Annotated in this window: 61 protein-coding genes, 1 tRNA gene and 1 pseudogene; 27 read left to right on the top strand and 36 right to left on the bottom strand. The window is 62.9% G+C overall.

Annotated elements, in window-relative coordinates; translation table 11 throughout:
- On the top strand, positions 1 to 749 hold a 749-nt coding region (locus tag Q2941_RS11425), incomplete at its 5' end, for an alpha/beta fold hydrolase (protein ID WP_458192547.1).
- On the opposite strand, the gene Q2941_RS11430 is transcribed toward Q2941_RS11425, so the two are convergent.
- The gene (locus tag Q2941_RS11430) at positions 743 to 1,657 is read right to left on the bottom strand and encodes a septal ring lytic transglycosylase RlpA family protein (protein WP_035662487.1); all 915 of its coding nucleotides are present in this window, start codon (positions 1,655 to 1,657) and stop codon (positions 743 to 745) included. The two genes, Q2941_RS11425 and Q2941_RS11430, sit on opposite strands and share 7 nt — an antisense overlap.
- 865 nt (positions 1,658 to 2,522) lie before the next feature.
- Between Q2941_RS11430 and Q2941_RS11435 the strand changes: the two genes are divergently transcribed.
- On the top strand, positions 2,523 to 2,654 hold the full coding sequence (locus Q2941_RS11435) for a hypothetical protein (RefSeq protein WP_256375276.1): 132 nt from the start codon (positions 2,523 to 2,525) through the stop codon (positions 2,652 to 2,654).
- Positions 2,655 to 2,681: 27 nt separating this feature from the next.
- On the opposite strand, the gene Q2941_RS11440 is transcribed toward Q2941_RS11435, so the two are convergent.
- Entirely contained in the window at positions 2,682 to 2,948 is a 267-nt protein-coding gene (locus Q2941_RS11440) for a hypothetical protein (protein ID WP_245288023.1), read from the bottom strand.
- 158 nt (positions 2,949 to 3,106) lie between these two features.
- Here Q2941_RS11440 and Q2941_RS11445 point away from each other — a divergent pair, with 158 nt between their 5' ends.
- Together Q2941_RS11445 and Q2941_RS11450 are read left to right on the top strand one after the other, a co-directional pair.
- Entirely contained in the window at positions 3,107 to 3,685 is a 579-nt protein-coding gene (locus Q2941_RS11445; protein ID WP_027523293.1) for a TIGR00645 family protein, read from the top strand.
- Between the two features lie 16 nt (positions 3,686 to 3,701).
- Complete coding sequence (locus tag Q2941_RS11450; RefSeq protein ID WP_458192548.1) at positions 3,702 to 4,172, top strand: GNAT family N-acetyltransferase; 471 nt, start codon at positions 3,702 to 3,704, stop codon at positions 4,170 to 4,172.
- A 34-nt stretch (positions 4,173 to 4,206) separates the two neighbouring features.
- Here the strand turns inward: Q2941_RS11450 and Q2941_RS11455 are convergent, their stop codons facing one another.
- Entirely contained in the window at positions 4,207 to 4,524 is a 318-nt protein-coding gene (locus Q2941_RS11455; protein WP_027523295.1) for a DUF1476 domain-containing protein, read from the bottom strand.
- 235 nt (positions 4,525 to 4,759) lie between these two features.
- Here Q2941_RS11455 and Q2941_RS11460 point away from each other — a divergent pair, with 235 nt between their 5' ends.
- The 5 genes from Q2941_RS11460 to Q2941_RS11480 all read left to right on the top strand — a co-directional run bounded on the left by Q2941_RS11460 (position 4,760) and on the right by Q2941_RS11480 (position 7,828).
- Positions 4,760 to 4,984 (top strand): hypothetical protein, encoded by a 225-nt coding sequence (locus tag Q2941_RS11460; RefSeq protein WP_027523296.1) that lies wholly within the window; start codon positions 4,760 to 4,762, stop codon positions 4,982 to 4,984.
- 286 nt (positions 4,985 to 5,270) lie between these two features.
- On the top strand, positions 5,271 to 5,549 hold the full coding sequence (locus Q2941_RS11465) for a DUF3551 domain-containing protein (RefSeq protein WP_035662539.1): 279 nt from the start codon (positions 5,271 to 5,273) through the stop codon (positions 5,547 to 5,549).
- A gap of 334 nt (positions 5,550 to 5,883) precedes the next feature.
- A complete protein-coding gene (locus Q2941_RS11470) occupies positions 5,884 to 6,051 on the top strand; it encodes a hypothetical protein (RefSeq protein WP_198031764.1) in 168 nt (55 codons plus the stop codon).
- Positions 6,052 to 7,054: 1,003 nt separating this feature from the next.
- Positions 7,055 to 7,291 carry a hypothetical protein gene (locus tag Q2941_RS11475; RefSeq protein WP_254112413.1) on the top strand — a complete coding sequence of 79 codons (237 nt, stop codon included), beginning with the start codon at positions 7,055 to 7,057 and terminating at the stop codon, positions 7,289 to 7,291.
- Positions 7,292 to 7,636: 345 nt separating this feature from the next.
- Complete coding sequence (locus Q2941_RS11480; protein ID WP_027523300.1) at positions 7,637 to 7,828, top strand: hypothetical protein; 192 nt, start codon at positions 7,637 to 7,639, stop codon at positions 7,826 to 7,828.
- Between the two features lie 1,238 nt (positions 7,829 to 9,066).
- On the opposite strand, the gene Q2941_RS11485 is transcribed toward Q2941_RS11480, so the two are convergent.
- Positions 9,067 to 9,360 carry a hypothetical protein gene (locus Q2941_RS11485; protein WP_254112415.1) on the bottom strand — a complete coding sequence of 98 codons (294 nt, stop codon included), beginning with the start codon at positions 9,358 to 9,360 and terminating at the stop codon, positions 9,067 to 9,069.
- A gap of 422 nt (positions 9,361 to 9,782) precedes the next feature.
- Here Q2941_RS11485 and Q2941_RS11490 point away from each other — a divergent pair, with 422 nt between their 5' ends.
- From Q2941_RS11490 to Q2941_RS11510, 5 genes are all read left to right on the top strand, one after another.
- Positions 9,783 to 10,067 carry a DUF6894 family protein gene (locus Q2941_RS11490; RefSeq protein ID WP_051389763.1) on the top strand — a complete coding sequence of 95 codons (285 nt, stop codon included), beginning with the start codon at positions 9,783 to 9,785 and terminating at the stop codon, positions 10,065 to 10,067.
- Between the two features lie 407 nt (positions 10,068 to 10,474).
- Complete coding sequence (locus tag Q2941_RS11495) at positions 10,475 to 10,957, top strand: hypothetical protein (RefSeq protein WP_458192549.1); 483 nt, start codon at positions 10,475 to 10,477, stop codon at positions 10,955 to 10,957.
- 962 nt (positions 10,958 to 11,919) lie between these two features.
- Entirely contained in the window at positions 11,920 to 12,507 is a 588-nt protein-coding gene (locus Q2941_RS11500; protein WP_051389764.1) for a lysozyme family protein, read from the top strand.
- Between the two features lie 676 nt (positions 12,508 to 13,183).
- A complete protein-coding gene (locus tag Q2941_RS11505) occupies positions 13,184 to 13,645 on the top strand; it encodes a hypothetical protein (RefSeq protein WP_458192550.1) in 462 nt (153 codons plus the stop codon).
- Positions 13,646 to 14,188: 543 nt separating this feature from the next.
- The gene (locus Q2941_RS11510; protein WP_256375277.1) at positions 14,189 to 14,311 is read left to right on the top strand and encodes a hypothetical protein; all 123 of its coding nucleotides are present in this window, start codon (positions 14,189 to 14,191) and stop codon (positions 14,309 to 14,311) included.
- A gap of 17 nt (positions 14,312 to 14,328) precedes the next feature.
- Here Q2941_RS11510 and Q2941_RS11515 read toward each other — a convergent pair whose 3' ends face one another.
- From Q2941_RS11515 to Q2941_RS11560, 10 genes are all read right to left on the bottom strand, one after another.
- Positions 14,329 to 15,321: a formate dehydrogenase subunit gamma gene (locus Q2941_RS11515; RefSeq protein ID WP_458192551.1), complete on the bottom strand. Its 993-nt coding sequence runs from the start codon at positions 15,319 to 15,321 to the stop codon at positions 14,329 to 14,331.
- 43 nt (positions 15,322 to 15,364) lie between these two features.
- Positions 15,365 to 15,961, bottom strand: coding sequence for a formate dehydrogenase FDH3 subunit beta (gene fdh3B, locus Q2941_RS11520; protein ID WP_027523307.1), 597 nt, complete (start codon positions 15,959 to 15,961; stop codon positions 15,365 to 15,367).
- A 12-nt stretch (positions 15,962 to 15,973) separates the two neighbouring features.
- Positions 15,974 to 18,916, bottom strand: a complete 2,943-nt coding sequence (locus tag Q2941_RS11525) for a formate dehydrogenase subunit alpha (protein ID WP_458192552.1) — start codon at positions 18,914 to 18,916, stop codon at positions 15,974 to 15,976.
- Between the two features lie 2 nt (positions 18,917 to 18,918).
- Positions 18,919 to 19,137 (bottom strand): twin-arginine translocation signal domain-containing protein, encoded by a 219-nt coding sequence (locus Q2941_RS11530; RefSeq protein WP_027523309.1) that lies wholly within the window; start codon positions 19,135 to 19,137, stop codon positions 18,919 to 18,921.
- Positions 19,138 to 19,166: 29 nt separating this feature from the next.
- Complete coding sequence (locus tag Q2941_RS11535; protein ID WP_458192553.1) at positions 19,167 to 19,946, bottom strand: molecular chaperone TorD family protein; 780 nt, start codon at positions 19,944 to 19,946, stop codon at positions 19,167 to 19,169.
- A 121-nt stretch (positions 19,947 to 20,067) separates the two neighbouring features.
- Positions 20,068 to 20,694, bottom strand: coding sequence for a DUF3306 domain-containing protein (locus Q2941_RS11540; RefSeq protein WP_458192601.1), 627 nt, complete (start codon positions 20,692 to 20,694; stop codon positions 20,068 to 20,070).
- A gap of 29 nt (positions 20,695 to 20,723) precedes the next feature.
- Entirely contained in the window at positions 20,724 to 21,239 is a 516-nt protein-coding gene (locus Q2941_RS11545) for a DUF3305 domain-containing protein (RefSeq protein ID WP_027523312.1), read from the bottom strand.
- Entirely contained in the window at positions 21,236 to 22,243 is a 1,008-nt protein-coding gene (locus Q2941_RS11550; protein WP_458192554.1) for a DUF6352 family protein, read from the bottom strand. The genes Q2941_RS11545 and Q2941_RS11550 overlap by 4 nt, the downstream gene beginning before the upstream one ends.
- A complete protein-coding gene (locus tag Q2941_RS11555) occupies positions 22,240 to 22,779 on the bottom strand; it encodes a DUF6505 family protein (RefSeq protein WP_458192602.1) in 540 nt (179 codons plus the stop codon). Before Q2941_RS11555 ends, Q2941_RS11550 begins: the two co-directional genes overlap by 4 nt.
- Positions 22,780 to 22,787: 8 nt before the next feature.
- Entirely contained in the window at positions 22,788 to 23,543 is a 756-nt protein-coding gene (locus Q2941_RS11560; protein WP_458192555.1) for a biotin/lipoate--protein ligase family protein, read from the bottom strand.
- A 149-nt stretch (positions 23,544 to 23,692) separates the two neighbouring features.
- Here Q2941_RS11560 and Q2941_RS11565 point away from each other — a divergent pair, with 149 nt between their 5' ends.
- Positions 23,693 to 25,663 (top strand): 4Fe-4S binding protein, encoded by a 1,971-nt coding sequence (locus Q2941_RS11565; RefSeq protein ID WP_458192556.1) that lies wholly within the window; start codon positions 23,693 to 23,695, stop codon positions 25,661 to 25,663.
- A gap of 301 nt (positions 25,664 to 25,964) precedes the next feature.
- Here the strand turns inward: Q2941_RS11565 and Q2941_RS11570 are convergent, their stop codons facing one another.
- Together Q2941_RS11570 and Q2941_RS11575 are read right to left on the bottom strand one after the other, a co-directional pair.
- Positions 25,965 to 27,245 (bottom strand): c-type cytochrome, encoded by a 1,281-nt coding sequence (locus Q2941_RS11570; RefSeq protein ID WP_245288025.1) that lies wholly within the window; start codon positions 27,243 to 27,245, stop codon positions 25,965 to 25,967.
- 568 nt (positions 27,246 to 27,813) lie between these two features.
- On the bottom strand, positions 27,814 to 28,008 hold the full coding sequence (locus tag Q2941_RS11575; protein WP_458192557.1) for a hypothetical protein: 195 nt from the start codon (positions 28,006 to 28,008) through the stop codon (positions 27,814 to 27,816).
- A gap of 615 nt (positions 28,009 to 28,623) precedes the next feature.
- On the opposite strand from Q2941_RS11575, the gene Q2941_RS11580 reads away from it, so the two are divergent.
- The 3 genes and pseudogenes from Q2941_RS11580 to Q2941_RS11590 all read left to right on the top strand — a co-directional run.
- Complete coding sequence (locus Q2941_RS11580) at positions 28,624 to 28,941, top strand: hypothetical protein (RefSeq protein WP_254112427.1); 318 nt, start codon at positions 28,624 to 28,626, stop codon at positions 28,939 to 28,941.
- Positions 28,942 to 29,243: 302 nt separating this feature from the next.
- Entirely contained in the window at positions 29,244 to 29,726 is a 483-nt protein-coding gene (locus tag Q2941_RS11585; RefSeq protein WP_458192558.1) for a hypothetical protein, read from the top strand.
- Positions 29,727 to 30,254: 528 nt separating this feature from the next.
- Positions 30,255 to 30,422 (top strand): annotated as a pseudogene (locus Q2941_RS11590) (ATP-dependent DNA ligase); the annotation flags it as partial.
- A gap of 1,006 nt (positions 30,423 to 31,428) precedes the next feature.
- Here the strand turns inward: Q2941_RS11590 and Q2941_RS11595 are convergent.
- Positions 31,429 to 31,572, bottom strand: coding sequence for a hypothetical protein (locus tag Q2941_RS11595; protein ID WP_458192559.1), 144 nt, complete (start codon positions 31,570 to 31,572; stop codon positions 31,429 to 31,431).
- A gap of 272 nt (positions 31,573 to 31,844) precedes the next feature.
- Positions 31,845 to 32,270 carry a hypothetical protein gene (locus tag Q2941_RS11600; protein WP_458192560.1) on the bottom strand — a complete coding sequence of 142 codons (426 nt, stop codon included), beginning with the start codon at positions 32,268 to 32,270 and terminating at the stop codon, positions 31,845 to 31,847.
- A gap of 166 nt (positions 32,271 to 32,436) precedes the next feature.
- Here Q2941_RS11600 and Q2941_RS11605 point away from each other — a divergent pair, with 166 nt between their 5' ends.
- Positions 32,437 to 32,505 carry a hypothetical protein gene (locus tag Q2941_RS11605; protein ID WP_371260490.1) on the top strand — a complete coding sequence of 23 codons (69 nt, stop codon included), beginning with the start codon at positions 32,437 to 32,439 and terminating at the stop codon, positions 32,503 to 32,505.
- Between the two features lie 221 nt (positions 32,506 to 32,726).
- Here the strand turns inward: Q2941_RS11605 and Q2941_RS11610 are convergent, their stop codons facing one another.
- On the bottom strand, positions 32,727 to 32,969 hold the full coding sequence (locus Q2941_RS11610) for a hypothetical protein (RefSeq protein WP_156944328.1): 243 nt from the start codon (positions 32,967 to 32,969) through the stop codon (positions 32,727 to 32,729).
- A gap of 263 nt (positions 32,970 to 33,232) precedes the next feature.
- Here Q2941_RS11610 and Q2941_RS11615 point away from each other — a divergent pair, with 263 nt between their 5' ends.
- From Q2941_RS11615 to Q2941_RS11625, 3 genes are all read left to right on the top strand, one after another.
- Positions 33,233 to 33,442, top strand: coding sequence for a hypothetical protein (locus Q2941_RS11615; protein ID WP_254112429.1), 210 nt, complete (start codon positions 33,233 to 33,235; stop codon positions 33,440 to 33,442).
- Between the two features lie 104 nt (positions 33,443 to 33,546).
- The gene (locus Q2941_RS11620) at positions 33,547 to 33,774 is read left to right on the top strand and encodes a hypothetical protein (RefSeq protein WP_458192561.1); all 228 of its coding nucleotides are present in this window, start codon (positions 33,547 to 33,549) and stop codon (positions 33,772 to 33,774) included.
- 342 nt (positions 33,775 to 34,116) lie between these two features.
- Complete coding sequence (locus tag Q2941_RS11625) at positions 34,117 to 34,302, top strand: hypothetical protein (RefSeq protein ID WP_254112430.1); 186 nt, start codon at positions 34,117 to 34,119, stop codon at positions 34,300 to 34,302.
- A 70-nt stretch (positions 34,303 to 34,372) separates the two neighbouring features.
- Here the strand turns inward: Q2941_RS11625 and Q2941_RS11630 are convergent.
- From Q2941_RS11630 to Q2941_RS11670, 9 genes are all read right to left on the bottom strand, one after another.
- Positions 34,373 to 34,462, bottom strand: a tRNA-Ser gene (locus Q2941_RS11630).
- 316 nt (positions 34,463 to 34,778) lie between these two features.
- Entirely contained in the window at positions 34,779 to 35,105 is a 327-nt protein-coding gene (locus Q2941_RS11635; RefSeq protein WP_035662557.1) for a hypothetical protein, read from the bottom strand.
- Positions 35,106 to 35,347: 242 nt separating this feature from the next.
- Positions 35,348 to 37,198: a dihydroxy-acid dehydratase gene (gene ilvD / locus Q2941_RS11640; RefSeq protein WP_027523356.1), complete on the bottom strand. Its 1,851-nt coding sequence runs from the start codon at positions 37,196 to 37,198 to the stop codon at positions 35,348 to 35,350.
- 161 nt (positions 37,199 to 37,359) lie between these two features.
- On the bottom strand, positions 37,360 to 38,220 hold the full coding sequence (locus Q2941_RS11645; RefSeq protein ID WP_458192562.1) for an ABC transporter permease: 861 nt from the start codon (positions 38,218 to 38,220) through the stop codon (positions 37,360 to 37,362).
- Positions 38,217 to 39,146, bottom strand: coding sequence for an ABC transporter permease (locus Q2941_RS11650; protein WP_458192563.1), 930 nt, complete (start codon positions 39,144 to 39,146; stop codon positions 38,217 to 38,219). The genes Q2941_RS11645 and Q2941_RS11650 overlap by 4 nt, the downstream gene beginning before the upstream one ends.
- On the bottom strand, positions 39,146 to 40,138 hold the full coding sequence (locus Q2941_RS11655) for an ABC transporter ATP-binding protein (RefSeq protein ID WP_458192564.1): 993 nt from the start codon (positions 40,136 to 40,138) through the stop codon (positions 39,146 to 39,148). Before Q2941_RS11655 ends, Q2941_RS11650 begins: the two co-directional genes overlap by 1 nt.
- A complete protein-coding gene (locus Q2941_RS11660) occupies positions 40,135 to 41,118 on the bottom strand; it encodes an ABC transporter ATP-binding protein (RefSeq protein ID WP_027523360.1) in 984 nt (327 codons plus the stop codon). The genes Q2941_RS11655 and Q2941_RS11660 overlap by 4 nt, the downstream gene beginning before the upstream one ends.
- 3 nt (positions 41,119 to 41,121) lie before the next feature.
- Complete coding sequence (locus Q2941_RS11665) at positions 41,122 to 42,759, bottom strand: ABC transporter substrate-binding protein (protein ID WP_027523361.1); 1,638 nt, start codon at positions 42,757 to 42,759, stop codon at positions 41,122 to 41,124.
- A gap of 30 nt (positions 42,760 to 42,789) precedes the next feature.
- The gene (locus Q2941_RS11670; protein WP_458192565.1) at positions 42,790 to 43,611 is read right to left on the bottom strand and encodes a sugar phosphate isomerase/epimerase family protein; all 822 of its coding nucleotides are present in this window, start codon (positions 43,609 to 43,611) and stop codon (positions 42,790 to 42,792) included.
- An 847-nt stretch (positions 43,612 to 44,458) separates the two neighbouring features.
- Here Q2941_RS11670 and Q2941_RS11675 point away from each other — a divergent pair.
- Positions 44,459 to 44,722 (top strand): hypothetical protein, encoded by a 264-nt coding sequence (locus tag Q2941_RS11675; protein ID WP_084801458.1) that lies wholly within the window; start codon positions 44,459 to 44,461, stop codon positions 44,720 to 44,722.
- A 180-nt stretch (positions 44,723 to 44,902) separates the two neighbouring features.
- Here Q2941_RS11675 and Q2941_RS11680 read toward each other — a convergent pair whose 3' ends face one another.
- Together Q2941_RS11680 and Q2941_RS11685 are read right to left on the bottom strand one after the other, a co-directional pair.
- On the bottom strand, positions 44,903 to 45,277 hold the full coding sequence (locus Q2941_RS11680) for a hypothetical protein (RefSeq protein ID WP_458192566.1): 375 nt from the start codon (positions 45,275 to 45,277) through the stop codon (positions 44,903 to 44,905).
- 12 nt (positions 45,278 to 45,289) lie between these two features.
- Positions 45,290 to 45,616 carry a nuclear transport factor 2 family protein gene (locus tag Q2941_RS11685; protein ID WP_458192567.1) on the bottom strand — a complete coding sequence of 109 codons (327 nt, stop codon included), beginning with the start codon at positions 45,614 to 45,616 and terminating at the stop codon, positions 45,290 to 45,292.
- A gap of 799 nt (positions 45,617 to 46,415) precedes the next feature.
- On the opposite strand from Q2941_RS11685, the gene Q2941_RS11690 reads away from it, so the two are divergent.
- Positions 46,416 to 46,799 (top strand): universal stress protein, encoded by a 384-nt coding sequence (locus Q2941_RS11690; protein WP_027523364.1) that lies wholly within the window; start codon positions 46,416 to 46,418, stop codon positions 46,797 to 46,799.
- 707 nt (positions 46,800 to 47,506) lie between these two features.
- Here Q2941_RS11690 and Q2941_RS11695 read toward each other — a convergent pair.
- The 5 genes from Q2941_RS11695 to pncA all read right to left on the bottom strand — a co-directional run bounded on the left by Q2941_RS11695 (position 47,507) and on the right by pncA (position 52,736).
- Positions 47,507 to 47,893 carry a GrlR family regulatory protein gene (locus Q2941_RS11695; RefSeq protein ID WP_254112437.1) on the bottom strand — a complete coding sequence of 129 codons (387 nt, stop codon included), beginning with the start codon at positions 47,891 to 47,893 and terminating at the stop codon, positions 47,507 to 47,509.
- A gap of 30 nt (positions 47,894 to 47,923) precedes the next feature.
- Entirely contained in the window at positions 47,924 to 49,957 is a 2,034-nt protein-coding gene (locus tag Q2941_RS11700) for an NAD(+) synthase (RefSeq protein ID WP_027523366.1), read from the bottom strand.
- 233 nt (positions 49,958 to 50,190) lie between these two features.
- A complete protein-coding gene (locus tag Q2941_RS11705) occupies positions 50,191 to 50,898 on the bottom strand; it encodes a c-type cytochrome (protein ID WP_458192568.1) in 708 nt (235 codons plus the stop codon).
- An 84-nt stretch (positions 50,899 to 50,982) separates the two neighbouring features.
- A complete protein-coding gene (locus Q2941_RS11710; protein WP_458192569.1) occupies positions 50,983 to 52,107 on the bottom strand; it encodes an alpha/beta fold hydrolase in 1,125 nt (374 codons plus the stop codon).
- Between the two features lie 2 nt (positions 52,108 to 52,109).
- Positions 52,110 to 52,736: a bifunctional nicotinamidase/pyrazinamidase gene (gene pncA / locus Q2941_RS11715; RefSeq protein WP_035662510.1), complete on the bottom strand. Its 627-nt coding sequence runs from the start codon at positions 52,734 to 52,736 to the stop codon at positions 52,110 to 52,112.
- 213 nt (positions 52,737 to 52,949) lie between these two features.
- Between pncA and glk the strand changes: the two genes are divergently transcribed.
- On the top strand, positions 52,950 to 53,927 hold the full coding sequence (gene glk, locus Q2941_RS11720) for a glucokinase (protein WP_458192603.1): 978 nt from the start codon (positions 52,950 to 52,952) through the stop codon (positions 53,925 to 53,927).
- Between the two features lie 98 nt (positions 53,928 to 54,025).
- Positions 54,026 to 54,265, top strand: coding sequence for a hypothetical protein (locus tag Q2941_RS11725; RefSeq protein ID WP_254112440.1), 240 nt, complete (start codon positions 54,026 to 54,028; stop codon positions 54,263 to 54,265).
- Positions 54,266 to 54,276: 11 nt separating this feature from the next.
- Here the strand turns inward: Q2941_RS11725 and Q2941_RS11730 are convergent, their stop codons facing one another.
- Complete coding sequence (locus tag Q2941_RS11730) at positions 54,277 to 54,489, bottom strand: hypothetical protein (RefSeq protein ID WP_027523372.1); 213 nt, start codon at positions 54,487 to 54,489, stop codon at positions 54,277 to 54,279.
- A 233-nt stretch (positions 54,490 to 54,722) separates the two neighbouring features.
- On the opposite strand from Q2941_RS11730, the gene Q2941_RS11735 reads away from it, so the two are divergent.
- The gene (locus tag Q2941_RS11735) at positions 54,723 to 54,926 is read left to right on the top strand and encodes a hypothetical protein (protein WP_027523373.1); all 204 of its coding nucleotides are present in this window, start codon (positions 54,723 to 54,725) and stop codon (positions 54,924 to 54,926) included.
- Positions 54,927 to 55,049: the final 123 nt, after the last annotated feature.

Here is a 55,049-nt window from a genome sequence, read left to right on the forward strand (position 1 = left end):
CCGCCTACTCCATCTTCGACACGGTCGGTGACGTCGTTGCCCTGGTGCAGGCGCTTGGCGAGACCAAGGCCATGGTCATCGGCCACGACTGGGGCGCGCCGGTGGCTTGGCACGCGGCGCTGTTCCGGCCGGACATATTCACGGCGGTGGCGGGCTTGAGCGTTCCGCCGCCGTTCCGCGGCCGCGGCAAGCCGCTCGACCTGTTGCGTGAGAACGGCATCACCAATTTCTACTGGCAGTACTTTCAGACGCCCGGCGTCGCGGAGGCGGAGCTCGAGCGCGATGTCGCCCACACCATGCGCATCGTGCTGGGTGGGCGCGGGCTTTCCGATCCGACGGCGGCGATGTTCGTTCAAGACGACAAGGGCTTTCTCGGCCACGCGAGCGGCTCGGAGCCGCTGCCGAGCTGGCTGACCGAGGCAGACCTCGCCTATTTCACCGAGACCTATCGCAAGTCCGGCTTCCGCGGCGGCCTCAACTGGTACCGCAACATCGATCGCAATTGGGAGCTGACGGCGCCCTGGCAGGACGCGCAGATCCATCAGCCTTCGCTGTTCATCGCGGGCTCCAAGGATGCGGTGATCACCGGGCTGATCGGCGCCAAGCGCGTCAATGAGCTCGAGCGCGTGCTGCCTAATCTGAGGCGCAAGCTGATCATCGAGGGCGCCGGCCACTGGGTGCAGCAGGAGCGGCCCGACGAGGTCAATACGGCCCTGGTGACGTTCCTGAAGGAAAGTGCGACTCAGTAGAGCCCGCGGCCGCTCAGGATATTGCGCGCCTCTGACGCGCCGTCGTCGGAGACATAGGCGGCCGATGGCGCCGTGTCCGACGTATCGCGGCCGTCCTGGTCATAGGACACCGCGCGCGCATTCTGGAGCGCCCGGCCGCGATTGCGGCTCGAAGCCGACATTTCCGAGGTCGCGTTGATCGAAGCGACGTCGGCCGAAGTATTGCCGAGGCTGTATGGCCGCCCTTCCGGAAGCGGAACCTCGCCTCGGATCGCGCCATGGCTGGAAGCCGACAGCTCCGGAACGAATGGCCTAGCCGAGGCGACGCGGACCATCGAGGGGGTCGGCGCCGGAATGCCGGTGCGCAAGGTGGCCATCAGCTGGCGGTCGTCGGACCCCTCAAGGGGCGCCCGGCCGACATATTCGACGCGCACCTTGGCGACACCATTGCCTTTGAATTCAAGTAGTTCAGCCGCCTTGTTCGAGACGTCGATGAGGCGGTTGCCGTGATATGGCCCACGGTCGTTGACCCGGACGATAAGCGATTTGCCGTTGGAAAGGTTGGTCACCCGCGCATAGCACGGCATCGGCAAGGTCGGGTGCGCCGCGGTGAGCGAGCCCATGTCGAAGATTTCGCCATTGGCGGTCAGGCGGCCGTGGAAGTCGTCGCCGTACCAGGAAGCCAGGCCCTCGGCGCGGTAGTTGGCGTCCTCCTCCGGCACATACGTCTTGCCGGCCACCACATAGGGCTTGCCGACGCGGTAGGTGCCGCCGCCCTTGGGCACGGGATCGCCCCAGGCCACCACGCGCGGGCTGGAGGACACGCCGTATTTCGGATCGACGTGGCTGGCGAATTTGCCCGATGAGGCACAGTTGGCAAGCGCGAGGCAGGTCGCGGCAGCCGCAACACCACGCGCGGCCCGCACCATCGAATCTGACCGTCGGATCCCCATTCGCCCCAATACCATCTCGCCGGACGCGTGCCCACAAGGAGGCCTTCTGCCGGTCTTTGCCCGAAGCGGCCCACCACCGGTTCGGAAGTGGTGACGATAACGCAACGCGATCACGGCGGAAATGGGGAGCGCGCGACTCTCGCGCCGAGATGGTAAACCAGAGGTTGGCGTTCTCTCCGTTGATCTACGGAGCATCGGCGCGCGAAGCGCCCTATTCCCGTCCCAGTCCTGGACAAACTGTTGCGCCAAATCCTCACTGCTTCCCGATTGCAACTGCGCACATTGGAATCCTTTTGACTGTGCAAGGCGGTACGCGTTTTGTCGCGTGTGCGAGGGGCGCAACGGAAGTTTGCGATGATTGAGACGGTTTCAGCACTGATGGGTCTGGTAAGCGCGGGGATTTTTCTGGCCCATGCGTTCGAAGGATACCGCACGAGGGCATAGTGCCTCGCGCGGAAGCATCACCTCTTTCAATTTGAGCGCGTTCGGAAACTTTTAATCAATCCGGTCGAGCATCGAGCAAGAGAGCGGCAGGTGTCCTATGCGCAATCATGATCTGGTGTCGGACGGCTTTCTGGCGTTGACGGCAGGCGGCTTGGTTCTGCTCTGCTCGAGTCTGATGGCCTTGGCGTTTGCCTGACTGTGCCTGAGGCCTGGCGTTCGCCTGAGGCGCGCCAACCTTTCCCCTTAATCATCTGCCGCGATGTTGCGGCGCAATACGCTGCCAGTCGGCACGTCCAGTATTTCCGGACTGTCTGCTTCCCTTTTAGTTGATTGAATTTCCGTCCCTCGCGCCTCGACTCAACTTTGATGAGGCCATCACCAACGAGGGTGACGAGACATGCTTGCCGAGAAATTCTTCCTGGTTCTGGAAACGCTGATCCGGACGAGCCGCACTTATCCGGACGGAAGTCCGCGTGTCGTCAGCAGTTCCCCGCACGTGCCGGTCAAGCTGCCGAGCGAGAGCAAATAGCCAGCGACCCACCCGGTCTGCGCGCGCTCAGCGCAAGCCCAGCACCGAGCGGCGATAACCGCTGCTCTTGGCTTCGTTGAGGCAGACGAAGCTGCCATCGAACCCCTGCCCGTAGAGCTTCTGGCCCTTGGCGTAGTAGCGCCCCTTCCTGAAATCCAGCCACACCACCTTGTCCGTCGGACAATAGCGCTGCGCCTGGTCCGCGTAGCGAAATGGCGTCAGCGGCAGCGCGGCCGCTTCGGTGATCACGGCTCCGCAGAGCACGATGGTCGCAACAGCCGCAATCGTCCGCACGATGTCTCCAATGATCTCAGCTGAAAATCAGCGCCGCCCGGAGGTCAGGATAGCATCATGCCGCAGGCCGCGCATGATCCCAACGTCGCGTCTTCGGCAGGCCATCATGTCGAGCTACATCTGGCCTCCGTGCAACTGAAGCGGGGAATTGCCTGAAAATGTCGAGCGAGCCTGAAACGACGAGCCAGCCCCGCCTTCCGGCCTCGCCACGCCTGCGCGCGCTGCCGATGGTCATCTTCGGCTCGCGCTGGCTGCAGCTGCCGCTCTATCTCGGGCTGATCGTCGCGCAATGCGTCTACATCGCGCTGTTCGTCAAGGAGCTCTGGCATCTGTCCTGGCACGCGCTCGACCTGACCGAGCAGCAGATCATGATGAGCGTGCTGGCGCTGATCGACGTGGTCATGATCTCGAACCTCCTGGTGATGGTGATCGTCGGCGGCTACGAGACCTTCGTCTCGCGGCTCGACCTCCAGGGCCATCCGGACGAGCCGGAGTGGCTCGGCCACGTCAATGCGAGCGTGCTGAAGATCAAGCTCGCGATGGCCATCATCGGCATCTCCTCGATCGCGCTGCTGCGCACCTTCATCGAGGCCGGCAATCTCGGCTCCGGCCGCGCCAGCTTTACCGAGCAGGGCGTGATGTGGCAGGTCCTGATCCACATCACCTTCGTGGCGTCGGCGATCGGGATTGCCTTCGTCGATCGCCTGAGCGACACGGCCGCGCGCAACCACGAATGACGCCGGATCCACCCGCGTGACGGACACCGATTTCTCATTCAGGGCCGCCCGCCGCGAAGACGCGGAAACTGTTTTCAATCTCACCAAGGCGTCGATCAGCGGCCTTTCCGGAGAATCCTATTCCCGCGACCAGCTCACGAACTGGATGGGCGACCGCACGGTGGCGTTCTACGGAGAGCTCATCGCCAGGGGACGAATGACCGTGGGCCTGCGCGATGGCAAGGTGATCGGCTTTGTCGATGCGGAGCCAGGCGAAGTCACCCGCTTGTTCATTCTGCCCGAAGCGGCGGGCACGGGACTTGGGCGCAGACTGCTGGAGATCGGGATAGCCGAGGCGAAGGTCGGCCACGAGGGGCCGATAAGGCTCGAGGCGACCATCAACGCCGAAGGCTTCTACCGCAAGCGCGGCTTCAGGAGCATCAAGCGGGGCTACTTCTCCCACGGACTCGGCGGCGAGCCGATCGAGATCGTCCACATGGAGCTGTGACCTTCGAAAGACATCTGCACGATCGGGACGCGCCCTATTCGGGGCCCTTCAGCTGCTGCACGGCCTGGTGCAGGAATTCCTGGAGCTTCTGCGCAACCTGCTCGGGCGTGATTCCCTTGCCGGCGAGGTCGCCGGAGACCTTTCCCAGGACATCATCGACCGTCCTGCTATCGAGATTGGCGGTCACGAGCTCCGTCGAGTAGCGGGTTGCGGCATCGCCGCTCAGCCCGAGCTGCTCGGCTGCCCACATGCCGAGCAGCTTGTTGGATCGGGCCGTGGCCCTGAACATGAGCTCCTCGTCGTGAACGAATTTGGCCTCAAAGCCCTGCTCGCGCTTGTCGAACGTGGTCATGGTCAGGCTCCCTCCCGTTACGATCGTCACCGTGCTCGCTTTGCCACCTGCTTCGAATTTCCCTGGTCGATTCGCCGGCCGAACGGTGGAACCACCGGCGCCGGTCGTCGGGGATCAGGTCATGAGCGGGATTATAGCACAGGCGCGGTGACCAGCCTGAGGCCAGCCCCGCCTGATTTACTACTCATTAAGGAGAATCGCGGTTGGCTTGTCCCCAACCACCGGGAGACAGCGCATGAACAGGGAGCTGCGGGAATTCCGCCGTTTGGAGCGTGTGTGTCTGGAGCAGGCGGAGCTCTCCACCCTCGACCTCGCGCGGATCGGCCTGTTGAAGGTCGCCGCGGATTGCCGCGTCGCAGCTGAAGCAATTGAAGCCAAATCGCCGGCACGTCCGACCGCCGGCTTCATCGCGGCGCTGAAGCAAACCCTCAGTCCCGTGCGCTCGTTCCGCCGGCACTGAACAAAACCCCCTCGCCTGAAGGTCAGCCCATGCAAAAACACCCCCGGCATGTGACTGCCGGGGGTGTGTTTTTTAAATAATGGATAGGTAAAGCAATGCGCGATCTGTAGCAGGCGATCGGCATTGCGGATGTGAAGCAGTTCACAAATGGCGAGAAAAAATGCGCCTGGGTGGACCGACGGGCCTTTCGGCCTAATCCTCAACACGCTTGATCGCGTTGAAGCGGCGCGTGCAACGATTCGAGGTCTTGCCCGCCGCCGAAGGCCCTACGACAGGAGATATGATCATGCGCACGACGCTAGCCATCTTGGCGCTGCTGGCCGCGGCAACGGCCGCTCACGCAGGCTCCGCCCTTCCCGCCTCCTACGACTACCCCTGGTGCGTCTTTGGCGAGGAGCTCGGCTGGTCCGGCGACTGCTCGTATGAAACGAGGGCGCAGTGCCTGGCGTCCGCCTCGGGGCGCTGGAACACCTATTGCGATCTGAATCCGCGCGCCCGGTTCAGGCAGCAGCAGACCGGACAGCCGCCGGGCGTGCCGCAGCCCCGGGGGTACCGCAGGCAGTGAAGCTTCCGCCCGGCGCACACCGATCAGATCATCTGCGTCGAAAAACAGCCGCGGGCCGGCACGGGACACGGCCGAACAAAAGTCTCGAAAACAACCCCATGCAAAGTAGCCGGGGCATCGCCGGCAAGGATTGCCTCAGCGACGCCCGCGATTGACACGTCGGGCAAATCACCAACATCGGGCCTGGCCGCACGCGTCACCAGCTTGTCCTGGCGCAATTCCTGGCGCGATCGTGAGGATCGCCTGGCCGATATTCCTCACGCTGCCGTCATAAATCCGCAATCTTGCGGCGATCTGCCCCTTCCACAACGCTGGGACAACACTGGGGTAAGTGATGAGCCAACGCACACAACCAGGAACGGCGCCACGTGATCGCATTTTGGAAGCGGCTCGAAGGGAACTCACTGAATTCGAGCGACGAGAGATCGAATTTCGCAAGAAGGATCGCGAAGAACGCGCCGCCGAGCTACGGCTCCCCTTGAAGGAAATCAAAGTCCACTGACCTTGAAGACTGAGTGCGAGGATCACCTCGCGGTTGGAAGCTGAAAGACGCTTGAATAGCTCAGGCGGCTTGTTGGCGCCGGCAGCGAATAGGGAAACGCGACAGCATGCACAATGTCTTCCTCGGCATCACCTTCGTTGGAGTCGTCGTGGTCGTCTTTACCGCTCTCGTCGCCCTTGAAAGGATGATCGGGTAGTTTCTGCCGCATTGTGGCAAAGGGGGCGTTGGCCGAAGGCTCCCCTCAGCGCGAGGCTTTCTCTCGCGCAGCATTCAGATCAGCCTTTATTCCTGCGACCGCCGCTCCATTGGCGGGCTCTCGATTTGGGGGCGGCTCGTTGAGGTCGCGGGCCCATGGCGCACCCGATGACGCGCCCGATCGGGCCGCCGGCCTCGCTTGGTCGGAATTCACGCAAGCAGAGACAAGTACACCAACAAGGGTCAGCGAACCTGCCCATCTCATCAGCCGGATGCGCATGCCCATTCAACCGGTTGCCCCAAGAATCGATCCTCGAATCGATTTCACAATCACTGATCTGGGAATTCTCAGGCTCCGCGACTGCGATCGTGATTTCGGGCGTCCGGCACGTCCGTCGCTCCGTTGCTACTTTTACGACGCCTTGTGGCCGCTCCAAGGTTGAGGGACACTGTTCTCATTTCAGGCAGTCATTTGGGGGCAGGTCATGCCCAAGATTCTGGAAGACCTATTGTGGTGCGCGGCCCTGGCGACGTGGCTCATGCTTCTCTGCGGCTTCGCCGTCGCGGCGTTGCGGCCTCTCGCCAAGACCATTCGCCGGCAACTCGAGATGAGGCTGAGGTCGAAAGAGAAGCGGAGCTGAGCAGCGACGCTTCGGCCAAACCCGCTGTCGTCGGTTCGCTGCGGGCGCAGTCAAGATGTGACGCGCATCAAGAACGTGGCAGGCCTGCGTTGCCGCCCTGCCCGCCCCCGGAACTATTTACAGATGCTGGACATTTCAGCTTACGGGCAGGCTCTTGGAGCTTTGGAATGGGTATGCTCGACCCTGGTCGCTTTCTGATCTCGTGTCCTCAATGCGAGGCCTGGCCGATGTCGGCCAGTCTCAAGCACGCAAGCTGGTCGAGCCGACCGCATGAGGTGAAGTTCGTCTGTCCGAAGTGCCGCCGTCAGGAAACCGCCATCATCTCGGCTTCCGGCGAGTTGACGCCGATCAAGCCGCCCGCCGCGCCGGCCCTGGCAGCGCAGCCGAAAGGCCGTGTCGTTTGATTGTGGTGTGAGTTACGACAAGCGAGACAGGCGCGATGATCGAGGCCACCTCGGGTACGGCCTAAAATGGTGTCGGGAGCGGGAGTTCTTGACGCCGTCACGAACGAATTAAAGCCTCTCGATTCACCTATGTGCTCGCCGGAACCAGGCCTCCAGGGAAAACTAGGAAATCCGGGGGCTGAGCTTTTTCATTTCATAATTTCTTTGAAGCCCGGGAAGGCCGCTGATCGTGACAGCGGCCTTGCTTCTGGAACGCACAGATGGAGTTAGGACGAGGCGGCAATTGGCGCCGCAGCTTCGCTCCGTTTCCAAATCGGGGGCTAACCTCGTTTGTTAGAGCGTTGAATGATGCCAGAAACCGCGCAGTTGCCAACATTCGATAATACGGTGCACGCATCCGCTGATAAGGCCCAAGAGAACCCGCAGGATCGTGTGTTCGGATTTTTGCTATTGACCACCTTGCTGACGACGACGGGCGTTTGGGTCTACTTTCTCGCACGCATCTTCTGGGCTGCTGCCGTATGGATCATGAGCTAATTTCGGCCCTGCGCCTTCTGATGACAGCCGCCGGCTAATCCGGTCCTACTCTTCCTGGTGCGGGAGTGGGATAGGCTTGTAATTCTGGCGACCCAGGAACGTGTCCTGACCGGCGGATTCTTCAAGGATCCTGAGCGACTTGGTCACGACCTTTCCGATATGCAGCCTATGATTGGCAATCTCGACTGCCAGGTTTTCGCAGCGATATATGACCCGGTCCTTTTTCATCGTCCGACCTCAGAATTAGGACACTGCCGAAAAACGGCCCCGGCACCACCTACAATGCCGGGGCCGTCAGAGTTTGCTTGACGGTATTGTGGGCCAAGCGGAGCGAGCCTAGATCGGTGCGGTATTTTGTTATGTCCAATTTTGTACTGAGGAACCGATTTGAAATTTGCCGACTTTTCCCGATTTGATTTGCGTTGACGGACCCCGGTCGCCTTTTCCAGCCGGGCAGACATTTGAGTTCCCGATCTGTTGTCGTACCGGGGCTTATTTCAACATGGAATTAGATCAGCGCTTTCGAACCGAGGCCGCTTGTGCCGATAACAAAAAATGGCCCCAGCGGTTGGCGGCAAAGTGAGGCCTGGGGTCGGCTCCGGTCTGTCCACCGAGGGGAACTCAAGTGACCGGAACACGGTCAAGACCACGCGAAATTGCCGCTCATTCCCGACTCGGGTAATCCAGCGATGGAGCGCGAGCTCTGATCGCCGGCCACGGCAAATGCCGCACGGTGTGCGCGATGGGACTACTCCTAAAGAAGTAACGTGGCACCTTCGGTTGGAGATGCCAGCACCCGGACGCCGTTGCGAGGGACGACATCGGAACACGTCCGCATTTACCGCAGGTTGCAAGAATCCCGGACGGCATGTATTTTTGTCGCGTTATCGAACCATGAATATTTATCAATTCGGATTTATAGCATGGTTGCTCAAACGACCTTTGTGGTTGGCACTCGCGTCAAGATAAGCCAGCTCGGTGCCCTTCAGTGCCCCGATCTGGCTAACAAGACCGGTACGGTCGTCGAAGTCAGTCTTCGTACCACCGGCATCACCGTACTGTTTGATGGCGGGGCAAGGCCAACTTGCCTCCACCAGGACTACTTGTCCCCTCTGGGGTAACAGGCATGCGCGGCCGTCGCCCATTGCGCGCTTCATGTGCGATCGCTGGCGGCTGGCCACGAAGCATTGTTGGTGCTCAGCCGCAATTTTGTGTTTTTCCCGCGGTCGTCCGCAGGGTCACAACGGCCGTGGCAACAACAGGATCAGCAGCAGCGCCAAGGTAAAATCCAAAGCGAGTGCGAAGCTGATGCGATCGGCCAACATGGAGACGATGTTTCTGAGCGACGTGATTGGCTGCTGCCCCAACCGACTGTCATCCCTGGCATGTGAAAGGTTTGGCCGCGGAGGCCCGAGATATGGCGCATATGCCAAATATTCGGCATATCGTCTGCGTGAGACGACTTCGCGGGTGCCGTAGCCTACGGCAAAACCCAATCCGACGGCCGCGAACAGAATTGCCAAACCGAGCATAGAATTACTACTCCCGCTGCCCTCACTTCGGTCGTCGTTAACCCGGTTTGGTCAAATTCGATCCTCAGCGGAGCCGGTTCCCCGCCAGCCTTTCCCCACGACCCGCAGGTAGCCTGCGGCCATTGCGAGCCTCCCAAAGATCGATAATTTGCGAGGTACTTCGGAAGCCGCCTTGATCGCGGCATGCCCCGCCCGGTCCGACGTCATCCTTTTACCCACGCTGACGGTCGGCCTGTGAAGATCAGCCTCGGCCAGATGTCCGCGATCAGCGTGGGCGGCGGGACCTTACCCATTAAGAGCATTGATCTCCCTCAAAAGAACCGCCGTCCGGGTTCCACAGCCGGTCTATTTATCGAGTCGCTGACGTTGGCGGACTGAGACCGCGCGCTCTCGCTGCCGTCTCTTGGAGGGGAGTCGTGCGGATGACCCGCTTCTTCTTCCACGCCCACGGTGGCATTTCCGTCTTCGATGACGTCGGGCTGGAGCTTCCGGACGTCGCCGCCGCGCAATTGGTAGCGATCGAAGTGTGCAGGAATATTCTCAACGAAGGACCGGAGGGACCGTTTTGGCAGGACCTCAACTGGCGCGTCGAGGTTACCGACGGGCCCGGGATCTGCGGGCAGACTTTCCTTGTCGTTCAGTTTTCAGTTACGCGCACAGCGATCACCCCTGATGCGGCGGCCGGCAGCAGTTTGGGATCAATGTGAGAATCGTAGCCGTCCGGCTAGTGAGCGCGAACTTTAGCTGTGCCGTGGCTCGAGGCACACGCGCGGTGAGCTATTCCTTCGAAACGCCAGAAAGTGACAGAGTCAGTCGCTCCGCAGCGATCGCACGTCAATCGCTCCTCGCCGAGCATGTAGCGTCCGCGATTCGTGGGAGTGGCATTTTTGCAAGATGGACAAACCAACAAGAAATTGCGCATGCGCCAGCGCATCACCAGACTATCCAACACCTTCGAACGCCCCTTCGTGAGTTCAGGTATCTCGCAGAGGTGGAGATTAGCGGACCTTTGCACGTCTGAATGTTCGATTGCGAACACAGGAACCGCGATTGCCATAGGCATAGTAGCCTCCTGTCCGGCAGGTGTTAGGCTGGGCACAACTGCGAGAGAGCCATGAGTGATGACGCGAAGGATGCCGGCCTTATGGCGCTGATCAGCGGCATTCTCGGCGGCAAGCGCGCGGAGCAACCAGCTTCCGAGCCGCATCGGCTCGCTGAGGCCTCCCCGTCAGCGCCGACGAGCGCGCCCGCAACCGCACCTCCGGCGCCCGAGATGCCGCCAACGCTCCAAGAAGAGCCTCTGGCCGCGTCCGCGCCGCCAAACAAGCCCATCGTTCCCACGCCCGCCGGCAACCATGATGAAAAACGCGCGCGGTTGCCGGCCGTGGCGATCGCCGACCTCGTCCTTGGGGAGCTTCGCAAAGTCGATGGCTTTCCGAAATCCGGGGTCTCGATCACCGTCTACGGATATCGGCCCTGGAACGCTATGATCAAGTTCGCACCGTTCTCGACCACTTCCGAGAACGCCGCACGCCTGCGACATGCTCTACCCGACATCGTCTTCAAGCTTCGGCAATACGTCGATCTCGAGGGATAACAGTGCCACCTTCTCTGATCGCACGGTCACCGCCTGCGGTGACCACCCGGTGACCGGGCAGAGCGACATCGCACGCCAGCCGGCCCTTGTACTCAACGCCACATCCGTTCCACGGCCATCTCGCCCATTCCTACGCAATTGCCAACGCTGGTCTTGCGTATCGCGATACGCTTGCCATGCCGCCCCGTGTTAACCCTGTCTCTGATCTTCTCCCCTACCTGTGTCGGCTGGTTCGTTTCTGCCGCTAAGCCGCCTCATTGGATCTTTGCAATCGTCTCGGATTTTCGGGAGCTCATTTCCGGCGGGCTTTGAGCGAGGCTTCCTCCTCGGACAGCGTGAAATCAGATGAGAGTGGCTCTCATCCTTGTTGGCCTCAGCACCCTCGCGGCGATGGAGTTCGAGACCCCGCCGCGCACGACAAAGCCTGTGAGCGAACCACCCGCTCAGGCGGCCGTTGGCTCGTCCGATACGCTGACGACGACGGACCGTCTCGTAATCCCGCACATGCTTGAAGCGCCACCGCAGCCGATCTCCTCGAGCGAAGTGATGCCTCCGCCGGATCAAATCTCAATTGTTGCGCAAGAGCCTTCGAAGATCGTCAGGCAACGGAGCGCACGCGGAAGAAAATCCGCGGTTGTGCCGCCCAGAGCTCGGCCCGAGCAGCGAATTTCCAAGGCAACTGTGAAACTCAATCGCGCCAGGCCGGTCGCGGAGGTCAAACCCTGTTCGTCAGGTGTCTTCGACAGCCTGCTCCAGGCATTGAACCTACCATCGCGATGCCAGACCTAGCCCCACGATTCCTCTGTAATGAGGCGGCCGACGGCAAGGCGCGATGCCTCGCGCATGCGGCAGAGCAAACACACCGCCCCGGCGAAATCCGCCCCCCTCGCCCAGACGAGCGCGGGTACGTTGTCACCACTCGGGGATGGCTGTCCGCGGAATCCATCACAGCTGCACTTGGCGTGGCGATTGGCCTGGCCTTCGTCGCAAGTTTCATCCTGTTCCGCGACGCGCATTTGAACCGGAAATTGATCGACAAGACGGCCGCAAAGGCATTGGTCGAGCGCATTATCGTCGCCGAGTCCAATGGTGACTCGAATGCCAGGAACAAGCGGTCGAGTGCTACCGGTGCTGCCCAGTTTCTCGATGACACGTGGCTCGAAGCAGTTCGAAGGCACCGGCGCGATCTGATCCAGGGGCGCAGCGACAAGGACGTGCTGGACCTGCGGCGAGATCCCGAGCTTGCGCGAGAGATCACCACGCGACTGGTCGAGGAATATGCCGCGATCCTCAACAAGCGCGGTCTGCCGATCACACCCGGTTCTCTCTATCTCGTTCATTTCGCGGGACCGGCGGGTGCCGTAGCGCTATTGTCCGCCGCGGAAAATGCCGATGCGGCTTCCCTTATGGCCGCCGCTGACGCGACGGGTCGGACCACACGCGACAAGCTGGTCAACGCCAATCCGTTCCTCAAGGCGCTGACGGTTGCCGACATCAAGGGGTGGGCAGATCGCAGGATGGCGGTAGGCACTTCGCCAGGACGCTTGTGAGAGCTAAAGAGGCCTCGCAACAGCAGCAAAGAAGATTTTCCACGCAATCGATATCGTCGCGCGCGGACCAGCCCGGTGAGAGACGTGCCTCGCCAACCCCAGGACGGACAATGTCCATCCGGCGGCGGTTTCAATGCGCGTATGGTAGCGACCGGACCAAAGCCTCATCGACAGCCAAAGGGCCGGCGGCCAGCGCCTCTAGTCCGTCTTGGCCTCATGCGCTCGGATCAGCGCGAGATTTTTCAGAACGCGCTCGGCCAATGACTCCTGTTCGGAATCGCGCTCGCGATGCGAACGTTGGCCTGTCTCATAGTTCGCGAGGTCCTTGCGGTCGTTATCTACCGCCCAACGAAGCCGACCGATGGATTTCATCGAATTTGCCCGCCAAAATGTGCCCAAATCGGCGGCCCAGCACACTGCCCCCGCCGAAACGTGTGCCGGGCCTAGCCAGTCTTCGCTGGTCGAACGCTGACCGGCTAGTGTCGATATTGGGGCAAAAATGTGATTTTGGAAATTGCTCGGCTGCAACACTCGATAGAATTCAGAAGCGCCGCGCCAGCAAGCTTGAGACCGCGCCGGCAAGCTGGGCCCATTCCATTGCAAGGAGCCCCTCGTCTTATTCTGGGCTGATTCCGACGCGACGCTTGGATCTGAGCAACGCTCGGGACCAACCGGCATGATCAGGGTTATTGCCGTTTGCACAGTATGCGTGGTTGGCGTGGTTTCCCCGCTCGGCCCCAGCCGCGCGCCAGCACCCGATACCGACGTTGGCATGGCGTCGGATTTTCCGGCGGTCAGCGGCAACAAAAGCGATCGACTTCCGATCCACGCCGAAGCAATCGCGCCCAAGGCCGCCGTTGAGGCGGATAAGCCGGCAGTACCGACACCCCAGATCGCTGTTGCTGCGCCGGCGGTCGAGCCCAAGACGGATCAAACGCAGCCCAGGTTCATTTCCCGTCACTGGCACGACCCGACTGCTTCGAAATACACGATCCAAAAACGCAGTGCCGCTGATGCGAAGAGGTCACAGACACCTTCGGTCGAAAAGCCAAAGCAAGCGACTGAAGTGAAAAACTGCAGCTCAGACGGATTGGCCCCTCTTCTGAGGCAGCTCAATCTGCAGCCGCCCTGCGACTGACGAGCTCCAGCGCAGGGCGCATCGCAGTACGATCAAGCGAAATCCAGCCTGCGTCGTTCTTTCGTTGTCAGTGCGATGCGCAGGATCGAAAAGATTGTCCGCGTCTGCATCCGGGCTGGCTGGAGGCGAGCGCATCGCGCTGTTGACGCGAGCGCACATCCTGACCACCACGTCGGTCCGCCGCCTCCGCGGGCCACCCGCCTGTGCGTCCGAAGTGGGTGGCCCGCTTCCGAGGGCTGGATTTGAGCAGGGAGGCTCACGCCAGCTTGCTCGCCTCGCGATTAGACGGCCAGTCCACCAGGCCCGCAATTGAGAAACAGGATTACCCCCGCTCAGTCGACAATCACTTCGACATAAAATCATCGAAGCCAAAGAAATGGACCGACAGCGAGCGACGTTTTGTCCGTACAACACGCCTGGTTCGGCGCCACCTTGCCATAATGGAATGGGCACCTCGGATTCGATCCGGAGCCCGGCCGGTCGTTTGTTCGTGACCGGACATCCTATATGATGATCGGTGAGCCAGCTTGTTGGAGGATCGCGATGAGGGCTTTCATCCTTGCCTGTGTTGCGACGATCGTAATCGCTGCGATTGGAGTTGCCGTGCTCGACAGCGTACAGCAACCCGTCGCAGAAGCCTTTGCGACGACGGGCGTGCGTCTGTAGGCAATGCGCCGCCAGCCCTATTCGGCTGCGGATGCAGCACGATGCGTTTGCGGCTGTGCCGACTGCTGCTCGAGCCACAGGCTGTGGTGCTCGCGCGCCCAATTGATATCCACCTCGCCCGATCCCATCGCCTCGAAGGCCCCTTCCATCCCGATCGTGCCGATGTAAATGTGAGCGATCATCGCGGCGATAAACAGCACGGCCACGACGGAGTGAACGATCTGGGCAATCTGCATGCCCTCGATTCCCGTCAGGTAGAAGGGAAACATGAGCTGATACCCGGTCACGGCGACGAGGCCACCGCCGATCACAACGATCCAGTAGATCCCCTTTTGGCCGGCGTTGAAGCGACGTGCCGGCGGATGATCGTGTCCGAACAGCCCGCCTCCGCGCTTGATCCACTCCAGATCCACCTTGTTCGGGATATTGCCGCCGATCCACATCAGAAAGATCAGCACGACGCCGATCGTGAAGGGGAAGCTCAAATAATTGTGAGCAAATTTCGCCCATAGCGACCATTCCGAGAAAGCGTCAAATCCAATCAGCGGAAGCAGCAGCGGCCGCCCGAACGTGATGTTCAGTCCCGAGATCGCCAGGATGACGAAGCAGGTCGCGGTCATCCAGTGCACGAAACGCTCAAATGTGTTGAATCGCACGATGGTACGGCCCGATCGTCCGCTTTCGAGGCGAACCATGCCGCGCGTCAAATAGTAGATCACGAGAACGGCCAACATGCCGAGGATGGCAACGCCGCCGATCCAGCGCAGCGCGACGTTGCGGAATTCACGCCACTCGCGGCCAGCCGGTTGCATCAGCACGCTGGAGCGCTGGTCGGGAATGCTGACGCGCCCCTGGATCCGGTCCATCTCCTGGAGCAACTGGCGTTCGTTGACCGAACTCGCCGTCGGATTGACCTGCTGCGCCGCCGACGGCGCCGGAACTGCCATGATCAACAGAAGCAACGCCCACGCGCCGATGGCTGGACGAATGAACCTTGCAAATGAGGACATGAGCTCCTCCTCGGCATTTGTACCGCGTCGCCCGCGGCCTGCATCAGGACTCGATCGTCTCGCGATAGGCAGTCTTCCAGCCCCACGCGCCTGAGCCGTAACCGCGCTTCAGCACCCGCTCCTTATAGATCTGGGCGATGATCTCGCCGTCGCCGGCGAGCAGCGATTTGGTCGAGCACATCTCGGCGCACAGCGGCAGCTTGCCTTCGGCGAGACGGTTCGCACCGTATTTCTCGTATTCCTCCTTGCTGCCATCAGCCTCGGGGCCGCCGGCGCAATAGGTGCATTTGTCCATCTTGCCGCGCGAGCCGAAATTGCCGATCTTCGGATATTGCGGCGCGCCAAACGGACAGGCGTAGAAGCAGTAGCCGCAGCCGATGCAGAGATCCTTGGAGTGCAGAACCACGCCGTCGGCGGTGGTGTAGAAACAGTTCACCGGACACACTGCCGCACAAGGCGCATCCGTGCAGTGCATACAGGCCATCGAGACCGACCGTTCGCCCGGCTTGCCGTCGGCGATGGTAACGACCCGACGCCGGTTGATGCCCCACGGCACCTCGTGCTCGTTCTTGCAGGCCGTCACGCAGGCGTTGCACTCGATGCAACGGTCGGCGTCGCAGAGAAATTTCATACGTGCCATCGTCGTTGCTCCCTAAGCCGCCGCGATTTGGCAGAGTGTGACCTTGGGCTCCTGCATGCCCGTCGCGGGGTCGTATCCGTAGGTGGTAATCGTGTTGGCGCTTTCGCCGAGCACGATCGGGTCGGTGCCCTTCGGGTAGTTGCCGCGGAGATCCTTGCCTGCGAGCCAGCCGCCGAAGTGGAAGGGCATCCAGGCAACACCCTTGCCGACCCGCTCGGTGACGAGCGCCTTCATCCTTGCCCTGGAATTGTTCTCGGCGCCTGTGACCCAGACCCAGCCGCCGTCCTTGATGCCGCGATCGGCGGCATCGCCAGGATTGATCTCGATGAACATGTCCTGCTGCAATTCGGCCAGCCAGGGGTTGGTGCGGGTCTCCTCACCGCCGCCCTCATATTCGACCAGACGGCCTGACGACAGGATGAGCGGGAACTGTTTTGCGATTCCCTTCTCCACCGCCGCCTTCTGCACGGAGAACCCGATATTGGGCATGCGAAACTGCTTGGCGTCGGGCAGCGTCGGATATTTGGCGACGAGGTCGACGCGCGGCGTGTAGATCGGCTCGCGGTGAACAGGAATCGGATCGGGCAGACCGAAGGCATTCATGCGCGCCTTGCCGTTGCCATAGGGAACACAGCCATGTGCCAGCGCAACGCGCTGGATGCCGCCCGACAGATCGAGCGCCCAGGACACCGTGTCCGGATTGGCCGGATTGATCTTGTTGATCACGGCCATTTCCGCTTCGGTGAGGTCTGTGTCCCAGCCGAGCTTCTTCAGGCTCGCCAGGGTGAATTCCGGATATCCGTCCTGGATACCTGATCCCAGCGAGTACGAGCCGTCCGCGAGCAGGCTGACTTTCCGCGTCGTGCCGTCCGGCAGTTTCTCCTCGCGCTCGATGCCGAAACGCGGCCGGAACGTGCCGCCGCCGTCCATCACGTGCAGATTGGTATTGTAGAGCAGCGGCGTACCGGGATGCTTGACCTCCGGTGACCCCCAGCACGGCCAGGGCAGGCCGTAATAGTCGCCGCCGACCTCGGGGTCGTCCTTGGGCGCCCGCATGGTCAGCATGTCGAACTTCGCCTGGTTCTTCATGTGCGCCTTGAGGCGCTCCGGCGATTGCCCGCAATAGCCGGTCGACCAGCTGCCGCGGTTCATCTCGCGCAGTACATCCTCTGCTTCAGGAAGATTGTTCTCGACCTTGATTTTCTTGAACATCTGGTCGGCGAAGCCGAGCTTCTTCGCCATCCGGTAGATGACCTCGAGATCATCCTTCGATTCGAAGATCGGCTTCACGATCTGCTCGCCCCATTGCAGCGAGCGGTTGGAGGCGACGCGCGACCCCTTGCACTCGAATTGCGTGGCAACAGGCAGAATGTAGATGCCATCCCTGCGTCCCGCTTCGACTGCGAGCGAGGCCCAGGTCGTCGGATGCGGATCGGCGATGACGAGCAGCTCGAGCGCCTTCAGGCCATTGAGGGATTCAGGAATACGCGTGATGCTGTTGGAGGCGTGTCCCTGCACGAACACCGCCTTCACGTTGTCCTTCTGCGCGACCTGATCCTTCGGCAGCGTTACCGCCTCGAACCAGCGGGTCAGCGGGATACCGGGGGTTTCCATGATCTGTTTGGAGTCGAAACGCGACTTCAGGAAGTCGTAGTCGACTTCCCAAACCCGCGACCAATGCTTCCAGGCGCCCTCGGCGAGGCCGTAGTAGAACGGTAGCGTGACGATATCGAGCCCGACATCGGTTGCGCCCTGCACGTTGTCATGGCCACGGAAGATGTTGGCGCCGGCGCCGGCCTTGCCGACATTGCCGGTCATCAAGAGCGCGATGCAACTCGCCCGTACGTTCGCGGTGCCGACGGTCTTCTGGGTCTGGCCCATGGCCCAGATCAGCGTCGCCGGCTTCTCGGTGGCGAACATCTTGGCGACGCGCTTGAGCTGCTCGCCGGGAATACCGGTGACACGCTCGACCTCATCCGGAGGCCACTTCTCAACTTCCTTCTTGAGGTCGTCGAAACCGTAGACGCGCTGCCGGATGAATTCCTTCTCCTCCCAGCCGTTCTGGAGGATATGCCACATCATGCCGTAGAGCACGGGGATGTCAGTGCCTGGCCGCATCCGAACATATTCCGTCGCATGTGCGGCCGTGCGCGTCAGGCGCGGGTCGATGACGACAAAGTTGGCCTTTTGCAGCTCCTTGCCTTCGAGAAGATGTTGCAAGGAGACCGGATGCGCCTCGGCCGGATTGCCGCCCAAGATGACCTGTGTCTTCGCATTGCGGATATCATTGTAGCTGTTGGTCATCGCGCCGTAACCCCAGGTGTTGGCGACGCCGGTGACGGTCGTTGAATGGCAGATGCGGGCCTGGTGATCGGTGTTGTTGGTGCCCCAGAACGCACCTAACTTGCGGAACAGGTAGGCGCCCTCGTTGGTCATCTTGGCCGAGCCAAGCCAATAGACGGAATCGGGACCCGACTTCTCGCGTACAGTTTGAAGCTTGTCCCCGATCTCGTTGATCGCGGTATCCCAGGACACGCGGGTCCACTGCCCGTCGACCAGCTTCATCGGATAGCGTAGCCGCCGCTCGCTATGCACGAGTTCGCGCACGGAAGCGCCCTTGGCGCAGTGCGAGCCGCGATTGATCGGGGAATCCCAGCTCGGCTCCTGGCCGATCCACACCCCATTCAAGACCTCCGCCGTGACCGTGCACCCGACCGAGCAATGCGTGCAGATGCTCTTGCGAACGGTTGCGCCTGTTGTGAGCGGACCAGCCATCGCCGCTTCCGCCTTGCGCACGCTGCCGACCGGCATGGTCCCGAGCGCGGCGAGCGCGCCGCCGGCAAGACCGGATTTGCGCAGGAAACTGCGGCGGTCGAGACCGCCGGCCTGACCTGCAAGGGACTCCGCGACGGAGCCGTGACGCTGGGAATGCTGGTGTGTTCGCTTGATCAGCACGGTCAGCCTCCCTTAGCCGGATAACGATTGACGCGGTAAAAGGCCTTGACGTGATCCGATTCCTTGTAGCGCGCCTTGCGCTTCTCATCGTTGGTCTCACTGTCGGCCTCGGCGGACCCGACCAGCGGTGTCGCGAGCGTCGCGCCGGCACCGACCGTGCCGATGCCGACCTTGCGCAGGAAGTCGCGGCGACCGGCTGTGGTTTTCCTGTCTCCACTCATCGCATCTCTCCTGGACCAGCGCGTGCTGGTCAGTTGGCGAACGTGAACGCTTCCGTCTCGATCTCAATAAAGGCGCGACCGAGCGCGCCGACCGCACGATAGAAGGTGGCGTTCTCAGCGCTCTCGATGTCGGCGAACAGCCGCTCCATCCAGGGCGCGATGTGTTTCTCGAAGAAGGCGCGCTGCACGTCGGACGATGCGGCAAAGCGTCTTGAAGCAAAGCCGGCCATGATCTCGCACAGGATCGAGGCGTGGTCTTCCGGCTCCGAATTGCCCGCGACGCGCGCGATCCCGAGCGCTGCGAGATCGGAGCGCAGGCGTGAGAGCGGCCGCTCGTTGAGAAAGCCGGTCAGGTAGTAGGAGGCATATGGCAAAAGTTCGCCGCGGCCGAGACCGACGAACAGGTCGAAATATTCGCGTTCGACCTTCGCTGCGACAGCACCGGCAGCGGCTTCTGCCAGCGCAGCATGCGCCCGCCCGAGCGGCGTAGCGTCGCCGGTCAATGCCGCCAATTGATCAAGCAGCTTTTTTGACGGCGCTGCCGATAGAAGCGAAGCCAGCAGCAGATATTCCTGCGCACGCGCCGCGTCGACGGGATCAATCGGGTCTTCGGACACAGGCGGCTCGCTGTAAAGATCGGGCCGCAATTCGTTGCGCGATACGCCGGTTGCAGCTTCGACAGCCATCACCCGTTGTGCGGGCACCTTGTTCCAGTTTGAAACGGAGGGCTGGCTAATGCCGATTTTGCGCGCAAGCTGGGCAACGCCGCCGGCGGCGTCAATTGCGCGATCGAGGCCATCATCACGCACGTGGACCTCCATCCAAGTCCCAGGTGCTTGATTTCGCTTTTGTTGCAAAGCGCTGGGCGAATTGTAGTTCCAATGCCGCGGAGGCTCCATAGCCTGAGGCTATTTTCTTTTGTTGGAGCCACTAGCGCGGCAGCGCGCCGCCATGCGTGCGGCGCCGAATGGGCTCGCGTTCGCTCTCAGTGCTATCAGCCACCGCCGGTTGCGTTGCAGCAGGAACGGAGGCGATTTGGGTCGCTTCGGATTCCGTGGCGATGACCTCGACCCTTGAAGTTGCGGCCTGGCGCAATTCTCGCGAAGAATCCGTGGCTTCAACCGAAGTCTCAAGCTGAGCCTCGGCCGACTTGCAAAAGCCTCCGACGATCCGGTCAACCAGCGCAGCCAGCTCTCCCTCAGAACAATCCAGCGGGCCAAAACCCGGCATCGCTGAGGGATCGTTGAAGTCCCAGGCGTTCTCCGCGAGCCCGACGAAGTCGCGAATGGCAGGATCGGCGCTCCAGGCGCGACGAAGCGCCGCACGGGTCAGCTCCTGCGGAATCCCTTTGCGCAGGAATGCCTTGATGTCTGTCGCGGACGTGATCGAGTCGATCGAAGGCAGGCTCGACAGATCGACTTCCGCCTCGTCGTCCTTGACCACGGGCTTTGGTGCAGAATGCACGTCGTCGTGCATTGCCGCGGCAGGCGGCGTGGCGTTCGCCTTTGCCTCCTGCTTGCGACGGGACCAGCGCGCCAGGAATTTATCCTCACCCAGCTTGTCCTCACTCACTCGACTTGCCTCGCTCATTCCTGGCCGCCTTCATGCCGGCGGCTGGCCAGCGCCTCCGGATCCGCCTGACGCCGCTTGCGCTTGAAGAACTCACGTTCGACGTGGTGCTCGGCAACAAAACTTTCAATCGCCACGCGCAGCACCTCCGGCATCGGCACCGCCTCGACGAGGTTGGCACCGGCCTCGGTGAACGCCTCGCCCTCCGCAGGATCGGCGGTGGCGGCCGCCACCGAATAGGGCCAGGCGCCTAACGCGGGCGACAGCACTGTCCAGATGCTCGGAGTGCCCGAGGCGAGATTGTCGCGATAGCGCGCAGTCTCGGACGGATAGAGATCGACCGTCGCGCTGCCCGCATAGAACAGGGTTTTGCCGTCCTCTTCGCGGAGCATTGTCCAGGGCTTCGTCTCGGGCGCATCCGACAGCACGGCGACGCAGCGCCAGACGAAGTCGGCCCATGGCGAGTCCGCCTTGCGCCGTTCCACCACAATGCCGACGGGAAGGCGCAGGAGTGGCAGCGTAGCGGGGCTCACGTCACCATCTCCAGGCGTCTGATCGGCAGCCCCGTGAGCAGATTTTGCGGCTTCATCCGAAGCTTCTGGTCCGGCGTCATCGCCAGGATGAGATAGACCGGCTCGCCCTGCACATCCTCTGTGACCGCGCTGCTGTCCGCAAACGTCAGGCGAAACAGTGCGAGCACGCGTCCGGCGCTGGGTTCGTCGAGCTGCTCGCCATGCCAGAGACGGTCGCCGAGACCCGTGGCGTCAGTGTCGAGCCCGACATACCAGCTGAGCTGTGCATCCTGCAGCTCGCGCAACGGCTCGATGGCGACGTCGACCGCCAGCAGATGGGAAATCCAGCGCGCCATCGCCTGCGCCAACGCATGCGGGCCGCGGCCACCCGAGGTGAGATCGAACGCCATGTCGAAATGGTCGCTGCGCTGCCAATACGCGTCGGCATTCTCCTCGTTCAGCACGTCAAGCTGGGCGTCGGTTGCAGCCCCCAGCATCGACATCAGCGAGAGCACTGGTGTCGGACTCTGCCCACCGACCACCTCTTCGTCGCCGAGCAGCAAGGCCTGCTCATGCGGCAGGACGCGCTGCTGGCGGAAGAACAGTTCGGCGGCACGCGGTATGAACGGATCATCGCAGCCGTCCAGCGCGTTGCGCAGGATCACGTGCACGAGCTGATTGACAAACAGCGGCGGCAGATCGCTCGTCCGCGATCGGATGGTTGCAAGGTAGGCAGCCTCGAGCGTCGGATGCCGCAGCAGGAGATCGCGAAAGGCGAGCACGAACCGCCAGTTTTCGCGTGCGTCCTGATCGGCGATCGCAGCGATCTCGTCATTGCCTACCGGCTGGCGCGGACCAGCGAGCAGCTCGCGGTGCAGCCTTCTTTCGACCGGGCATGCATCGTCCGGCGGCATCAGCTCGGGACGGGCGAAATAGGCCTTGAGGAATTCATCCGTGACGCAGAGCCCGCCGCTCGCGTCGCGATCGAGCAGATGGTGGCCGCACGCGATCCAGAAATCCTTCATCGGCGCCGCGGCTCCTGGCCCAGATCGGCAAGGTGGAGATCGCTGCCTGGCTCGAGGTCGTCCTCCACCTCCATGAATGAGAATGCCTTGCCATGCCCCTGCCCTTCGCGCAGTTGCAGCCTGCGGAAGGCCTCGCGGACCTCGCCATCGCTCACCGAGCGGTGGACGGCGATGAGCGAGCTGATCGGATAGGCGCAGAGCGATTGCGCGAACGCGACTTCCTCCTCCGCAGCAGCTTTCGCAGTTGCAATGTCCGGCGCCCCGAAGCGTTCGACGAGTTGCCCGGCAAGCAGTTCGATCAACGCCCGGCAATCGTCCTGCGTCGCCGGGACGATCTGCACCAACGTCGACCATCCCCAGGATTGCACGCCGAGGAAGCCGCTGCGGAAGGCCGCGCGCGCCTTGCCGGCGAGCTTCGCCGGATCCTGGTCGAAGAAGCGGAAGGCGCCGGAGACGGCCCATTCGCCTGCTTCGGCCGCAACATCGAACACGAAGGTGTCGGAGGGATCGAGCGCGATGGTGCGCAAGAGTTTCACGGCCTTTGTCACGGCCTTGGCCCTCCGAGTTTCGGATCGAGCCAGGATGGCGCGGCGAGCGCGCTGACGAGTTCCCTCCGTTCAATCGTGTCAGTGCCGATGCGGCGTGTGAGGAGATCGCCGCGATCATCAGTCCGCAGGACGGTAGGCCGCTCGCGGCGCACTCGGCTGAGGTAGTCGCGCACGACACTGTCAAAGCCATCGACCTGCCAGCCGTCGATCGCCCGCATCAAGTGCCGCGCGAAGCTTTCCGTCACCTGCACGGCGCCCGCCTCGCCAAACCCCTCCTCGTCGAGCGCAGACGCCAGCGGGCGAACACCAACCCCCGGGTCGGTCATGGCGACCGTCCGGATCATGGCGCCAAACACGAGCCAGGCCGGCGGCTCGTCCTCGCGCGCGGACGACGGCCATCCCAACCGCCCACCACCGACCAAGCCGCCGTCAATCCGGATCGCGTCCGGCCAGTCGATCGCAATCGTCTTGTTCGGCGGTGCATAGGCGCGAAGCGCGTCCGTGAGCGCGACCATGCCGGCGTAGAAGGCGCGTCGCGCGGTGCTCAAGGGTTCGCCTGGCTCGAGCACCACGGCGAATTCGGCGAGATCGAACCGTCCGACATAGACCAGCGTGCCAGCGCCGCTCTTGGGTGCAATGCGGCAAGCGTGGGCAAAGGCGTCTCCGCTCTCGCGCAACCGGACGAGGGCGAATGGCGGCGGCAGATGAATCGGTTCCGCCAGGGAAACGTGGGTGGTAGGGGTCGACGGCAAGGCCGTCCTCCACTTTCCTTTTCTTCCCGATAGTGGAAATCTATACGAGGCAAGGGATCGGCGCGAGTCCGCTCCCTTGCCGCACTGACGGAGGGATTCACCTGGAGCAGCCAGCGAAGACCGTCCTCATCTGCTCGTGCGAAGACACGATGCGCCTCGACACGGCTGCGATCCGGCGTGGCTGCCCCAGCTGTGAGATCAGAAGCTTTCGTCATCTCTGCGGCACGGAGCTCGATCATTTTCGCAACGCCGCAACGGCCGAGGGTTCGCTGACGGTTGCCTGTACGCAGCAGGCGGCGCAGTTCACCGATGAGGCCGGCGAACGCCCTGACGGGATCACTTTCGTCAACATCCGCGAGACGGCGGGCTGGTCGCGCGACGGTGCGAACGCAGGTGCGAAGATGGCCGCGCTGCTTGCGGCGGCTGCGATTCCGAGACCGGACTATCCGCTCGTCTCGCTGTCGAGCGACGGCATCATCCTGATCTACGGACGCGACGAGGCCGCAATCGAGGCCGGACGGCTGCTCGCGGACCATCTCGATGTCACGGTCATGCTCAAGCGGCCAACAGATATCGCCCCGCCTGCGGCGACGGACTTCCCGATCGTGAAGGGAACAATCCGCAACGCCAGGGGACATTTTGGCGCCTTCGAGCTCACGATCGACGACTACGCGCGGCCCCGACCGTCTTCGCGCGACCGCTTCGTGTTCGAAGCCGCGCGCAACGGGGCGACTTCGCGCTGCAATCTCGTGCTCGACCTCTCCGGCGAGATGCCGCTGTTTCCCGCGCACGATCTGCGCGACGGCTACCTGCGCGCTGATCCCAAGGACCCCGCCGCTGTGCTGCGCGCGGTACTTGCTGCGCGCGATCTCATCGGCAGTTTTGACAAACCCAGATATGTCGACTTCACGCCTGCCCTTTGCGCGCATTCGCGCTCGAAGCTGATCGGTTGCCATCGCTGCCTCGATCTGTGCCCGACCGGCGCGATCACGCCCGCCGGCGATCATGTCGCTGTCAACGCGGAAGTCTGCGCAGGCTGCGGGCAATGCGCTGCAGCCTGTCCGACGGGAGCTGCGTCCTACGCGCTGCCGCCCGCGGACACCCAGTTGCAGATCATGCGTGCCATGCTGCTCGCCTATCACGAGGCCGGCGGCGCGCAGCCGGTGCTGCTGCTGCATGACAGCCCACACGGCACGCCGCTGATCGACGCGCTCGCCCGTCACGGCGACGGGCTGCCGGCCAACGTGCTTCCCCTCGCCGTCAACGAGCTGACGCAGGTCGGGCTGGAAGCGGTCATCGGCGCGTTCGCCTACGGCGCGTCTGCCGTGCGCTTTCTGCTGCGCGCAAAACCGCGGCACGAGGTGACAGGGCTGTTGCAGACGATCGCCATGGCCGAGGCGATTCTGGCCGGGCTCGGATTCGACGGGCAGCGCGCGGCCACCATCGAAACCGACGATCCTGACGTGCTCGGTGCGCAATTGAGCGCGATCGACATGCTTCCGGCGGTCGGGACGCCCGCAACCTTCAAGACTGTCGGAAAGCGGCGCGATCTCCTGCGATTTGGCCTCAGCGAATTGCACCGCCTGGCACCAAAGCCGATCGATGTGATCGCTTTGCCGCAAGGCGCACCGATTGGCGCGATCAGCGTCAATACGGATGGTTGCACGCTGTGCCTGTCCTGTGTTTCGGCCTGCCCGACCGGCGCGCTTCGCGACGATCCCGAGCGTCCTGTGCTCAAGTTCGTCGAAGACGCCTGCGTGCAATGCGGCCTGTGCCAGAGCACCTGCCCTGAAAAGGTCATCACGCTCAAGCCGCAGATCGATTTCCGCGCGGCGCGCGCGTCTGCGGTCGTGATCAAGGAAGAAGAGCCCGCGCTGTGCGTTCGCTGCGGCACCCCGTTCGGCGTGAAGAGCACGATCGAGCGGATCGCGGCAAAGCTCGAGGGCCGGCATTGGATGTATCCCGCCGGCGACAAGAGGCTCGAGGCCTTGCGGATGTGCGCCGATTGTCGCGTCATTGTTATGAGCGAACAGCAATTCGATCCATTCCGGGGCGTTCCGGAACGCGCGCCGCCTCGGACGACGGATGACTATCTGCGCCAGCGCGAAAGCAAGGACTAGCCGCGTGCCTCGCTTCATGATGGTTCTGTTGACGTGCCTCATCGCCACGGTCCTTGCCGCTGGCGCGGCTGAGGCCGCCGCCTCACCAAGGCAGAAAAGGTAGCGCTCAAGCAGGCGGTCGTCCGCCTGCAGGGCGAAGGCGAAGGGCAAGAAGATCAAGTGGCTGTCACGCCGCAAGTACGTCAACCGGTTGTCGTGGCGGCTCTGAAGGAACATCCAAGCATCGACGTCGCTCGCATGCTGAGGGAGCGCCCGGAGCTAACGAATATTCCCGTGGAGCAATGGCCGGGGTATTAGCGCCCTACTTCGACGTCGCACGCGCCAGAAAGTCCGCGAGTGCGCGGCGGTCTTCGGCCGAGCTGATGCGCTGTTCTGGCATCTTCGTGCCGGGCGTATAGGCGTTCGGCCCGATCTCGAACAGTTTTGACACGGTCTCTGGCGTCCAGACGATGTCCATCCTCTTGAGCGCGTCGGAGAAGCGGTAGCCCGGCAGCGAGGCGATCTTCCGGCCGTAGAGTCCGGCAAGCGTCGGGCCGGCGCGCTGCACCTCCGTCTCCGACAGCGTGTGGCAGGCGACGCAGGCCCGGAAGATTTCGGCGCCGTGATCGCCGGCATAGGTGGCGAGCGGGTCGGCTGGCGTGCCCAAGAGGTTGGAGCCGATAGCATCGCCGGTCAGTGCGTTCCATTGCCTGATCCTGCCATCGGCGCCGCCGGTCAGAAGCGTCGCGCCATCGGGCAGGAACGCAACCGACCAGACCGGCATGCCGGGCCCGGCGAGCGTGCGCAGCACGCTGCGCGCTTTGCGATCGACGATCGCCACGGTGCCGCCAATCCGGGCTGCGGCAATCAAGGTACCGTCAAGCGAGATCGCCAGGGCCACGATCGGCGTGGTGCCAGCAGCAACGTCACCGCTTTCCTTGCCATCTGAGGTCATCATGCGCAGCCTGCCGTCTGCTGCGCCCGTGACGATTTCGCCGTCCGGTGCGATCGCAACTGCGTTCAATGGCGCCGGCAAGGTCGCAATCTCGGATGTCCCATCCGCCAAATGCCAGACCCGCGCCGTAAGGTCGTAGCCGACACTCACGAGCGATTGTCCGCCTGGCGTAAAGGTAACGCCGTTGATGTTTTGCGAATGCCCCTCCAACACGCGCGACGTGCCATCCGACAGCGTCCAAAGCCGCACGGTATGGTCCCACGAGGCTGATGCGAGCTTCGATGCATCGGGCGAAACGGCGAGCCCGACAATGGGTCCCGTATGACCTTCGAAAACCCGGTCGGGCTGCGGCCGGCCTGGCGTCCAAATAGCAATCTGGCCGTCCGCACCAGCCGTTGCCACTCTTCCCTCTCCAAGGAAGGCAACCGCGTTCACCGCACCCGAATGGAAACGAAGGACCTGCTCGGCGGACTCGGTTGCGAGGGACCATCGGATCGCTGCAGTGTCGAAGCTACCCGACAAAACGGTCTTGCCATCGGCCGAGACGGCGATCGCCCGGACAGGCCCGCCGTGTCCCGCCAACTGGGCCTGCGCTGGTTGCAGCGCCGGGAGCAGCGATGCTGTCAGAAGCACGGTAGCGAGACGCAAGGTCCAATCCCTAGGTCGTCGGAGACGATCACAGCGAAACACCCGGCAGGCTTGGCTCCAGGAGAAACAACCACCCCTTTTGATCCAGCTCAACGAATGAAGCTCGTGTCCGGTTCCAGGGTGCGACAAGCGGCGCCTTGAATGGCGACCTGCGTGATCGCAGGCTTGCCAAAGGCCCCTCACCGATCGAGGCCGAACATGCAACTGCACCCGAAAGCATATCGGCAACTCATCTCGCGATTGTGGCACTTTCGCGCTTTGCTGCCCCGAAATCGCGATCCCGCCAACCAGGCCGCGTCGCCAGTGCTCATCTACATCGTCGCCGTGCTAGTGCTACTATTGGCTGTCCTTGAGATCGACCTCCACCGTGCGGCGCTTCAATCCTTGGGACTGCCCGGGGATCCTGTTGGGATCGACCCGATTTTCATGAGTCCATGAGACAACGATTGAGACGTTGCTGCTCTCGCGGGCGGACCAGCCGCCTCACTCACCGAGCTTTTCGATGGCATACGAGCCGCCCGACGCCTGCTCGAACCCCAGTTGGTTCGAGACGATGGCAGCATTCTCACTACCGCTGTGATTCCCTTGGAAACACCAGTGATCGATCTTCGAAATCTTCAACTGGTAGTTTGCTTTGTTGCGGCACCTTTTGCATCTCTGCTACCGATGTGTGAGTTACCGATGGTGGATGTGCTCGCGGAATGCTCGTTGCGGCCAAGACGAGCGCGAGGGCGGTCAGGCCTGAGATCATCAGGAACTTCATGCAAATCTCCGTTGAGACTGTCTCAGTCCTGCCTAGTGCAAGGCTCGGGGCCGCCGTGTGAAGTCCTTCACATCTCTCTTCTTCTTGATACCGCTGGAGTTGTTGCCCCAAGCTCCGGTCATCTGGTGCGCTGGCCCTGCCCTGCCGGCGTAGTCCGAAGCTCAGCCGCGCAGATTTGTAGCTCGTCACCGTAGCTAGTCACGCGGGTCTCGGGGGATTGTCGAAAATCGAAGACAGTTCAATATCTTGCTATTTCGGTTTGGAGGAGCGGTGAACAACATACTTGGCGGAAGGGGTGTCCTGTCAACCGGGCTGATATCGTTCGTCTTTTCTGCAAGCTTTGCACGCAATCTACGGTGCTAGCAACGGTGCGCACAGCGGCCTTACGACCGTAGTTTTTGGCTAGCCCTACAGTGCTCCTTCTCCTCCGGCGGCGGGCGATGCACCGCCGCGTGAAAAACGCGGGGTACGCGTGACCACTAGCTAGGTCGAGTTTGGCCGCAAATGCAAGACACGCTGACCTATAAGCCTCAGCAACGTCAAATTCCCGCCACTGTGCCAGCACTTCGCCGGGTTCATAGAATTGTCGCACACCTCAGCGCAGGGGGGGGGACAATGATCGAGGACAACAGCAATCGCCACAGTGGAGCTAATGGCTCCAAGCTTTCAAAAAACGTCCAATTGCACGTCATTCGCCTAACGCTTAATCAGCTTGACCAACAGTTAACAAGCATGCGGGAGAGCGACGGCGAGAGCGTTGTCGAGGATATCATAGACAAGAGCCGCACCAGCACGTTCATTAGAACGGTGGTAGAGCGCGAGCTAAAGCGACGGGACGAAGGAGATCAATTGTTTGCTCGCGTTGAGGGGGTGGTTAAAGCGCTTCGTACCGCAGACGAGGCAGCCTTGTCGTCGCCTCCAAAGGTAGGATAACGACCCTGATCCGGATGCTCGGAATAATCGTCCCGCCCATAGATATATCGGCTGCCCCCCGAAATGCCGGGCTGGCTGATGATTGCCGCAACGAAAAAAAATTCGCTCAGTTTCATGAGACACCACCTCAAAAGGTAGCAGCAAGAACATCCATCTTGCGATCGCCAGCCGCTTCGATCAGGAGACTACCGCAAACTTCGCCATGTAGTGCGCGAGATCACCAAAGCTGATCAAGCATGCTGCCACTGTGGCCGACATCAGCCACGCTATCGCGAAAGGCGTTGACCATGAGGGAGATCGTCATGGGTCTCAACAATACCGAGCGGCAGGCGCGATGGCGCACCAAACGGAAGGAGGAAATCGAACGACTGCGCAACGTCGTCGCCGAACAGTTCAAACAATTGGCCGAGGCGCGAAGAGAAATCGAGATTGCCGCCCTTCAGCAAGAGAACGCGACATTGAAGATTGCGCTTGCTGATGAGCGCAAACAGCATGCAGCAACCAAGGCCATGGCGGCCAAGCCCGCGCCGCCGCCAATTGATCCCGACGAGGTGGCCCGCCTCAAGGAGAGGAACCGCAAGCTGTGGCTCGCGCTACGGGAAATGAATAAATGGTACGAGGGGGAAAGTTGCCGGAAGGGCATCATGACGTTCGCGACTTACGGCAAGCTCATGAAATGCTTGCATCCTGACAGCCAGCCAAGCGACGCGGAGAGAAGTGAGGCATGCGCGCTGCTCGGTCAATGGAAGCAGGACGGGGATAGAGCCCGACGCCGGGCCCACTAGCGGCCCGCGTCAATCCTGCGCCACTAACCTGCGGTCGTCGCCTCTCACCGAAATGCGAAAGCCGTACAATTCATCGAGCCAGACTTGCTCGACGGCCCCGGCTTTTCCCTCGGTCAGGACAACGCCAAATGACGCTCCGCGCGGACTGATGAAGTCTTCCCGAGAAAGTCAGTGACTGTTCCCTACATGCGCGTTGCCTAGCGCTCTCAAAGGGCGCCAACCCGCGCTGTTTGGGGAGACCGATATCCTGGCCAGCCGCTGTGATCGCGGCGGCGCTCGACGTTCATATCCGGTCATGGCTCTGCTCAAGGAGATCGAGAAGGCGCAGAAGCTGCTCTAGGCTAGGCGCCACGACAGGAGGCGGGACGCACCAAGGCCGACCTCCCGTTGCAACCCCGCTGGCGCAACAGCCGGGCCTCCAGTGCAGCGACCGCGCGTCAGCGTGGTTTAAGCCCCCCTGACCCGCAGCAAATAAGCTGCATTGTTGCCTTTCTGGGAGCTAGATCGTGCTGTGAGGATGGCGCGTGCGTGGAGGCCGCGCGCAAGCTCCGCCAGAAGCAATTCGTGCTGGACGGCGAAGCGGTCGTGCTCGGCGTCGATGCTAGTCAGACTTCAACGCGCTTCACTCGCGCAAGCACGATCATGAGCTCGCAGTTCTGCGCCTTCGATATTCTTGCCGAAGGCGGTGACGATCTGCATCTGCCATGACTGTTGAAGCCGCGCTTGAAAACTTCTCCCGCGCATGGATTTTTCAATTGGCGACTCGACCAAATTCAACATGCACCCCCTCCACAACGGATTCCAGCCGCGCGGTGAAAAAATGAAAACTGGCAACCGGAGGACCTTCGGAGGTTGCGACCGAAGTCCCGGCGGACAGGCCGGGCCACTCGGCAATTTCGAGAGCTATTCGGTCTCACGCGGTCTGGCTGTCTGCACGCGGGTCTTTTTCACCACAGTGTTTTGCGTAGAGGGTCTTGAGTCCGGCTGGGGACTTGCCGCAATGGCGTAGAATTGAAATCAGGCTCCGCAAGCCAACCGTCAAGGAGGTCGAGGCCAGCGCCGCCGCGAGCAGCACTGGGGCTGCTTATCAGAGTCAGATGCCGCTAGCTCGCCGTTCTGCCGTCGCAGTTCCATCAACCAAGCCGCAGCAGTTTCCGTTGCCGCTGGTCCCGCGTTGACGAAACACGCAAACCCCTAAAAGTCACCGGCCCCGACGATATTGCACGTCGGGGCCCTTCAAGACCATCAGGTCGGTTACATCCGCCGTACCTTCCGATCCTTGATGTCGTCGATTACCACATGCCATCTAGTGTACGATGTGGCGTTGATGCGCCGTGACGCCGATCACATTCCGCTCGAAAGCGGCTCGCGGCCGAGGCGCAGCGCAACGGCATGACTTGGCGACCGAGCATGTTCGTCCCCGTTCTGCTCGGGGCCGGCTGGCAGATTGTGGTGAGCGGCGGCACCACGCACGTTCCGGTGATTACAACCCGCGACCGCCTCGGCGTGCTTCAACGGCACGTGGTTCGCGCCCGGCGGTGGCCGGTTTCTCCTTTCACCCGCCACCGCCCCCTTTTTGACGTTTCGAGCACCGGGAATATCCAACCCGACGCCGCTCGAAGGGAGCCTCGCTGCTGACGTTGGATGTAAACGCAGCACGCGCGGCGACCTTTTACCCGTGAGGTGAATCCACAATGGACGCTTACATTCCTTGCGCCGACCGACTACCCACGACAGCAGCCTCGATCCCATCAACCGCTGACAGCGTTGCCGCGACGTCGTCATTGTCCTTGTCCTGGGCGTAGGGGCTCGCCCCATAGCGCGTGGCGCTGAAACCCATCACCAACAGTCGGCTCCGGCCTCGACTTGCCGCAGTGCCGTGCATCACAGTTGAGGCGAGGCCGATATGTTGTCATCCGGCAGTTAGCGCACCGTAGCAGTTTACTGTTCGCGGTAAGCGCGGCGGGACAGGTGGCCTCCTCAGCGCCTGTCCCGCTGTCCCAACCCTCTGCGTCCGCGCGACCGTTGCCGGCCCCCATTGGCGATAGCTCGGCGTAGTCGCCCCACTTCGCGGGCCATACCGACCCCCCTGCCAACCGCGACCGGCGCCCGTTGAATTCACGGGCTTTTCGCGAGCATCAAAATGAAGCTCCACGTTGGAGCAGGCCATGAAGTGTCAGCACTGACGGACAGACCACGGAGAACCAGCGCCGCGAGCTGGAGGCGGTCGCTGAGCGCTCGGGCTGGGTGATCGCAGGCCTCTACGAGGACGCCGACGTCAGCGGCTCCAACGGCCGCAACAAGCGTCCTGGCTTCGATCGGCTGCTGAAGGATGTCACCGCCCGCTAGATCAACATGATCGCGGCCTGGAGCGTTGATCGCCTCGGCCGCAGCTTGCAGGATCTGGTCGGCTTCCTGGGCGACCTCCAGGCCGCGAAGTAAGTGCGACCTGTACCTGCACCAGCAGGCGCCCGACACCACGACGCCCCCGGGGCGCACGATGTTCCAGATGTGCGGCGTGTTTGCCGAAGTCGAGAAGGCCATGTCGTCGAGCGCGTCAACGCCGGCCTCGCACGCGCCAAGGCAAACGGCGTGAAGCTAGGCCGTGACAGCCGCAAGGACGGCCACAGAAGCGCTGATGAGAAGCGCTGGGGGATGAAGGGTCGAGCTGGAAAGACGCATCAGGCGGCTGCGCAGCGAAGGCAAGGGCATTCCCACGATCGCCCGCACGATCGGCGTCGGCACCAGCACCGTGCAGCGCGCCCTGGAGGCGTCATGACTGACCGCCGGATCGATTCAAGAACTTCCGGCGCTGAAGGCGCGCTCATAAATCGAACCCACAGCCGTTTCTGAGTGGTACAGCGGTTGCGGCTTTATGGTGGCTACGAACGCCACGAAGCACAGCGCTAAGAGCGCGAAGGTCATGAGACTGAAAGTGTGGTTCAGGGCCACCTTCGCTCCATTAGTTCTAGGGCTGCATCATGCATGATCACGACTTGCCTAAACTACGGCTAGCCGGCTGATAAAGCCGGAGTTCTGCTGACCACCGAGCAGATTGAAGGCGGTGGCGTTAGCGCCGACAGCCACAGCAATCTGCACGGCAATGTTTTCCTGTATGAAGATATTGCCGAAATTGACGATATTGCCGAGTTTGCCGAAGAGCCCGTCGAGCCCGTCGTGACAACAACACCCTCCACTCACGGCGTCGAGTTCGGTATCGATCAGTTCACGCATTTCACTCATGAATTCCCTCCTCGGGGGGTGCATGTGAACAACATCTGGCTCAAACCAAGCCGGCGCCTCACCGTGTTTGTACCGGAGGCTGGTTTTTCCATCTGTGAGAGAAATCACGTGGCGCCCTACAGCGGCTCTCGGACGTCAAGCTGATCCCGGATCATTCGAAGACGCGCCTGTGGGCGACTTGGCCGACCAGGGTGCTCACGCCTAACGGGGATTGATCCAGTCCCTCTCGCGCCGCCGGCAGTGGGGGTGCCGGAGGGCGCGCCATGAGCCGACACTCCGACGGATTTAAATGCCGCCCACGCCACCGCGGACTCGTGGAGCTGCCCGACGGTCTCGTTCACGGTCGCGCCAACGGCGTCGAGTTCTGCAGGCCGCCCACAGCGCGCGACCAGCGCAAGCTGGCGCCGCCGCGGGAAACCACCATCATCGTTCCGAAGCCGCTGCGGCGAAGGCGGCATGTGGACCTTGGCTGACGCGCGATCGAATGCACGAAAGTGGTGCATGTTTCCGCATGCATTTTTGACCTCCGTCTGACGCCGAGAAATGCTCGATCGCCGTTCACCGGGAAAGCATGCCAATGACCAACATAACCCCTCTGCGGGACTACCTGCAGCACGAACCGCCGCTACGGGTCGACGAGATCGAGGTCGAATACGTCGGCGGCAACGTCTTAGTCACCTTCAACCCATCCAGTAAGCCGGTGCGCATCTCGATATCGACCGGCGTCTTCACGAAGATGATGACCACGGCGACCGAGGCGATGAACGCGAACCTCTCCGCCGTGTTGAGCGATATCCGCGGCTGACGCCACCGCGCACTGACTTCGAGAGTTGATCTTCACAGTGGTGCCAACCCATCGCTCTGCCTCGGGGACGCCCAGGAATAGGTCGGCCTTCCACAAGCCGCTGATCGAGGTGGGAAGGCTGGTTGATCGCCTCCGGAATGCTCTCGCTAGCTCGCTGAGGTGTCGTTTGATTTTCGGTGGCTGGTCCTGCACTCCAGAGAGCACACGACTGTCGTCGGTGAACTCCTGGTGCACAGTATCAATCAGCTGCTGCCGGCCAGATTTCTCAATTCCGAAGAGGAGCGAGCGGGGATCACCTGAGATCTTGCACAGCTTTAGCGCGTCGGAGATCCTTTCGAGCACATGCGGATTTCCGGCGTTGAGCGCCTCATGCACAGCGTACTCGAAGCAGATGCCGCAATCACCGTCGCCTTGCCTCCTGGCTCGGGCCAGCATGAACAGCTTCAGATTCTGATAGTCGCCGACTTCCATGGCGACTTCGCGCGCCGGCCAGCGCTGGGCCGCCAATCGCTCATCGCGTCACCGTAGAACGGCGCATATGGGATCGAGTATGGGTAGACCATGACAATCTAAAATTCATTAATGATTTCAATGATGCTGGCGGAAGGGGTGGGATTCGAACCCACGGTACCCTTGCGGGCACGCCGGTTTTCAAGACCGGTGCCTTAAACCACTCGGCCACCCTTCCCTGACAGGAATTTCAGTCGCTTAACGCAGGCGCTCCGCAAACGCAACGCGAACTTGGCCCAAGCCGGGCGGCAAGTGCCCTCGCCCACCGGAACCGCCTGTAAGGTCGCTGTCAGCTTGGCGCCTTAGCTTGCGAAGCTTGCAACGGCACTCATCACGTGGCCGGACACACTCAAATCCCGACATCGGCGCCGCCGCCCAGGGCGTCGCCGGTTACGAGGCCCGGTTGGACTGGTCTCCAACTCCGGGCCTCGTTCGCTTCAAACGAAAGCGCGGCGCCAGGGCGCCGCGCTTTTTTGTCCGCAACTGATTCTGGTTCAGTAGCCGCCGCAGGATGCGCAAGGCGAGGCGACCGGGGCGTAATAAGAGTAGCCGGGCGAGACCATCTCGACGCGCTGGCGCGTCGCATATTGCGGCGGAATGCGCTCGTACTGCACGCCGGGCGGGGCGACCATCACGGTCTGCGGCACCATCACGGTGCGGTATTGCGCGGGGGTGCGATGGGCAACGACGGCGCCGGGCGAGATCATCACGGTCTCATCGACGGCGCGATATTGCGGCGCCACGTATTGCTGCTGGTAGCAGGTCGTGCACGGCGGCGGGGTGTAGCAACTGTAGCAGCCGGCGGACGCGGCGCCCGTCATGGCGATGACGGCGGTTGCGCTGGCGAAAACGACGGCAATGGTACGAGACATGGTGGTAGTGCCCCAACAAGCGAAATGATTTGGATCGATAAATCGGCGTGCAGCAGTATACGCCGCGAAATCCGCATTGATGAAAGTTCGTCGGGGCATCCTTAACGCGACCAGCCAATTCTGGCTGGCCGCTAACGCTTCATTGACCAATCACGATCCGACCCGCGGATCGCAGCGCGCGATAGCGCCGCTCAGTTCGAGCGGCGCTTGACCTCGCGCACCGCGCCGCGCGCGGCGCTGGTGGTCAGTGCGGCATACGCTTGCAGCGCGGTCGAGACGTTGCGCTTGCGGTTCTGCGGCTGCCAGGCCGCATCGTCCCGCGCCTCCTCCGCTGCACGACGCTTGGCGAGCTCCTCGTCGGAGACGTCGAGCTGGATGCTGCGGTTGGGAATGTCGATCGCGATGCGGTCGCCGTCGCGCACGAGCCCGATGTTGCCGCCTTCGGCGGCCTCCGGCGACAGATGCCCGATCGAGAGCCCTGAGGACCCGCCGGAGAAACGGCCGTCGGTGACGAGCGCGCAGGCTTTGCCGAGGCCGACCGACTTCAGATAGCTGGTCGGATAGAGCATCTCCTGCATGCCGGGGCCGCCGCGCGGGCCTTCGTAGCGCACGACCACGACTTCGCCGGCAACGACCTTGCCGCCCAGAATGCCCTCGACTGCGGCGTCCTGGCTCTCGAACACGCGTGCGGGGCCAGAGAATTTCAGGATCGAAGCGTCGACGCCCGCGGTCTTCACGATGCAGCCGTCCTGCGCGAGGTTGCCGTAGAGCACGGCAAGGCCGCCGTCCTTGCTGAAGGCGTGCTCGAGATTTCGCACAACACCCTTCTCGCGGTCGAGATCGAGCTCGTCGTAGCGGCGCTCCTGGCTGAAGGCGACCTGGGTCGGGATGCCGCCGGGCGAGGCGCGATAGAAGGTGCGCACCGCCTCGCTCTTCGAGCGCTTGACGTCCCAGCGCTCCAAGGCGTCGGCCATGGTCGGTGCGTGCACGGTCGAGACCTTTGTGTCGATCAGGCCGGCGCGATCGAGCTCGCCCAGGATGCCCATGATGCCGCCGGCGCGATGGACGTCCTCGACATGCACGTCGGCGACGGAAGGAGCGACCTTGCAGAGCACGGGCACGCGTCGCGACAGGCGGTCGATGTCGTGCATGGTGAACTCGACCTGCCCCTCATGGGCAGCCGCAAGCAGATGCAGCACGGTGTTGGTCGAGCCGCCCATCGCGATATCCAGCGTCATCGCGTTCTCGAACGCCTTGAAATTCGCGACGTTGCGCGGCAGCACGCTCGCGTCGTCCTGCTCATAATAGCGGCGCACGAGATCGACGATGGTGTGGCCGGCCTCGACGAACAGCCGCTTGCGGTCGGCATGGGTTGCGACCACCGAGCCGTTGCCGGGCAGCGCGAGGCCCAGCGCCTCGGTGAGGCAGTTCATCGAATTTGCCGTGAACATGCCCGAGCAGGAGCCGCAGGTCGGACACGCCGAGCGCTCGATCACCTTGACGTCGTCATCGCTGACCTTGGAATCGGCGGCGGCGACCATCGCATCGATCAGATCGACCGCATGGGTCTTGCCGTGCAGCTTGACCTTGCCGGCCTCCATCGGGCCGCCCGAGACGAACACCGCGGGGATGTTGAGCCGCAGCGCCGCCATCAGCATGCCAGGCGTGATCTTGTCGCAATTGGAGATGCAGACGAGGCCGTCGGCGCAATGGGCGTTGGCCATGTATTCGACGCTGTCGGCGATCAATTCGCGCGACGGCAGGCTGTAGAGCATGCCGTCATGGCCCATGGCGATGCCGTCGTCGACCGCGATGGTGTTGAATTCCTTGGCGACGCCGCCGGCCTGCTCAATCTCGCGGGCGACGAGCTGGCCGAGGTCCTTCAGGTGGACGTGGCCGGGCACGAACTGGGTGAAGGAGTTGACGACCGCGATGATCGGCTTGCCGAAATCCGCATCCTTCATGCCCGTCGCGCGCCAGAGGCCGCGCGCGCCCGCCATGTTGCGGCCGTGGGTGGTGGTGCGGGAGCGATAGGCTGGCATGGCGGTTTCCGTCCTGGTTGGGTGGGGCCAGGCGGGAAATTTTGAAGCCGCCTCAGGCCTTTCCGGCCGGATAGCGCACGGGGTCGGCTCGCGCAACGGGAACTTGGGCCGGACAGGGCTCCCCTGCCCCAGGCGCGGCCTCCTCGTAGCCCGCCTTGCCCCTATTGAAGGGTCGGATCGAGCCGGTCACGCAGCCAGTCCCCGATCACTGAGACCGCCAGCGTCGTCACGACGATGGTCGTGGCCGGCGCCAGCATGATCCAGGGCGCCCGGGTCAGGTACTCCCGCCCATAACCGACCATGTTGCCGAGGCTGGTCATCGGCGGCTGCACGCCAAGGCCGAGAAAGGACAGGCCCGATTCCATCAGGATCACCTCGGGGAAGACCAGCGTCGTCGAGACGATCAGGGTCGAGGCGATGTTGGGGAGAATGTGCCGCAGGTAAATCCGCGCCGGCGTCGCCCCTAACTGCCGGACGGCGGCCGCATAACCTTGCGCATTGGCCGAGATGGCAAGGCCCCGCGCGATGCGGGCATAGCGCTCCCAGCCGAACAGTCCCATCAAGCCGATCAGCAGCGGCAGCGAATTGCCGAAGAAGGCGAGCACCGCGAGCGCCATGATCAGGAAGGGCATGCTGGCCTGGAAGTCGGTCAGCATCAGCACGAGTTGCTCGACCACGCCGCGGAAATGCGCTGCGAGGAAGCCGAGCGTGGTACCGACGACGGCCGAGATCGCGGTCGCACCGAACGCAATCAACAGCGAGATGCGGATCGATACGAGCAGACGCGAGAGCACGTCGCGCCCGAGCTCGTCGGTGCCGAGCCAGTGCGCGACATTGCCGGGTGCCGACAGGCGGTTGCGCAGGTCGAGCTGGGTGAAGCCGTAAGGCGCGATCTTCTCGGCGAAGGCTGCGATCAGCAGCACCACGACGATCCAGGTGATCGCGAGCGCGACCGAGACCGGAATGGCCGGCAGGCTGATGCGACGGCGGATGGCGGTGTCCTTGAGCGTCGCATCGGTCATGCATGGGCTCCCTTCGCGCGCAAGCGCGGATCGAGGAAGCCGTAGAGGAAATCGACGATCAGGTTCGACGTGACCATCGTCATCGCGACGAGCAGCAGGATGCATTGCACGACGGCGAGGTCGCGGTTGGCAACCGCAACAACGAGCAGCCGCCCTACTCCCGGCCAGGCAAACACGCTCTCGACCACGACCGCGCCGGCGATCAGCGTTCCCACCATGAAGCCCAGAATGGTCACGGTCGGGATCGCCGCATTCGGCAACGCATGCGCGGTCACGACCTTGCGCCAAGGCACGCCCTTGGCGGAGGCGGTGCGGATATAGGGCTGGCCCAGCACCTCCAGCATCGCGCTGCGGGTGAAGCGCGCCAATACGGCCGCGCCGCCAAGGCCGAGGGTTGCGATCGGCAGGATCGCGTGGCGCCAGCTGTCCTGCCCGCCCGAAGGCAGCCACCCGAGCTGCACGGCGAAAACGAGCACGAGCAGCAGCGCCAGCACGAAGCTCGGCACCGTGAAGCCCGCAACCGCCGTGATCATCACTGCGCGGTCGATCGCCGAGCCGCGATTGAGCGCTGCGTAGATGCCGGCGGGAATACCGAGCGCCACCTTGAAGGCGAAGGCCGGCAGCGTCAGCGCGAGAGTTGCAGGGATCCGCTCCAGCACGAGCTGGATCGCGGGCCTTCCATCGCGCATCGAGCGGCCGAGCTCGCCCTTGGCGATGGCGCCGAAATAGTCGACGTACTGTATCCAGATGGGGTCATCGAGGCCCCAGGCCTTGCGGAAGGCAGCAAGTACCTCCGGCGGCGCTTCGGGCCCCAGGATCATCAACGAGGGATCGCCGGAGAGGCGCAAGACCACAAAGGCGAAGGTGACGACCAAAATGATCGTGAGCAGCGCGCGTCCGATCCGGATTGCAAAATAGCGGCCCATCACGCCGCATCCTGGCTCTGGGCCTGCGACCCGCTCACGAGATGGCAGGCGACCTGCCGGTCGCTCGCAATGGAAGACAGCGCCGGCAGCTCGGTCGCGCAACGCGAAATCGCGCGCGGACAGCGCGGATGGAAGGCGCAGCCGGAGGGGCGCGCGGCTGGGTTCGGCGGATCGCCCGAGAGCACGATGCGGCCCGCGCTGCGGCGGCCGGGCGCCGGCGAGGCCGAGACCAGCGCCTGCGTATAGGGATGCTCGGGACGGGCGAAGAGATCGTCGGCGCTGCCGGTTTCGACGATGCGGCCGAGATACATCACGGCAACGACATTGCTGATCTGCCTGACGACGCGCAGGTCGTGGCTGATGAACAGCATGGTCAGCGCAAGCTCGGCCTGGAGATCGGCGAGCAGGTTCACCACCTGCGCCTGGATCGAGACATCGAGCGCGCTGACCGGCTCATCGCAGACCAGGAAATCAGGTTTTGTCGCCAGCGCTCGCGCCAGCACGATGCGCTGGCGCTGCCCACCCGACAATGCGCCCGGATAGCGCCGGCCGTGCTGTGGGTTGAGTTCGACGGACCTCAGCAGCTCCTGCACGCGCGCCTCGCGCTCGGCCCCAGTGCCGAGACCATGGACATCCAGCGGCTCGCGGATCTGGTCGGCGACGGGCAAGCGGCGGTCGAGCGCCCCCAGTGGATCCTGAAAGATCATCTGCATGCGCGCACGCTGCGCGCGCCATTTTGGCGTCCCCGGCGCAGCCATCGACTTGCCGCCGAACCGCACCTCGCCGGCGTCAGGCGGCTCGAGCCCGAGCACGATGCGGCCCGTCGTCGACTTGCCGGAGCCGGACTCGCCGACGAGGCCAAGCGTCTCGCCCTTGCGGATGGAGAGTGATACGCCGTCGAGCGCGTGTACCGCCGAGCTCCGACCGAACATGCCTGAACGCATGGTATAGGTGCGCGAAATCGCAGCGACCTCGACGAGCGGCGCGCTCATTCCGCGGCGATCCCGAGCAGCGCTCGGCGCGAGGCTTCGGCGCGGACGCAGGCGACAGTGCGCGCATCGCCGAGCGGCGCAAGGCTGGGCGCACTGATGCCGCACTGCTCGACTGCCAAGGCACAGCGCGGCGCAAACCCGCAGCCCGCCGGCATTTTCGACGGGTCGGGAACGGTCCCCGGAATGGCCGCCAGCCGGCGACGTGGCCCGTCCAGCGGCGGCAATGCACCGATCAGGCCTTGCGCATAGGGGTGCCAGGGATCGTCGAACAGCGCCACCGCGGGCGCCTGCTCGACGATGCGGCCCGCATACATCACCGCGACACGGTCGCAATTCTCTGCGACGACGCCAAGATCGTGGCTGATCAGCACCATCGCCATGCCGAGTTCGCGGCGCACCGACGACAATAGCTCCAGGATCTGCGCCTGGATCGTCGCATCGAGCGCGGTGGTCGGCTCGTCCGCGATCAGCAGATCGGGGTTTCCGGCCAAAGCCATCGCGATCATGATGCGCTGGACCTGGCCGCCGGAGAATTCGTGCGGATAGGCCGAGAGCCGCCGCGCCGCGTCGGGAATGCCGACGAGGTCGAGCAGCCTTCGCGCTTCCGCTTTCAGCGCGTCGCCCGAGAGATCGCGATGCAGCGCCAGGGCTTCGCAAAGCTGCCTGCGGATGGTCAGTACCGGATTGAGCGCACTCGCCGGATCCTGGAAGATCATGGCGACGCGCCCGCCTCGCACCTGATCGAGCGTCGCGGCGGGCGCGCCGAGGATCTCACGCCCATCCAGCCGCACCGATCCCGAGACCCTCGCGTGACGCGGCAACAGGCCGAGCGCGGCCAGCCAGGTCACCGACTTGCCCGATCCGGACTCGCCGACGAGGCCGACGGCCTCGCCCTTGCGCACAGAGAGGTCGACGCCGTGCAGCACCGGCACGCCGTTGAAGACGACGCTTAAGGCCTCGATGCTGACCAGCGGCGACACGGCTTACGCCTCGAAATTGCCGGCGCGGAAGTCCATCGCGAAGGCGGGCGATGCCTTCCACTTGATCGACTTCGGCTTGGCGGTGAAGGTCGCATTCTGATGCAGGACCGTGTAGGCCGGATCCTCGCGCTCGGCGATCTCCAGCATGCGGCGGAATGCCTTCTTGCGCGCCTCGCGATCCGTCGAGGTCTCCAGGAACTCCGAGAGCTTGTTCAACTCCGCATTGGTCCATTCGCCGATCTGCTGCTGCTGGCCATTCGGTCCGTGCTGGGCCACCAGCGACGAGACGGGGTCGTTGAAGGCGGCCGAGTTCGACCAGTCGCGCACCGCGCGGGTCGGGGCGCGCTCCATGATCTGCGACCAGTTTTCCTTGGTCTCGATCTGAACGTTGAGGCCGACCGACTTCCACATCTCGACCAGGATCTGCGCGGTCGCGACCTGGTTGGTGTAGTAGTTGTTGAGCAGGCGATACGGAATGGGATCGCCCTTGTAGTTGGCCTGTTTCAGCAAGTCCTGGGCGAGCTTCGGATCGTAGGCCGGCACGCTCCAGTCGGCGATGAACATGTCGCCATAGAACTCCCACTGAAGGCCCTTCGGCACGCGGGTGCGGCCGGCCCACAGGCTGTCGACGATCGCCTGGCGATCGATGGCGTGGGTGAAGGCGCGCCGCACCAGCGGATTGGCGAGCTGGGAGTGGTTCTTGTCGAACACGGTCAGGCGGTGATTGAGGATGGTGCCGCCCTGCACTTCGAACGCCGTGTTCTTCTCGATGCCGGCGATCTGGTCCGGCGGGATGTCGCAGGCGAATTGGTATTCGCCCGAGAGCAGACCGTTGATGCGGCTCGCAACCTCGGGCACTTCGAGGAAGCGGATGCGCTTGAGCGGCGGACGGCCGCCCCAATATTCGTCATGCGCCTCCAGCGTCAGCGAGACATCCGGCTTGAGCTCGACGACCTTGTAGGGGCCCGTCGTGACCGGCTTTCGTGCCCAGTCGAGATAGCTCGCGGCTTCGTCCCAGGCGCGGCGATTCATGATGTCGGAGCCGTAGCGCGACAGCCGGCCCTCGATGGTGACGTCGGGAGTCGCGTTGTAGAAACGCACGGTGTACTTGTCGACAGCGTTGACGCGCACGAGGTCCGGCCAGATGCGGCGAGCAACCGCCGGCACGTCCGGCGGCAATTCCTTGCCGGGCCGCGGCGTCGGGATCTTTTCGAACGCCTGGATTGTGGAACGACTCTTGGCCTCGGTCTCGCCGAACATGCGCTCGCGGCTGAAGGTGAAGACGACGTCTTCGGCCGTGAGCTCGTCGCCATTGTGGAATTTCACACCCTGGCGCAGCTTCACCTCGACCGTCTGGTCGTCGATGCGCCGCCACTCGGTCGCAAGCCCCGGCACGGCTTCGAGATTGCCGCGGAAATTCTTGGAGATCAGGCCTTCCCAGATCGAGGAGAAGAACACGCGTTCGCCGACATTCGACTGCTCGCGCAGCACGTCGAGCACGTTCGCGTTCGTGACCTTCTGCACCGCGATCGTGACCGAGGGACGATTATCGCCTTGCGCGATCGAGAACCGCGGCAGGAGCAGCGTGCCGGCGGCAGCCGTGCCGGACTTCAGGATGGTGCGACGGGTGAGCTTGCTCATGACGATGACCCCTGCCCTTGTTTGTGTTGGCTATTCAGCGAGACCGAGCGACTTGAGATGAGCCGCTCCCGCATGGACGCGATCGTGATTGCGCAGTTCGAGGATCAGCCGCGGATTGGAATTGAGGCGCCCCAGCGCACTGAACACAGCGGCCCAGCGGATATTGCCTTCCCCCGGCGCCCAATGGCGGTCGGCAAAACCGTCGGTGTCCTGGAGATGCACATGCGCCAGCATGTCGCCGGCCGCATCGACGTAGTAATCGACCGGCGGCGCGCCGGTGGAGATATGGGCGTAGTTGGCATGGCCGGTGTCGAGCGAGACGCGCACCTTCGGGCTCTCGAGCGCTTTCGCAAGGCGCACGCGGTCGCGGGGATCCTTGTCCTCGATGTTCTCGATGACGATCTCGCAGCCGCTTTGCTCGGCCCGCGCGATCACTTCGGCAAGCGTCGACCGCACCCGCTCGACCAGATTGCCGCGGCTCTCGGGGTAGAGGTCGAGATTGTTGTGATCCCAGGTTGTGAAGGGCGAATGGATCACCATCTGCGTCGCACCGAGGAACTCGGCCGCGTCCAGACCTTGAAGCAGCCGTTTTGTGACGGCCTGGCGGATCATCGGATCGTGGCTGTCGATCGTGAAGCCCCAGAACGGGCCGTGGATGCCGAGCCGGCCGGTGTGACCTGCGAGCATCTGCTTGATCTCGCTCGCCGTGGTGCGCCAGTCGCTGTCGAGGAGGTCCGCTCGGAAAAAATCCTGGATCTCGAGATCACGCTGGCGTTCGAGGAGCCAGTCGCGGCGCGCGGGGATCGATTTGATGGACAGAGCAGCGCCCAGCACAGGCAGCACAGCGGTCATGTCTTGAACTCCCTTGGCCATCGCGTGATGACATGGGCAGCGCTAACGCAGTTCAGTGACAGGCCGGTGAAAGGCAGGTTCCCGACGTTCAGGGAGATGTGGACATCGCGTCGGCCTCAGCACACGCTCGCGTCGCACTGAGACGGCAGTTCACGTCCGTAGTGACGCGGATAGCAACGTCCGAGAATTTCGCGTATCTCGGCGCGCGGCCGACGGCCAACGCGCATCACACTTTCCTGGCCGCGTCACATGGGCGGGGGCGCCATGGGGCGGGGGATGAAGTCACGAGGTCCGGACTCCTAGGCACTCCGGACCTCGTGGCAGCTCGTCCCGTGCATAGCGCATTTCAGCCGCCACTTCGCGCGCATCGAGCCTGGAAGCAATTCGCGCCACGCCGTCGATGACCCGCCCTGTAGAATGTCGTCCGTGTTCAATGTCGCCGGCATCAGACAACAATTTCGAAACCGGCTCGAAGGGCCCGTGATCGACTAAGCAGTTCGCCCAACGCGGCTTGTTGCGGTGATCGAGCCATTCCTACGCAGCTTTTAAGTGACCTACATAACATACTGGCCGCCCTGTCATCCCGTAGTCTGTTGCTGCGGGTCCTTGATGCGACACCTCCAGCCCTCCAGCCAGAGCCTCGCGCCATCCACCTGCACAGCCCCCGTCGAGCGCATCGGCGGGGGCTTCTCTCGCATAGCCTGCCAAACAACAGTGACTTTCCCTTGCGCTCACCCTCCGGCTGCGGGAACCTACGCCCGACTGCTTGGTTGGAACTAAGCTCCGGTAAAGCCGCCGAGTTTCTCCTCAGGAGTCAGTCAGGATGCTACCGGGGAAATCGAGAAAAATGCGGAACTGGATGATGCTTGCGCTGGAATCAAACCGCGTGATCGGGTTGCGTCTGGCGAAGCTGATGCGAGGTGGCAAGGGCGCTCAGCGTGAAGCCGAGCGCATGGTCAGTGAAAAAATACAGGCGGCCGCTAAAGCCGGCGCAAGCTTCATGGCTGGCGCCTCGAGCGATGAGATTGTGCGTCAATATCGAAAGCGGGTGGCGGCAAACGCCAAGCGTCTGACCCGGCAGCCAAGACGACGCAAACAAAAATCCCCCTGATCCCGCCAATGCGGTGTGAGCCATTCGCGGGAACCGTAATGGCTGAAATAAGTGGTGTAGGCCTGATGCGTCCGCCTTTGGCCGCTAATGCGCGCTGGCTTGCCCGGTTCTGGCAGCGGACCGGCCGGAAGAACGCACCAGCGGGGCGCGCTGCATACCGCGTGCGGCTGGGCCGGGCTCTCAATCGGGGTTGTCCAGCTTGTCTATCTCAGCCCTCGCCAGCGCCGTGGCTTTCTCGATGGCCTGCTCTCGCGTGAGGGTGTTGCCGCTCAACCGGCGTGAGACAAGATTGTCCCAATAGAACCTGACCGATTTCCGTCCGTCCGCGAACCATACCTCAAGACTTCCGCAGTCATCGTCTACGCCACGGTGAGGGATGATGCGGATGGGGTCGCCTTCGGCCATGGGGGAATTGCTACCATTCCAGCGGCATGGGGACAACGGCGGTGACCCTGGCCAGGTGATTTCGGTTTCGACGATGCCAATATCTCGCGGTGCCCGAGCAAGGCGGCGACGAAGAATGGCGACGCCATTGTCGCCGACCGTCAGCGGCAAGGTCGAGCTTCTTCAGTTGGGTGAGATTCTAGCAGCGCGATCGATCAATGGGCCGCAACTCGTGTAGATGATCTTGTTGGAGCGATCGAAGCGAAAGTAAAAGCGGACCGGCTTGCCTTCATAGCTCTGGTAATCGATCTGAACCCCGTGGCCGGTCAGGACCACATCGTCAAGGTTAAAGGAGCGCCTGCTTTCGAGCTTCGGTGCCCAATAGGCCGCGATCGAACTTCGTCCCGTCAAGGTCACCCCCTCGCACCCGCATTCCATGACCGCGCGCTCGTCATATAGATCGAGCAGAGCGTTCAGGTCTCCCCGTCGGCAGGCATCGAGCCAGTCCACGACGGCGGCAAGAGGATCGAATTCGTCCCGTGAAATCGACATGAGGTCCATACAAAACTGTCGCCGCTCCCGATCGCGACGTAGGCGCACCTGGATAAGGAAAACGGCCCGGAGGAACTGGGGGCTCCGGGCCGAGTGTTTCCTCAACTAAAGACCCCTCGTGCGGCGAGGAGGCTAGGCTTCCAAGGAAACACCACGGTCAACCGCAGAACGCGCGCCGCTGCAAATATCTTTCTGGTAAGGCAGATTAACTCGGCGCAAGCTTCATCCGTTTTGAGGACCGGTCTCGCGCCGCTGTTGGGACTCAGCATACGTGAGCCCAGAAGGATCGGCTTTGAGGGCGAGCGCATAAACCTTCGTATAGGTCCGTTACCCGTTTAGATGACCGACGTTTACCGAGTTTCAATTGAGCCGCGATCGCGAGCGTCTTATCTACAGGGGATGCGGTAGCGCTCCCGCTATCGTTGCCCTCCTTGGGCGTTTCCTCCCTAGACTTGGGCCGCTTGTGGCAACGCAGGCGGCCGTTCTTTTTGTGTGGCGCCCTCTCGGGTTCTTTGGAGAGCGTGAGAACTGGGGTACGCGCGACCACTCCCTTCGAGGATATCTGCTCCGAGAAAATCCGTGGTTGCAGTTATAGAAAAGGCGGTGCGTCTCGCCTCGAAGTGACGCGGTGAGCCACGCGCCGACATATGGGTCGCAGCAAGATGGGCCGATTGATGTATCGCAAGACTATATCCGAAACGCGGGCCCAACTTACCTTCGGAAGGCAGCTATACGTTCAGACAATCGGGAGTGAAGCATGTACCGGCATATTCTCATTCCGACAGATGGGTCGGTGCTGGCGGAGCATGGGGTGGCGCATGGGTTGGCGTTGGCGAAGTTCGTTGGAGCCAGGGTATCAGCAATCAACGTTGTGGAACCGCTTTTTGCAGTGACAGGCGACTTTGCGAGCGTGTTGGATCACGTGGCAAATGCAGCCAAGGAGGCCGGTGTTCCCTGCGAGACAATTCAGGTGGAGAACGGGCAGCCGCATCAAGCCATCATCGCAACAGCCCAGGACAAAGGCTGCGATCTCATTGTTATGTCATCGCATGGGCTCAGCGGACTTTCCATGCTTCTAATGGGCAGTGTGACAAACAAGGTGCTGACCAACGCGAAAACGCCCGTGCTGGTTTGTCAGTGAATGTTGCAGCGCGGCTGGCTCGAGCTGCACGAGGCGGCACCTATAGCTCTTGAAGGCAGGAGCGCCGCCAACTGAAGCGACCACTTGCTTTATTTCTTAGCTGGCAGCTTCGCCGGGACTTGCGGCGTTGAGCTGACAATCTTCACGCTTCCATCGGATTCGTGACTTTTAATCGTCTCCTGAACTAGAAAGAACTTTTCCGCAAGCATTGCGGTCCTCCCTGGCAGTCGATTTGGGGAGCAAGAATATCACGACGGCGGAACCCGATTCTTAAAGTTTGACAATTTGGTGCATCGCGAAAAATGCGACCTCGATCATTTTGGAGCACCCTGCTTTGGCTACCTGAGGATGGGATTTAGGAGCAAATCCGGCCGTGACCCAGCGAACGTTACACACAATTGAATGGAACGCTTATCCGCTTCAAATCCCACCAGCGAAGGAGCGCTTGCTGTTGATCGTGTCAGCAGCCGGCCAGCCACCAAGTCTCAAGCTCATAGGCAAAAGTGAGGTTGCGATCGGATACTGGACCGGCGACGCCTTTCGGGTGATGTCCGGCTTTTTGCGACCACGGCTGACCGATTGGCAGCCGGCGGTTACCCATTGGGCGAGACTTGCACCATGTTTGCCCACAGGGATCGATCTTGTTCGCGACAGACGATTCGAGCCTGACGTTCGGGATTGAGCAATCACGACGTCGCCGCGATGCTCTACATCGCTTCTTTCAGCGTCAACCGCGCCGTGAAGGTCACGCTGGTCTTGCCGACCAGCGCCATGCCTTCGATCTCGGCGCAGCCGGCGGAATAGCCGCCGGAGAAACCGCAGGTGACCTCCCTGCCGGCGAACGCTAGCGACTTGCCGACCACCTCGGTGTGCTGATTGACCGTCATCTCGCCGCGCCACTTGCCGTTCCGGAACGTGTAGTGGCCGGTGTAGTAGAAATAGCTGTCGCCGCCCATGATGCGGCCGTCGCAGAGCACGGCGACGCCCTTGGCCTGGCCGCGCTTGCCATCGCGCATCGCGATCTCGAAGATATAGAGGCCGTTGACGACCCCGCTGTGATCGTCGGCCGTTTCCGGCCTAGGCGCGGCCGCCATCAGACTATCCCCTTATTTCGTCCGTCTTCATCATTTCGGCACGTTCCGCTCGAGATCCTCGAGCCACGCCGCCGCACTGGAGTCCGACGGCGCACGCCAGTCGCCGCGTGGCGACAGCGAGCCGCCGGCCGAGACCTTCGGACCGTTGGGCATTGCCGAGCGCTTGAACTGGCTGAAGGCGAAGAACCGCCGCAGGAACACTTCGAGCCAGTGGCGGATGTCGGCGAGCGCATAGGCCCTGCGCCGGTCGTTCGGGAACGCCGGCGGCCACTCGCCCCCGGCAACATCCTTCCACGCATGCAGCGACAGGAAGGCGATCTTCGACGGACGGAACCCGAAGCGTAGCGTGTAGAACAGGTTGAAGTCCTGCAGCTCGTACGGCCCGATCGCGGCTTCCGTACTCTGCGGCTTCTCGCCGGGCTTGACGGGCACGAGCTCAGGCGAGATTTCGGCGGCGAGGATCGATCCCAGGATTCGGTTGACATCATCGCTGAACTGCTTCGAGGCGATCACCCAGCGGATCAAATGCTGGATCAGCGTTTTTGGCACGCCGGCATTGACGTTGTAATGCGCCATCTGGTCGCCGACGCCATAGGTGCACCAGCCGAGCGCGAGTTCCGACAGGTCGCCGGTGCCTATGACGATGCCGCCATGATGATTGGCAAGCCGGAACAGGTAATCGGTGCGCAAGCCCGCCTGCACGTTCTCGAAGGTGATGTCGTAGACCTTCTCGCCCTTGCCGAAGGGATGACCAATGTCCTTCAGCATCTGCGTCGCCGCGGTGCGGATGTCGAGCTCCTGCCAACTCGTCTGCAACGCCTTCATCAGCGCGAGCGCGTTGGTCTTGCTCTCGCTGCCGGTGGCAAAGCCCGGCATGGTGTAGGCGAGGATGTTTTCGCGAGGCAGACCGAGCAGGTCGATCGCCTTGGCCGCGACGATCAGGGCGTGGGTGGAATCAAGCCCGCCCGACACGCCGATCACGACGCGTTTTGTTCCCGTCGCACGCATCCGCTGCACGAGGCCGGCGACCTGGATGTTGTAGGCCTCGTAGCAGTCCTGCTCGAGCAGATGCTCGTCGCTCGGCACGAAGGGAAAGCGCTCGACCTCGCGCAGGAAGCCGATATCGGCAACCGGCGGCTTCAAGGCAAAGGTGATCCTGCGGAAGCTTGCCTCGCGCTGACGACGGTTGTCGTCGAACGTTCCCATCAGCGAACGCTCCTGCCGCAGCAGGTCGAGATCGACGTCGGCGGTCGTGATCTGCCCGCCCTGCCGGAACCGCTCGCCCTCGGCCAGCAGCACGCCGTTCTCGTAGATCGAGGTCTGCCCGTCCCAGGCCAGATCGGTCGTCGACTCGCCCGCGCCCGCGGCGGCATAGACATAAGCGGCAAGGCAGCGCGCGGAGGTCGATTGGCACAATAGCGCGCGCGAGCGTGCCCGGCCGATCGTGATGGGGCTGCCGGAGAGGTTGATGAGAACGCTCGCACCGGCAAGCGCCAGCTCAGAGGCGGGCGTCACCGGGATCCACATGTCCTCGCAGATCTCGACGCCGATCGTCAGGCCCGTGACATCCTCGGCCGCGAACAGCAGGTCGATGCCGAACGGCGCGCGCACGCCGCCGACCGCGATCTCCTCACCCACGATCCCGGCGCCGGAGGCAAAGTGGCGGCCTTCGTAGAACTCGCGATAGGTCGGCAGGTAAGTCTTGGGAACGATGCCCAGAATGCTGCCGCGATGGATGACGACCGCGCAATTGTAAACGCGCGCGCCGTGGCGCAGCGGCGCGCCGACGATCAGCACGGTCATCAGGGCCGACGACGCCTCGACGATCGCCCCAAGGCCGCGCGCGACCGCATCGAGCAGCGGGTCCTGCATGACGAGGTCTTCGATCGCATAGCCGGACAAACACAGTTCAGGGAACACGGCGACCGCCACCGACTGCTTGTGACAGGCGCCCGCGGCCGCCACGATCGCTGTCGCATTGGCGGCGGGATCGGCCACGTGCGAGGTGGTGACGCAGGCGGCCACGCGCGCAAATCCGTGGGCGTAGATCGAGTGAAAGCTCATGGTGCGCGGGACCTTCCGTTCAGTTGCGACCATTCTTAGCCGATTGACGTGCATCAATGCACGTAATTCGCGATCATGCATAACGGCTCTGCTAAACATCCTCCCTACTCCACTTCCGGCCGCCGCCCCCTTTGGATGCTGCGGCCGTTCTTTTGCGGAATGGTGTGGATGCGCCTAAAGCGCGATGAGATGATCTTTTCGGAAAACCGCTTCACACTTTTCCGGATCACGCTCTACCGGGAGCGTTCGGCCCGCAGCGTCTCGAACAACGCGACGAGGGCCTCGACCTGATGGCTGGCAAGCCGCGGGTTTGGCATCGACTGGTTCGGTCCTAGGTAACGATGACCGGAGGTGAGGAGCTGCCTGAGGTCGTCGCTGGAGAATGATGGCCGGCTTGCGATGTCCGTGAAGCTGGGCGCCGGGATGCGCGACTCCGGCTGCTCGTTCGGCCTGTCGGAGACCACATGGCAGTTGCCGCAAATCGAACGTGCAAGCCAGCGCGCCTCGGCGAGCTGGTCGACAAAGAGCTGATCCGTGAAAGGCGAGTTCGCCGGCACCTGAAGGGTGATGAAGCCATATCCCTCGGCGCGGTGGCAGGCATTGCAGCCATTGGTCAGATCGCCGTAGGCCTTGGTGAAAGCCGCGGCGTCCTTGGCACCAACGGCACTCCGCAAGGCCTGTACTGCCGCGACGGCCTGGTCAGCGCGGCCCGTCGGTTGCGCCACACGCCCGAGGCCGGCTTCGATCTGGTTGAGCTCATAGGTCGCAAGCGGCCAGTTGCCGAGGCGGCCGGCGGACCACAATTTGATGTGCTGGAACTGAAGGGCGGCCATCAGCTCGGACGCTGCCTTATCGCCGCGCATGTTGTCGGCCTGAGCGAGCGCCTGCGAGAGCGCGGCGGTCGCCAGCGCCAGAGCGGCCAGAAGTGGACTGAGCCTCATGGAGCCTCCACGTCACACTCTAGGCTCCCCCTCAGTCCAACGGCTTTGACCGGGATCAAGACCGCCGCCGTCAGGTGATGCCTATCAGGCCCTGCGCGCCAGAACACCGCCGCCGAGATCGGAGCGCAGCCATTCGGAGATGCGCGGCCAGGCATGGACATGGGTCCGCGCTCCCATGAACAGCCCGAGATGATCCGACGGCTCCGATGCTGCCGCGATGAAGACCGGGGGCGTCCCCACGAGATCAGCGGTCGCCAGCGCTTGCGTCGCCGGCACGACCTCGTCGTCGAGCCCGGCGAGCAGGAAAATGGGCGCTCTCACATCCTTCAAATCGATTTGTCTGCCGAGCGCGACGAAGCCTCCCGCCGCGATGCGGTTCTCGCGGAAGATCCAGTTGACGATCTGGAGGTAGTAGCTGCCCGGCAGGTTGAGGGTCTCCTCGTTCCAACGATTGAAGCGCTCCAGGAGCTCAGCCCCGCCCTCCTCGGCCAAACTCCTCTGCAACGCCACCGCGATATCTTCCGCACTCAGTGACCTCGACCAGAAGCGCAGCATCTCCTCGCCGCTGACATTGCCGCCGCCGCGCGCCACGAGCTGGTCGTAGACCAGTTCCGGCGCATTGCGCGCGAGCCGGGACAATGCGGACTTGATCGCGAGATCAACGGGGGCGCCGACCAGCACCAGGCGGCGCACCTTGTCCGGGAAGCGCGCGGCGTAGAGCAGCGACAGCCAACCGCCCTGACAGAGGCCGATGAGGTCGACCGGTGCGCCTATCTCATCGATCGCGACATTGAGGTCGCCGAGATAGCTGTCGATCGAGAGATAGCGCATCTCTGATGATGCCGAGCGCCAGTCCGTGAGATAGACCCGATCGACCCCGCCCTCTTGCAGAGACTGCACGACGCTGTGACCGGGCGCGAAATCGGCGATCAGCGCACGGTGCAGAGCATAGGGCGCGCAGACCAGCGCCGGCGGGCCGGTGCGCTTCTTCGTACAGTCGCGCAGGCGCATGGTCGCGAGCTCCAGTGCGACCTTGTTGGGCGTGGACCAGGGCAGTTCCGTCTCGCGCGGTTCGGGCGAGCTGCGCTCCAGCCACCAGAACGCGGCGTCCATGGCGACCTTGGCCGCTGCAAACGGCCACAGCAGCGGATCATCCGGGCCCGGCCCGGATGCTGTCGGCGGCGGCGGTTTATTCGTTCCTTGCGCCATCTTTAGAAGAACGCCTCGATGCTGACGACGGGAATGCCGAGCGCCCTGAAGCTGTTATGGGTGGCGGCAACCGAGCCGTCGAGATCGATGCCGCGGCAGGCATCCTCGATCACCGCGACCTCGAGACCTGCCTTGCGGGCATCCTCCGCCGAAAAGCGGACGCAAAAATCCAGCGCCAGGCCCGCGACGAACGCCGTCTTCAGCTCGCGCTCGCGCAAATAGCCGAGCAGCCCGGTCGGAGTCCTGTGGTCGTTCTCGAACAGTGCCGAATAGGAATCGATGCCGCGGCGAAAGCCCTTGCGCACCACCAGGCTCGGCCGGCGGACGTCGAGATCCCGATGGAATTCGGCGCCGGCGGTGCCCTGCACGCAATGCGTCGGCCACAGCACCTGCGGACCGTAGTCGAGATCAATGGCCTCGAACGGCCGCTTGTTGGGGTGATTGGAGGCGAAGGAGACGTGATCGGCGGGGTGCCAGTCCTGTGTCAGCACCACATTGGCGAATTTTTGGGCGACGCGATTGATGGCGGGCACCACCTTCTCCCCGCCAGGCACGGCCAGCGCCCCGCCGGTACAAAAGTCGTTCTGGACGTCGATCACGAGCAGGACGTCCCGGTCGGATATCTTCATCGCTGGTCTCCACCCGGTCTGGCCTCAATGTCGATCTTCCGGCGCCGCTGCGCAACCGCCTACCGCGGGCGGACTGCCGCCGGCGCAACGGTTCGCCCGTATCGACGTTGACGACAGCATCAAGCCGCGGTGGTATGCGAATCTGACCGCGAAGCAATGGAGACAAAGGTTCCCGCGATCACCAATGGCGATGGACGCGGCGGCCACGAGGACATGACCAGTCGGACGACAAGAGGTTGCGCATTGCTCGCCGACATCGGCGGCACCAATTCGCGCTTCGCGCTGATGGAGGAGGACGGCCGGATCGGGCCGGTCGCCTATGCGCGGGTCGCCGACTTCCCCGCCGTTCGCGACGCCATGGCCGACTTCCTCGCCCGCCAGGCCAATGGCGCGCAGGTGAGCACCGCCGTGCTCGCGGTCGCGGGACCCGTCGTGAACAACCGCTGTGTCATGACCAACAGTCCGTGGATCATCGATGGGAAGGAGCTCCGCGCCGGCTTTGGCCTCGACGCTGTTCACGTGCTCAACGATTTCGAGGTGCTGGCCTGGGCGCTGCCGGCCTTGCAACCTGCCGACCTCTTCCGGCTCGATGCCCAGAGTGGCGCGGCTGGCGAGCCGCTGCTGGTGCTCGGACCCGGCACGGGCTTTGGCGTCTCCTGCCTCGTCGAGCGTCACGGTGCCCGGGTGGCCGTGATCACGGAAGCGGGTCATGCGACCCTGCCGGCGGAGACGGAGCGCGAGGAGCGCGTCATCGCCGCGATGCGACGGCGCTTGGGCCACGTCGAGATCGAGTTGGGCGCGCTGTCCGGTGCGGGGCTGCAAAACCTCTACGAGGCGGTCGCCGAGGTCGATGGTGCGAAGGCCCCACAACGCGACGCGGCGGCCATCACCGCGGCCGCCCTCGACGGCAGTTGCGACCTCAGCCGCACCGTGCTCGAAATGTTTTGCGCCATCCTCGGCTCCGTCGCCGGCAATCTGGCGGTGACCTTCGGTGCCCGCGGCGGCGTCTATATCGCCGGCGGCATCGTCCCGCGCTTCCCGAAATTCCTGGCCGCATCCACCTTCCGCGAGCGCTTTGAGGCCAAGGGACGTTTCCGGGATTACCTGCATCCCATTCCGACCAGCATCATCGTCAAGCCGGACGCGAGCTTTGCGGGTCTGAAGGCTTTTCGCGATCACAGCACGGCGTGAGCCTCGTCCCACGATTGCGGTGTCGAGCGTGAAACGCCTCGCAGCTAACCGTCCCGGCCGTGTTAGGATCACCGGGTTTGAGGGCTGGGGAGATCTTTGTGAATCACTTGATCCGAATCATTGCGATTTCGTTTGTTTTGATGCCCCCTGTTTTTGCGCAAAAACTGGTCGATCCAGCCACGGTTGCACCGGAGTACCGCGACGCAGCGGAGCATCGCCGCACCGAGCAGTTGAGGCAGCGCGCCTGCGGCCTCAAGGCACAGCAGGCCAAGATCCTGCTGCGTGATCGCGCCGCCTTCGTGCTGAAGTGCATGGATGCGGCGGACGCGAGCAAATAGTCAGTCGTCTGCTAGCGGCGCTTGCCAAGCTCGCCGCGCTTGCGGCCGAGCGAGCCTGCCAGCGTCACGAGTGCGATCAGAACGGCCGTCAGACATGCCCATCCGCGCAACTGCGCGAGCGACCAGCCAAGCTCGGCCTGGGCGAGGTAGTCCAGCATGATGGCGACATAGCCGGCCACCCAGACGGCGACAATGATCGAGATGAGATCGAATTCGTCTTGCATTCTCGTATTCCAATGCCCTGCCGCTTAGCTATAGGGCCCCGCGGGCGAGAGCTCTGTGACCTCCTTCACAAGCGGATGCGCGATCCGCCATTGATTCCGCGCAAGCCACGCGGGCGCCATCCACAGCTGATTGCATCGTTTCATGTCGCCGAACACGAGTCCCGCTTGCCCCATTCCGTCGCTTGAGAAACAATTCGCCCGTGGTGCGTATGTGTACGGTACGGGGGCGTGGCATGCGTAAGCAGGATCTAGGTTTTGACTACCATCGCTATCACCGGTTGCTGACCGAGGCGGTGGACGAAGATAGTCGATTGGCGCTCATCGATCTCCTGATCGAGGAAAAGGCCAGGGATCGGCTGGCCGCGCAGCGAGCCTCCGATCGGGCCGCGATGACGGCCCAGACCATCGCCAAGGTGCTCGGAACGGGCCGCAACTGATCCCGGGGGACAGCAGCCCTGCCGGCCCGCCGCCGCTGCGGAGTCGGGCATCGATTGCGATTCGGTTAAGGATGCCTGGCAATCCTGTATCAAACTTTGTGCGCTAGAGATTTCCCCTGCCTG

The organism is Bradyrhizobium sp. UFLA05-153 (genome assembly GCF_054185185.1).

Bases quoted from the DNA above. Each gene is read 5' to 3' on its own strand.
- Q2941_RS11575 (WP_458192557.1), bottom strand. From the start codon at position 28,008: ATGAAGTTCCTGATGATCTCAGGCCTGACCGCCCTCGCGCTCGTCTTG.
- Q2941_RS11635 (WP_035662557.1), bottom strand. From the start codon at position 35,105: ATGACGGGCGCCGCGTCCGCCGGCTGCTACAGTTGCTACACCCCGCCG.
- glk (WP_458192603.1), top strand. From the start codon at position 52,950: ATGACCAGTCGGACGACAAGAGGTTGCGCATTGCTCGCCGACATCGGC.
- Q2941_RS11650 (WP_458192563.1), bottom strand. From the start codon at position 39,146: ATGGGCCGCTATTTTGCAATCCGGATCGGACGCGCGCTGCTCACGATC.
- Q2941_RS11490 (WP_051389763.1), top strand. From the start codon at position 9,783: ATGACCCGCTTCTTCTTCCACGCCCACGGTGGCATTTCCGTCTTCGAT.
- Q2941_RS11495 (WP_458192549.1), top strand. From the start codon at position 10,475: ATGAGTGATGACGCGAAGGATGCCGGCCTTATGGCGCTGATCAGCGGC.
- Q2941_RS11655 (WP_458192564.1), bottom strand. From the start codon at position 40,138: ATGAGCGCGCCGCTCGTCGAGGTCGCTGCGATTTCGCGCACCTATACC.
- Q2941_RS11695 (WP_254112437.1), bottom strand. From the start codon at position 47,893: ATGGCGGCCGCGCCTAGGCCGGAAACGGCCGACGATCACAGCGGGGTC.
- Q2941_RS11430 (WP_035662487.1), bottom strand. From the start codon at position 1,657: ATGGTGCGGGCCGCGCGTGGTGTTGCGGCTGCCGCGACCTGCCTCGCG.
- Q2941_RS11665 (WP_027523361.1), bottom strand. From the start codon at position 42,759: ATGAGCAAGCTCACCCGTCGCACCATCCTGAAGTCCGGCACGGCTGCC.
- Q2941_RS11710 (WP_458192569.1), bottom strand. From the start codon at position 52,107: ATGGCGCAAGGAACGAATAAACCGCCGCCGCCGACAGCATCCGGGCCG.
- Q2941_RS11445 (WP_027523293.1), top strand. From the start codon at position 3,107: ATGTCGAGCGAGCCTGAAACGACGAGCCAGCCCCGCCTTCCGGCCTCG.
- Q2941_RS11565 (WP_458192556.1), top strand. From the start codon at position 23,693: ATGCGCCTCGACACGGCTGCGATCCGGCGTGGCTGCCCCAGCTGTGAG.
- Q2941_RS11465 (WP_035662539.1), top strand. From the start codon at position 5,271: ATGCGCACGACGCTAGCCATCTTGGCGCTGCTGGCCGCGGCAACGGCC.
- Q2941_RS11485 (WP_254112415.1), bottom strand. From the start codon at position 9,360: ATGCTCGGTTTGGCAATTCTGTTCGCGGCCGTCGGATTGGGTTTTGCC.
- Q2941_RS11550 (WP_458192554.1), bottom strand. From the start codon at position 22,243: ATGAAGGATTTCTGGATCGCGTGCGGCCACCATCTGCTCGATCGCGAC.
- Q2941_RS11620 (WP_458192561.1), top strand. From the start codon at position 33,547: ATGACCAACATAACCCCTCTGCGGGACTACCTGCAGCACGAACCGCCG.
- Q2941_RS11475 (WP_254112413.1), top strand. From the start codon at position 7,055: ATGGGTATGCTCGACCCTGGTCGCTTTCTGATCTCGTGTCCTCAATGC.
- Q2941_RS11585 (WP_458192558.1), top strand. From the start codon at position 29,244: ATGGGTCTCAACAATACCGAGCGGCAGGCGCGATGGCGCACCAAACGG.
- Q2941_RS11675 (WP_084801458.1), top strand. From the start codon at position 44,459: ATGCGGAACTGGATGATGCTTGCGCTGGAATCAAACCGCGTGATCGGG.
- Q2941_RS11600 (WP_458192560.1), bottom strand. From the start codon at position 32,270: ATGGCCTTCTCGACTTCGGCAAACACGCCGCACATCTGGAACATCGTG.
- Q2941_RS11510 (WP_256375277.1), top strand. From the start codon at position 14,189: ATGAGGGCTTTCATCCTTGCCTGTGTTGCGACGATCGTAATCGCTGCG.
- Q2941_RS11460 (WP_027523296.1), top strand. From the start codon at position 4,760: ATGAACAGGGAGCTGCGGGAATTCCGCCGTTTGGAGCGTGTGTGTCTG.
- Q2941_RS11505 (WP_458192550.1), top strand. From the start codon at position 13,184: ATGATCAGGGTTATTGCCGTTTGCACAGTATGCGTGGTTGGCGTGGTT.
- Q2941_RS11530 (WP_027523309.1), bottom strand. From the start codon at position 19,137: ATGAGTGGAGACAGGAAAACCACAGCCGGTCGCCGCGACTTCCTGCGC.
- fdh3B (WP_027523307.1), bottom strand. From the start codon at position 15,961: ATGGCACGTATGAAATTTCTCTGCGACGCCGACCGTTGCATCGAGTGC.
- Q2941_RS11690 (WP_027523364.1), top strand. From the start codon at position 46,416: ATGTACCGGCATATTCTCATTCCGACAGATGGGTCGGTGCTGGCGGAG.
- Q2941_RS11615 (WP_254112429.1), top strand. From the start codon at position 33,233: ATGAGCCGACACTCCGACGGATTTAAATGCCGCCCACGCCACCGCGGA.
- Q2941_RS11480 (WP_027523300.1), top strand. From the start codon at position 7,637: ATGATGCCAGAAACCGCGCAGTTGCCAACATTCGATAATACGGTGCAC.
- Q2941_RS11435 (WP_256375276.1), top strand. From the start codon at position 2,523: ATGCTTGCCGAGAAATTCTTCCTGGTTCTGGAAACGCTGATCCGGACG.
- Q2941_RS11670 (WP_458192565.1), bottom strand. From the start codon at position 43,611: ATGACCGCTGTGCTGCCTGTGCTGGGCGCTGCTCTGTCCATCAAATCG.
- pncA (WP_035662510.1), bottom strand. From the start codon at position 52,736: ATGAAGATATCCGACCGGGACGTCCTGCTCGTGATCGACGTCCAGAAC.
- Q2941_RS11610 (WP_156944328.1), bottom strand. From the start codon at position 32,969: ATGAGTGAAATGCGTGAACTGATCGATACCGAACTCGACGCCGTGAGT.
- Q2941_RS11735 (WP_027523373.1), top strand. From the start codon at position 54,723: ATGCGTAAGCAGGATCTAGGTTTTGACTACCATCGCTATCACCGGTTG.
- Q2941_RS11645 (WP_458192562.1), bottom strand. From the start codon at position 38,220: ATGACCGATGCGACGCTCAAGGACACCGCCATCCGCCGTCGCATCAGC.
- Q2941_RS11625 (WP_254112430.1), top strand. From the start codon at position 34,117: ATGCGGATTTCCGGCGTTGAGCGCCTCATGCACAGCGTACTCGAAGCA.
- Q2941_RS11515 (WP_458192551.1), bottom strand. From the start codon at position 15,321: ATGTCCTCATTTGCAAGGTTCATTCGTCCAGCCATCGGCGCGTGGGCG.
- Q2941_RS11705 (WP_458192568.1), bottom strand. From the start codon at position 50,898: ATGAGGCTCAGTCCACTTCTGGCCGCTCTGGCGCTGGCGACCGCCGCG.
- Q2941_RS11730 (WP_027523372.1), bottom strand. From the start codon at position 54,489: ATGCAAGACGAATTCGATCTCATCTCGATCATTGTCGCCGTCTGGGTG.
- Q2941_RS11455 (WP_027523295.1), bottom strand. From the start codon at position 4,524: ATGACCACGTTCGACAAGCGCGAGCAGGGCTTTGAGGCCAAATTCGTT.
- Q2941_RS11580 (WP_254112427.1), top strand. From the start codon at position 28,624: ATGATCGAGGACAACAGCAATCGCCACAGTGGAGCTAATGGCTCCAAG.
- ilvD (WP_027523356.1), bottom strand. From the start codon at position 37,198: ATGCCAGCCTATCGCTCCCGCACCACCACCCACGGCCGCAACATGGCG.
- Q2941_RS11470 (WP_198031764.1), top strand. From the start codon at position 5,884: ATGAGCCAACGCACACAACCAGGAACGGCGCCACGTGATCGCATTTTG.
- Q2941_RS11700 (WP_027523366.1), bottom strand. From the start codon at position 49,957: ATGAGCTTTCACTCGATCTACGCCCACGGATTTGCGCGCGTGGCCGCC.